This window comes from Pseudarthrobacter sp. H2 (assembly GCF_050157045.1).
In the GTDB taxonomy this organism is placed as follows: Bacteria; Actinomycetota; Actinomycetes; order Actinomycetales; family Micrococcaceae; genus Arthrobacter.
In genome coordinates this window covers 963,632-1,019,872 of record NZ_CP189594.1, presented here as the reverse complement: position 1 = coordinate 1,019,872, position 56,241 = coordinate 963,632, and the positions used below count along the sequence as shown (strand labels likewise).

The 56,241-nt window shown below is 66.7% G+C and carries 54 protein-coding genes, 1 tRNA gene and 1 pseudogene (2 of these 56 only partly in view); 21 read left to right on the top strand and 35 right to left on the bottom strand.

Annotated elements, in window-relative coordinates; translation table 11 throughout:
• The 5 genes from ACQCSZ_RS04770 to ACQCSZ_RS04750 all read left to right on the top strand — a co-directional run.
• A protein-coding gene (locus ACQCSZ_RS04770) for an AMP-binding protein (RefSeq protein WP_427006933.1) crosses the window boundary here: on the top strand, positions 1–1,551 show its 3' portion. Its footprint begins 81 nt before the window's first position; 1,551 of the gene's 1,632 nt are visible here — the last part of the coding sequence; its start codon lies beyond the left edge, outside the window; its stop codon occupies positions 1,549–1,551.
• A complete protein-coding gene (locus tag ACQCSZ_RS04765) occupies positions 1,548–2,747 on the top strand; it encodes an acetyl-CoA C-acetyltransferase (protein ID WP_427006932.1) in 1,200 nt (399 codons plus the stop codon). Before ACQCSZ_RS04770 ends, ACQCSZ_RS04765 begins: the two co-directional genes overlap by 4 nt.
• A complete protein-coding gene (locus tag ACQCSZ_RS04760; protein ID WP_427006931.1) occupies positions 2,731–3,414 on the top strand; it encodes a TetR/AcrR family transcriptional regulator in 684 nt (227 codons plus the stop codon). The genes ACQCSZ_RS04765 and ACQCSZ_RS04760 overlap by 17 nt, the downstream gene beginning before the upstream one ends.
• Positions 3,415–3,495: 81 nt before the next feature.
• On the top strand, positions 3,496–4,353 hold the full coding sequence (locus ACQCSZ_RS04755; protein WP_427006930.1) for a LuxR C-terminal-related transcriptional regulator: 858 nt from the start codon (positions 3,496–3,498) through the stop codon (positions 4,351–4,353).
• A gap of 119 nt (positions 4,354–4,472) precedes the next feature.
• Positions 4,473–5,831 carry an MFS transporter gene (locus ACQCSZ_RS04750; RefSeq protein WP_427006929.1) on the top strand — a complete coding sequence of 453 codons (1,359 nt, stop codon included), beginning with the start codon at positions 4,473–4,475 and terminating at the stop codon, positions 5,829–5,831.
• 44 nt (positions 5,832–5,875) lie between these two features.
• Here ACQCSZ_RS04750 and ACQCSZ_RS04745 read toward each other — a convergent pair whose 3' ends face one another.
• Positions 5,876–6,031 carry a hypothetical protein gene (locus ACQCSZ_RS04745; protein WP_427006928.1) on the bottom strand — a complete coding sequence of 52 codons (156 nt, stop codon included), beginning with the start codon at positions 6,029–6,031 and terminating at the stop codon, positions 5,876–5,878.
• A gap of 276 nt (positions 6,032–6,307) precedes the next feature.
• Between ACQCSZ_RS04745 and ACQCSZ_RS04740 the strand changes: the two genes are divergently transcribed.
• Positions 6,308–6,568 (top strand): IS110 family transposase, encoded by a 261-nt coding sequence (locus ACQCSZ_RS04740; protein WP_427006927.1) that lies wholly within the window; start codon positions 6,308–6,310, stop codon positions 6,566–6,568.
• A 177-nt stretch (positions 6,569–6,745) separates the two neighbouring features.
• On the opposite strand, the gene ACQCSZ_RS04735 is transcribed toward ACQCSZ_RS04740, so the two are convergent.
• The gene (locus ACQCSZ_RS04735; RefSeq protein ID WP_427006926.1) at positions 6,746–7,966 is read right to left on the bottom strand and encodes an NADP-dependent isocitrate dehydrogenase; all 1,221 of its coding nucleotides are present in this window, start codon (positions 7,964–7,966) and stop codon (positions 6,746–6,748) included.
• A gap of 87 nt (positions 7,967–8,053) precedes the next feature.
• Positions 8,054–9,907 (bottom strand): phosphoenolpyruvate carboxykinase (GTP), encoded by a 1,854-nt coding sequence (locus ACQCSZ_RS04730; protein ID WP_427006925.1) that lies wholly within the window; start codon positions 9,905–9,907, stop codon positions 8,054–8,056.
• A gap of 574 nt (positions 9,908–10,481) precedes the next feature.
• Here ACQCSZ_RS04730 and ACQCSZ_RS04725 point away from each other — a divergent pair.
• The 8 genes from ACQCSZ_RS04725 (at position 10,482) to ACQCSZ_RS04690 (ending at position 16,929) form a co-directional block, all read left to right on the top strand.
• Positions 10,482–10,862 carry an ArsR/SmtB family transcription factor gene (locus ACQCSZ_RS04725; protein ID WP_427006924.1) on the top strand — a complete coding sequence of 127 codons (381 nt, stop codon included), beginning with the start codon at positions 10,482–10,484 and terminating at the stop codon, positions 10,860–10,862.
• Positions 10,859–12,598, top strand: coding sequence for a SulP family inorganic anion transporter (locus tag ACQCSZ_RS04720; RefSeq protein ID WP_427006923.1), 1,740 nt, complete (start codon positions 10,859–10,861; stop codon positions 12,596–12,598). Before ACQCSZ_RS04725 ends, ACQCSZ_RS04720 begins: the two co-directional genes overlap by 4 nt.
• A gap of 17 nt (positions 12,599–12,615) precedes the next feature.
• Complete coding sequence (locus tag ACQCSZ_RS04715) at positions 12,616–12,882, top strand: hypothetical protein (RefSeq protein WP_427006922.1); 267 nt, start codon at positions 12,616–12,618, stop codon at positions 12,880–12,882.
• Complete coding sequence (locus ACQCSZ_RS04710; protein WP_427006921.1) at positions 12,879–13,613, top strand: class I SAM-dependent methyltransferase; 735 nt, start codon at positions 12,879–12,881, stop codon at positions 13,611–13,613. The genes ACQCSZ_RS04715 and ACQCSZ_RS04710 overlap by 4 nt, the downstream gene beginning before the upstream one ends.
• The gene (ctaD, locus tag ACQCSZ_RS04705; protein ID WP_427006920.1) at positions 13,610–15,349 is read left to right on the top strand and encodes a cytochrome c oxidase subunit I; all 1,740 of its coding nucleotides are present in this window, start codon (positions 13,610–13,612) and stop codon (positions 15,347–15,349) included. Before ACQCSZ_RS04710 ends, ctaD begins: the two co-directional genes overlap by 4 nt.
• Before the next feature lie 48 nt (positions 15,350–15,397).
• Positions 15,398–15,649, top strand: coding sequence for a hypothetical protein (locus tag ACQCSZ_RS04700; RefSeq protein WP_427006919.1), 252 nt, complete (start codon positions 15,398–15,400; stop codon positions 15,647–15,649).
• A 105-nt stretch (positions 15,650–15,754) separates the two neighbouring features.
• On the top strand, positions 15,755–16,024 hold the full coding sequence (locus ACQCSZ_RS04695; RefSeq protein WP_427006918.1) for a hypothetical protein: 270 nt from the start codon (positions 15,755–15,757) through the stop codon (positions 16,022–16,024).
• Positions 16,000–16,929: a beta-ketoacyl-ACP synthase 3 gene (locus ACQCSZ_RS04690; RefSeq protein ID WP_427006917.1), complete on the top strand. Its 930-nt coding sequence runs from the start codon at positions 16,000–16,002 to the stop codon at positions 16,927–16,929. Before ACQCSZ_RS04695 ends, ACQCSZ_RS04690 begins: the two co-directional genes overlap by 25 nt.
• Here the strand turns inward: ACQCSZ_RS04690 and ACQCSZ_RS04685 are convergent.
• From ACQCSZ_RS04685 to ACQCSZ_RS04650, 8 genes and pseudogenes are all read right to left on the bottom strand, one after another.
• Positions 16,862–17,560 (bottom strand): sulfite exporter TauE/SafE family protein, encoded by a 699-nt coding sequence (locus ACQCSZ_RS04685; protein ID WP_427006916.1) that lies wholly within the window; start codon positions 17,558–17,560, stop codon positions 16,862–16,864. The two genes, ACQCSZ_RS04690 and ACQCSZ_RS04685, sit on opposite strands and share 68 nt — an antisense overlap.
• Positions 17,561–17,738: 178 nt before the next feature.
• Positions 17,739–17,969 carry a hypothetical protein gene (locus ACQCSZ_RS04680; protein ID WP_427006915.1) on the bottom strand — a complete coding sequence of 77 codons (231 nt, stop codon included), beginning with the start codon at positions 17,967–17,969 and terminating at the stop codon, positions 17,739–17,741.
• Between the two features lie 61 nt (positions 17,970–18,030).
• A pseudogene (gene nhaA / locus ACQCSZ_RS04675) lies at positions 18,031–19,377 on the bottom strand (Na+/H+ antiporter NhaA).
• A gap of 251 nt (positions 19,378–19,628) precedes the next feature.
• A complete protein-coding gene (locus ACQCSZ_RS04670; protein WP_427006914.1) occupies positions 19,629–20,369 on the bottom strand; it encodes an alpha/beta fold hydrolase in 741 nt (246 codons plus the stop codon).
• A gap of 166 nt (positions 20,370–20,535) precedes the next feature.
• Positions 20,536–20,949, bottom strand: a complete 414-nt coding sequence (locus tag ACQCSZ_RS04665; protein WP_427006913.1) for a VOC family protein — start codon at positions 20,947–20,949, stop codon at positions 20,536–20,538.
• On the bottom strand, positions 20,946–21,230 hold the full coding sequence (locus ACQCSZ_RS04660; protein WP_427006912.1) for an ArsR/SmtB family transcription factor: 285 nt from the start codon (positions 21,228–21,230) through the stop codon (positions 20,946–20,948). The genes ACQCSZ_RS04665 and ACQCSZ_RS04660 overlap by 4 nt, the downstream gene beginning before the upstream one ends.
• A 377-nt stretch (positions 21,231–21,607) precedes the next feature.
• Positions 21,608–22,408 carry an alpha/beta hydrolase gene (locus ACQCSZ_RS04655; protein ID WP_427006911.1) on the bottom strand — a complete coding sequence of 267 codons (801 nt, stop codon included), beginning with the start codon at positions 22,406–22,408 and terminating at the stop codon, positions 21,608–21,610.
• 10 nt (positions 22,409–22,418) lie between these two features.
• Positions 22,419–22,775, bottom strand: coding sequence for an ATP/GTP-binding protein (locus ACQCSZ_RS04650; protein WP_427006910.1), 357 nt, complete (start codon positions 22,773–22,775; stop codon positions 22,419–22,421).
• 59 nt (positions 22,776–22,834) lie between these two features.
• On the opposite strand from ACQCSZ_RS04650, the gene nucS reads away from it, so the two are divergent.
• Both nucS and ACQCSZ_RS04640 read left to right on the top strand, forming a co-directional pair.
• On the top strand, positions 22,835–23,530 hold the full coding sequence (gene nucS / locus ACQCSZ_RS04645) for an endonuclease NucS (protein ID WP_427006909.1): 696 nt from the start codon (positions 22,835–22,837) through the stop codon (positions 23,528–23,530).
• A 287-nt stretch (positions 23,531–23,817) separates the two neighbouring features.
• Positions 23,818–24,021: a cold-shock protein gene (locus ACQCSZ_RS04640; protein WP_427006908.1), complete on the top strand. Its 204-nt coding sequence runs from the start codon at positions 23,818–23,820 to the stop codon at positions 24,019–24,021.
• Between the two features lie 238 nt (positions 24,022–24,259).
• Here the strand turns inward: ACQCSZ_RS04640 and ACQCSZ_RS04635 are convergent, their stop codons facing one another.
• The 13 genes from ACQCSZ_RS04635 to ACQCSZ_RS04575 form a co-directional block, all read right to left on the bottom strand.
• Positions 24,260–26,959, bottom strand: coding sequence for a bifunctional lysylphosphatidylglycerol flippase/synthetase MprF (locus ACQCSZ_RS04635; protein ID WP_427006907.1), 2,700 nt, complete (start codon positions 26,957–26,959; stop codon positions 24,260–24,262).
• Entirely contained in the window at positions 26,956–28,323 is a 1,368-nt protein-coding gene (locus tag ACQCSZ_RS04630) for an alpha/beta hydrolase (RefSeq protein WP_427006906.1), read from the bottom strand. The genes ACQCSZ_RS04635 and ACQCSZ_RS04630 overlap by 4 nt, the downstream gene beginning before the upstream one ends.
• 5 nt (positions 28,324–28,328) lie before the next feature.
• On the bottom strand, positions 28,329–28,760 hold the full coding sequence (locus ACQCSZ_RS04625; protein ID WP_427006905.1) for a DUF2550 domain-containing protein: 432 nt from the start codon (positions 28,758–28,760) through the stop codon (positions 28,329–28,331).
• A gap of 10 nt (positions 28,761–28,770) precedes the next feature.
• Positions 28,771–29,055, bottom strand: coding sequence for a F0F1 ATP synthase subunit epsilon (locus ACQCSZ_RS04620; RefSeq protein WP_069952229.1), 285 nt, complete (start codon positions 29,053–29,055; stop codon positions 28,771–28,773).
• 1 nt (position 29,056) lies between these two features.
• Positions 29,057–30,511: a F0F1 ATP synthase subunit beta gene (atpD, locus tag ACQCSZ_RS04615; RefSeq protein WP_427006904.1), complete on the bottom strand. Its 1,455-nt coding sequence runs from the start codon at positions 30,509–30,511 to the stop codon at positions 29,057–29,059.
• Between the two features lie 82 nt (positions 30,512–30,593).
• The gene (locus tag ACQCSZ_RS04610; protein WP_427006903.1) at positions 30,594–31,487 is read right to left on the bottom strand and encodes a F0F1 ATP synthase subunit gamma; all 894 of its coding nucleotides are present in this window, start codon (positions 31,485–31,487) and stop codon (positions 30,594–30,596) included.
• Between the two features lie 76 nt (positions 31,488–31,563).
• Positions 31,564–33,201: a F0F1 ATP synthase subunit alpha gene (gene atpA / locus ACQCSZ_RS04605; protein ID WP_427008253.1), complete on the bottom strand. Its 1,638-nt coding sequence runs from the start codon at positions 33,199–33,201 to the stop codon at positions 31,564–31,566.
• Between the two features lie 83 nt (positions 33,202–33,284).
• A complete protein-coding gene (locus ACQCSZ_RS04600; protein WP_427006902.1) occupies positions 33,285–34,112 on the bottom strand; it encodes a F0F1 ATP synthase subunit delta in 828 nt (275 codons plus the stop codon).
• A complete protein-coding gene (locus ACQCSZ_RS04595) occupies positions 34,112–34,663 on the bottom strand; it encodes a F0F1 ATP synthase subunit B (protein ID WP_427006901.1) in 552 nt (183 codons plus the stop codon). Before ACQCSZ_RS04595 ends, ACQCSZ_RS04600 begins: the two co-directional genes overlap by 1 nt.
• Before the next feature lie 53 nt (positions 34,664–34,716).
• Complete coding sequence (gene atpE, locus ACQCSZ_RS04590) at positions 34,717–34,935, bottom strand: ATP synthase F0 subunit C (protein WP_211882710.1); 219 nt, start codon at positions 34,933–34,935, stop codon at positions 34,717–34,719.
• Positions 34,936–35,013: 78 nt separating this feature from the next.
• Positions 35,014–35,814: a F0F1 ATP synthase subunit A gene (gene atpB, locus ACQCSZ_RS04585; RefSeq protein WP_427006900.1), complete on the bottom strand. Its 801-nt coding sequence runs from the start codon at positions 35,812–35,814 to the stop codon at positions 35,014–35,016.
• A 434-nt stretch (positions 35,815–36,248) separates the two neighbouring features.
• Positions 36,249–36,734, bottom strand: a complete 486-nt coding sequence (locus ACQCSZ_RS04580) for a hypothetical protein (RefSeq protein ID WP_427006899.1) — start codon at positions 36,732–36,734, stop codon at positions 36,249–36,251.
• Between the two features lie 117 nt (positions 36,735–36,851).
• A complete protein-coding gene (locus ACQCSZ_RS04575; RefSeq protein WP_427006898.1) occupies positions 36,852–37,976 on the bottom strand; it encodes an MraY family glycosyltransferase in 1,125 nt (374 codons plus the stop codon).
• 296 nt (positions 37,977–38,272) lie between these two features.
• Between ACQCSZ_RS04575 and ACQCSZ_RS04570 the strand changes: the two genes are divergently transcribed.
• On the top strand, positions 38,273–39,169 hold the full coding sequence (locus ACQCSZ_RS04570) for a glycosyltransferase (RefSeq protein WP_427006897.1): 897 nt from the start codon (positions 38,273–38,275) through the stop codon (positions 39,167–39,169).
• A 269-nt stretch (positions 39,170–39,438) separates the two neighbouring features.
• Here the strand turns inward: ACQCSZ_RS04570 and ACQCSZ_RS04565 are convergent, their stop codons facing one another.
• From ACQCSZ_RS04565 to argS, 10 genes are all read right to left on the bottom strand, one after another.
• Entirely contained in the window at positions 39,439–40,206 is a 768-nt protein-coding gene (locus tag ACQCSZ_RS04565) for a WecB/TagA/CpsF family glycosyltransferase (protein ID WP_427006896.1), read from the bottom strand.
• Positions 40,203–40,988 carry an L-threonylcarbamoyladenylate synthase gene (locus tag ACQCSZ_RS04560; RefSeq protein WP_427006895.1) on the bottom strand — a complete coding sequence of 262 codons (786 nt, stop codon included), beginning with the start codon at positions 40,986–40,988 and terminating at the stop codon, positions 40,203–40,205. Before ACQCSZ_RS04560 ends, ACQCSZ_RS04565 begins: the two co-directional genes overlap by 4 nt.
• A complete protein-coding gene (gene prmC / locus ACQCSZ_RS04555; RefSeq protein ID WP_427006894.1) occupies positions 40,985–41,932 on the bottom strand; it encodes a peptide chain release factor N(5)-glutamine methyltransferase in 948 nt (315 codons plus the stop codon). The genes ACQCSZ_RS04560 and prmC overlap by 4 nt, the downstream gene beginning before the upstream one ends.
• A 32-nt stretch (positions 41,933–41,964) precedes the next feature.
• Positions 41,965–43,038, bottom strand: a complete 1,074-nt coding sequence (gene prfA, locus ACQCSZ_RS04550; RefSeq protein WP_427006893.1) for a peptide chain release factor 1 — start codon at positions 43,036–43,038, stop codon at positions 41,965–41,967.
• Between the two features lie 193 nt (positions 43,039–43,231).
• Complete coding sequence (gene rho / locus ACQCSZ_RS04545; RefSeq protein WP_427006892.1) at positions 43,232–45,418, bottom strand: transcription termination factor Rho; 2,187 nt, start codon at positions 45,416–45,418, stop codon at positions 43,232–43,234.
• A gap of 321 nt (positions 45,419–45,739) precedes the next feature.
• Entirely contained in the window at positions 45,740–46,726 is a 987-nt protein-coding gene (thrB, locus tag ACQCSZ_RS04540) for a homoserine kinase (RefSeq protein ID WP_427006891.1), read from the bottom strand.
• 2 nt (positions 46,727–46,728) lie between these two features.
• Positions 46,729–47,835 (bottom strand): threonine synthase, encoded by a 1,107-nt coding sequence (thrC, locus tag ACQCSZ_RS04535; RefSeq protein ID WP_427006890.1) that lies wholly within the window; start codon positions 47,833–47,835, stop codon positions 46,729–46,731.
• Positions 47,836–49,152: a homoserine dehydrogenase gene (locus ACQCSZ_RS04530; protein ID WP_427006889.1), complete on the bottom strand. Its 1,317-nt coding sequence runs from the start codon at positions 49,150–49,152 to the stop codon at positions 47,836–47,838.
• Positions 49,153–50,685, bottom strand: coding sequence for a diaminopimelate decarboxylase family protein (locus tag ACQCSZ_RS04525; RefSeq protein ID WP_427006888.1), 1,533 nt, complete (start codon positions 50,683–50,685; stop codon positions 49,153–49,155).
• Between the two features lie 5 nt (positions 50,686–50,690).
• Positions 50,691–52,355, bottom strand: a complete 1,665-nt coding sequence (argS, locus tag ACQCSZ_RS04520; protein WP_427006887.1) for an arginine--tRNA ligase — start codon at positions 52,353–52,355, stop codon at positions 50,691–50,693.
• Positions 52,356–52,572: 217 nt separating this feature from the next.
• Here argS and ACQCSZ_RS04515 point away from each other — a divergent pair, with 217 nt between their 5' ends.
• The 4 genes from ACQCSZ_RS04515 (at position 52,573) to ACQCSZ_RS04500 (ending at position 55,749) form a co-directional block, all read left to right on the top strand.
• Positions 52,573–53,028, top strand: a complete 456-nt coding sequence (locus ACQCSZ_RS04515; RefSeq protein ID WP_427006886.1) for an FMN-binding protein — start codon at positions 52,573–52,575, stop codon at positions 53,026–53,028.
• 90 nt (positions 53,029–53,118) lie between these two features.
• A complete protein-coding gene (locus ACQCSZ_RS04510) occupies positions 53,119–54,012 on the top strand; it encodes an FAD:protein FMN transferase (RefSeq protein ID WP_427006885.1) in 894 nt (297 codons plus the stop codon).
• A complete protein-coding gene (locus tag ACQCSZ_RS04505; protein WP_427006884.1) occupies positions 54,012–55,565 on the top strand; it encodes a ferredoxin--NADP reductase in 1,554 nt (517 codons plus the stop codon). Before ACQCSZ_RS04510 ends, ACQCSZ_RS04505 begins: the two co-directional genes overlap by 1 nt.
• 111 nt (positions 55,566–55,676) lie before the next feature.
• Positions 55,677–55,749, top strand: a tRNA-Arg gene (locus ACQCSZ_RS04500).
• Between the two features lie 102 nt (positions 55,750–55,851).
• On the opposite strand, the gene ACQCSZ_RS04495 is transcribed toward ACQCSZ_RS04500, so the two are convergent.
• Positions 55,852–56,241: the end of a cation diffusion facilitator family transporter gene (locus tag ACQCSZ_RS04495; protein ID WP_427006883.1), read on the bottom strand. 555 nt of this gene lie beyond the right edge of the window; the window shows 390 of its 945 coding nt (coding positions 556–945); its start codon lies off the right edge, out of view; the stop codon is at positions 55,852–55,854.

Sequence of the window (56,241 nt, the reverse complement as noted above, 5' to 3'; positions counted from 1 at the left end):
AAGACGGCAATCATCCACGGTGAGCGCTCCTACACCTATCGGGACTTCGCTGCCGAAGCCCAGCGGCTTGCCAAGGTGATCAAGAGCAGGATCCAGCCCGGGGATCGGGTCGCGTTCCTGTGCCCCAACGTGCCGGAACTGCTGATTGCCCACTATGCCGTCCCCCTCGCCGGAGGCGTCCTGGTGGCCCTGAACTCGCGGATGACCGCCCGGGAGCTCCAGTACATCCTGGAGCATTCCGAGGCCAGGCTGCTGTTTGCCGATTCCGAGCTGCTGGGCACCGTGGCCGGACTCGACCTGGACCTGACGCAGCTGCTGGAGGTCGTCGAAGTGCCGGACAGCACCATCAGCTATCCGGACGTCCCGGCGGCCGTGGCCACGCAGTATGCCGACTTCCTCGCCGCACCGGGATGCGGGGACACTGATCTTCCGTGGGGTGTCCAGGACGAACGCACCCCCATCACCCTGAACTACACCTCCGGCACCACCGGCAAGCCCAAGGGCGTGCTGTACTCGCACCGCGGGGCGTACCTGAACTCGCTCGGGGAGACCATCCACAATCAGTTCACCGGCGACACGCGCTACCTCTGGACGCTTCCGATGTTCCACTGCAACGGCTGGTGCACCACCTGGGCCGTGACGGCTGTGGCGGGCGTCCACATCTGCCTGCGGGCGGTGCGCGCGGACACTGTCTGGGACGCCATCGACACTCTCGGCGTCACCAACCTCTGCGGCGCCCCCACGGTGTGCAGCATCATTGCCGACGCACCCCAGGCCCACGGGCTGAAGGCCCCGCTGCGGATCACGACGGCGGGCGCGCCGCCGTCGCCCTCGATCATCACCTCCCTGGAGTCCATCGGGATCAGCGTGGTCCACGTTTATGGGCTGACCGAGGTGTACGGGCCCTACACCATCTGTGAATACCAAGCCGAGTGGGATGAGCTGCCGGTCCAGGACAGAGCCGTGAAGATCTCGCGGCAGGGAGTGGGGATGCTGCAGGCCGAGACGGCGCGCATCGTGGACCTGGACATGAACGATGTCCCCGCCGACGGCGCGACCCTGGGCGAGATCGTGCTGCGCGGCAACAACGTGATGCTCGGTTACTTCAAGGACCCAGAGGCCACTGCCGACGCCTTCCGCGGCGGCTGGTTCCACACCGGGGACCTCGGCGTCATGCATCCGGACGGTTACATCCAGCTCAAGGACCGGGCCAAGGACATCATCATCTCCGGCGGCGAAAACATCTCCACCATCGAGGTGGAGCAAGCCATCATCAGCCACCCGGCGGTACTGAACGTCGCCGTGATCGGCGTCCCGCACGAGAAATGGGGCGAACGGCCGGTTGCCTTTGTCATCCGCAGCAGCACCAGCTCGGTCACGGCCGAGGAGATCCGCTCGCACGTCAAGGGCCTCATCGCCGGATTCAAGGTCCCGGACAGGATCCTGTTCCCCGAGGAACTCCCCCACAACTCCACCGGCAAGGTATTGAAGTCGCGACTGCGCGCCCTCGCCCTCAGCGCCCTCGACATCAGCAAGGAAATCGCCAAATGAGCAGCCAGGACATCGTCATTGTGGGCGCGGCCCGCACACCCCAGGGGAAACTGATGGGGCAGCTGTCCTCGATGAGCGCCGTGCAGCTTGGCGCCGCCGCCATCGCCGCGGCCCTGGAACGCTCCGGGATCGAGCCGGCGGCCGTCGATGCGGTCATCGTCGGCCAGGTCCTGACGGCCGGCGCGGGCCAGAACCCGGCGCGCCAAAGCGCCGCCGTGGCAGGAATACCCCTCAGCACCCCCGCCGTCACCGTGAACAAGGTCTGCCTCTCCGGGCTGACCGCCATCATCCAGGGCGTCAGGCTGCTCAAACTGGGCGAGGCCGACGTCGTCGTCGCCGGCGGCCAGGAATCCATGAGCCAGGCACCTCACCTGCTCACCGGCTCGCGCGCCGGCTACCTCTACGGCGGCATCACGGCGCTGGACTCGGCCAGCCACGACGGACTCACGGATGCCTTCGACGACGAGCTCATGGGCATTGCCACGGACCGCGCCAATGCGGAGCTCCAGCTCTCCCGCGAGACGCAGGACCACATCGCGGCATTGTCCCACCAGCGGGCAGCCGCGGCCCAGACCGAAGAGAGATTCAGCGCCGAGATCGCCCCCCTTGCGGTGCCGCAGAAGCGCACCGCACCCGTGCTGGTATTCCTTGACGAGGGCGTCCGCCCTCAGACCACCCAAGAGGTGCTGGCCGGGCTGCAGCCGGCCTTCACAGCGGCGGGGACCGTCACAGCCGGCAATGCCTCGCCGCTGAGCGACGGCGCCGCAGCCGTCGTGCTGGTGACCCGCGCCTACGCCGATACTCACGGGCTCGAGGTGATGGCCGTCGTCGGGCCTGCGGGGCAGATCGCCGGCCCGGACACAACGCTCCCGGACAAGCCGGCGCAGGCAATCGCCGCGGCCCTGGACCGGGCCGGCTGGACGGCTGAGGAGCTTGACTTCGTGGAGATCAACGAGGCCTTCGCCTCGGTGGTCGCGCACTCCGCAGCGGCCTTGGGCCTGAGCCTGGACAAGGTCAATGTCAACGGCGGGGCCATCGCCATTGGACATCCGATCGGCGCCTCCGGGGCGCGGCTGGTCGTCTCGGCCGTCCATGAGCTGATGCGGCGCGGCAGCGGCAAATCCGCCGTCGCGCTCTGCGGCGGCGGCGGACAGGGTGATGCACTGCTACTGTACCGGGATGGCATCCATGGCTGATTTCCGCTCCGAGGTGGCCGGGGCCGCCCTGGATCTGTTCACCGACAGTGGCTACGACCCGACCAGCGTGGACGATATTGCCCAGGCGGCCGGGATCTCGCGCAGTACCTTCTTCCGCCAGTTCCGCGCCAAGGAAGACGTGATCTTCGCCGACCACGAAGCCCTGCTCGAGGAGCTGACCGCCTACCTGTCCGTGAGCCACCCGGATCCATGGGCGGCCGTCTGCCAGGCCGCGGAACTGGTCTTTGCGAAGTTTTCCGGCCGCCGGAAACTGGCCCAGAAGCGCTACCACGTCGTGCAGGCGGTGCCCGCGCTCCGGGACCGGGAAACGATCATGGTCTCCCGCTATGAACGGCTTTTCTCGGACTACCTCCGCCGCGCTCTGCCAGGCATATCAACGCTGGACGCCATCCGGTTCGCCGCCGCAGTCACATCAACTCATAACTATGTGCTGCGCGAAATGATTCTGGATTCCCCCCGTGGCTCCCTCCAGAATCTGGAACACGAACTCCAGGCGGTGCGCCGCATCTTCGGGGTGCTGCCACCGGAGGACCCGGCATCCAAGCCAGCCGAGGATGACCTGGTGGTAGCCGTCTTTTCCCGCTCGACACCCACCGCAGAGATCGCGCGCCGCATCCAATGCGAACTCGACGGACGCTCCGCCTAACGGAGACCCGCGCCCCCGTCACCGTTCCGGAAAAGCGGCTGACATCAACCGGCTGTGTCCTCCGACCTGGGGAAGGACCCCATGATTGGCCGTGACAACGACGTGTACCGACCGAGTGATCGCGACCTGCTGAAGCGAGCGATCCGGGAGACCGCTGCCCGGACCGGCACCGGTGTGTTCTTCGCAGGCCTCGTGAACCGCACCGAGCTCACTATCACAGAGTTCTTCGGCACCATGACACACGGCCTGAAGAACCTCAGCGTGCAGCCCGGCGAGGGAGTCGGGGGCAGGGCCCTCTCCCAGGCGCGCCCCATCGGGGTCGCCGATTACCTAGACTCCGACCGCATCACTCATCATCATGACGAAGCCGTGCGCATCGAGGGACTACGGACGATGGTCGCGCTCCCGATCCTCGTGGGCGGCCATGCCCGGTGCATCCTATATGCGGCGACGCGCGAGCGCACGTCGATCGGCGAATGGGTGGTCAACGAACTCAGCGCCGGCGCCTCGAGGATCTCGCGGGAGCTGACGATTCGCGACGAGGTCGACCATCGGGTCTCGATTCTCCGGGTCGTCGACAGCGTGGCCGCGGAGCCACCGGACCGTGACCTCGTCGAGGCCGTCCGGCTTGCGCATGCCGAACTGCTCTCCGTGGCACGCATCACGGATGATCCCGAGCTCGCCCGGCGCATCCTCGCCGTGACGGCACAACTCGAGGGATCCGGCGCCGCGCCGGCCGGTTCACCCCGCTTCACGCGGCGGGAGACGGATGTGCTCGCCCAGGTGGCGCTCGGCTGTTCCTATGCCGAAGCCGGAAAACGGCTGTCGCTCAAGGCGGTCACGGTGAAGAGCTACATGCAGTCGATCATGGCGAAACTGGATGTGCACAGCCGTACGGAGGCCGTCGTGGTCGCGCGCAGGCTCCGCCTCTTGCCCTGACGGGTGGCGCGCGAAAACACCTCCATCGGGAGGTAGTGGCGATCGCTCCGCGCTGACACGATGACATCTTCGCGTCGACACAATGTCGTCTCGAGGACCGATGTCAAAGGAGATATCGCATGATCGAAAGCACCGCAACAATCGCGGCCCGGACGGGCCCGCGCCGCGCCTCGATGGCCCGGATCGCCGTCGCCAGCTCGATGGGCAGCATCATCGAGTTTTATGACTTCCTCATCTACGGCACTGCAGCGGCCCTCGTCTTCCCTCAGGTGTTCTTCCCGGCGCTCGGCCCGGCCGCCGGTACCCTCGCCGCCTTCGGGACCTTCGCCGTCGCCTTCGTCTCGCGCCCCCTCGGGGCCGTCCTGTTCGGCCACTTCGGGGACAGGCTGGGGCGCAAGAAGACGCTCGTCAGCACGCTGCTGATCATGGGTGCCGCCACGGTCACGATAGGGCTGCTGCCCGACGCCAGTGTGATCGGCGTTGCCGCACCGATCATCCTCGTTGTTCTGCGTTTCCTTCAGGGATTCGCCGTCGGCGGCGAATGGGCCGGAGCGGCGCTCCTCGCCGCTGAGTACGCCCCGCCCAAGCGCCGGGGCCTCTTCGCGGCCTTCCCGCAGCTGGGCCCCTCGATCGGCTTCGCCCTCGCAAGCGCGACCTTCCTGATCATCAATCTGTCGCTGGGCGACAAGTCGGAGGCCTTCCTTACGTTCGGCTGGCGCATTCCGTTCATCGCCAGCGCTGCACTTGTCATCATCGGTCTCTACATCCGCCTCAAGATCGAAGAGACCCCGGTCTTCAAGGCGGACCGCGAGGCGGGGGTCGTCTCTATGGCTCCGCGCAAGCTGCCGGTGTGGGAGTCGGTGCGCAACCAACCGCGTCAGATCCTCCTGGGCGGGGCCTCCACCATGATGCTCTTCGCCTTCTTCTACATCGGCACGGCCTTCCTCAGCAGCTACGGCACCAACCCCGCGGGCCTGGGCCATAGCCGGCCAACCATCCTCTTTCTTGGAATTGTCGGCGCAATGTTCTTTGCAGCCGGCACTTTGGTGAGCGCCGTCCTTTCGGATCGGATCGGCCGCCGAATTGTGATCGTTACTTCCTGCATCGTGGCGATCCCCTGGGCGCTCCTGCTCTTTCCGATCCTTGACATCGGCACGACCTGGTCATTCGCACTCGGACTGTCGGGCACGCTTCTCATCGTCGCCGGAGTCTACGGTCCGGTCGGTGCGTTCCTGCCGGAGCTCTTCGCCACCCGCTACCGTTACACAGGCGCCGGAATGGCCTACAACCTCGGAGCGCTGGTGGGCGGTGGCATCACCCCGCTGGTAGCGGCGTCGCTTGGTGCCAGTCTGGGGAGTTACTCCATCGGCTTGCTTCTCGCTGGAGTAAGCCTGGTGAGCCTGCTCGCCACCTTCGGCCTCCCCGAAACCCGAGGCATCGATCTCGATGCCGTGTCCGGAAGCACAGCCGTGCGGTGACCAGCCGGTCACCCGGATCGACGTTGACGAACGCCTCGTCAACGTCACAGTTCGAAGTCCTCACATTCGGCGCCCCGGACGGGTCCCTCGTAGCCGAGGGTCTTTAGCTGGCGGACGGCTGTGCTCCTTGCCTGTTCAGGATCGTGCCTGAGGAAGCAGCCGGCGCCGGGATCGGTGTGGATCTCGCCGTTGGCGGGCATGTTCCATGTTTGATTTCACTCAAACGGTGAAGATGGGTGGTGGGCTTCCCGGTGGGGGTCTGACCTGCAATCAAACCGACGCATCCCCTGTGATGTTGTCCGGTGAAGGACTCGCCGGCTCCCACCGGGAGCCTTCCCGTATGGTCTGGAAGACCGGACCGGGCGGGGACATGACTTCATTGGACCGTGTCCGTCAAGCGCTGTGCCCCGTCACTGTTGTGTCCGCCCGGCCCGGTTCGGTCATCCAGCACAAACCGTGAAGGAGACCGTTGCAGAATGGCTGCTCTGCTCACCACCACGCAACCCATAATCGTCGCCGGCGTCGATGCCCACAAAGACACCCATCACGCTGTTGTTCTGGACGGCAACGGCGTCCGGCTGGCCGATCGGAAGTTCCCGGCAACATTGGCCGGTTATCAAGACCTACTCGACTGGATTGCATCGTTCGGCATCCCCGATCGTGTCGGTATCGAATCAACCGGCTCGTTCGCGAGCGGTCCGTCGGGTCGAGTTCAACGACGCTGCCGGATGAGTTGACTTTCCGTGCGGCTTCCCAGTGCCGTCGGATGGTCGTGTCGCTAAGTCTGGCATAGTGGGCCGTTCCCCAAGGGTGCGGAGCGGTTGCACGCGTCCGGCTGAACTTCCGCCGCGCCCCCGCCCGCTGGGAGTCTCCCACGCGGGAAGAAGAGACTCCGGCAGCGCGCGGGCAACGGACTAGCCCAGACGCGCCTTCAGGTTATCGTCCAGTGCCGCCAGAAAATCCTCGGTGGTCAGCCATTCCTGGTCCGGGCCCACGAGGAGCGCCAGGTCCTTGGTCATCTGGCCGGCTTGGACGGTCTTGATGATGACGTCTTCTAGAGTGACAGCAAAGTCAACGACAGCGGGGGTGTTGTCCAGTTTTCCGCGGTGCATGATGCCCCTGGTCCAGGCGAAGATCGAGGCAATTGGGTTGGTGGACGTGGGCTTGCCTTGCTGGTGCTGACGGTAGTGGCGGGTCACGGTGCCGTGTGCGGCTTCTGCCTCGACTGTCCTGCCGTCCGGGGTCATGAGTACGGAGGTCATGAGACCGAGCGAGCCGTAGCCCTGGGCGATGGTGTCCGACTGGACGTCGCCGTCGTAGTTCTTGCACGCCCAGACGTAGCCGCCGTCCCACTTCATCGCCGAGGCGACCATGTCATCGATCAGGCGGTGCTCGTAGCTGAGGCCTGCTGCTTCGAACAGGTCTTTGAACTCGGCGTCGAATACTTCCTGGAACAGATCCTTGAACTGGCCGTCGTAGGCCTTCAGGATCGTGTTTTTGGTGGAGAGGTAGACCGGGTAGTTCCGCTGCAGCCCGTACGCGAAGGAGGCGCGGGCGAAGTCGCGGATGGAGTCGTTGAAGTTGTACATGCCCATGGCGACCCCGCCGCCGTCGGGGTAGGTCACCACCGTCTGCTTGATGTCTTCGCCGCCGTTGGATGGGGTGAAGGTCATGGTCAATGTGCCCGCGCCAGGGACTTTGAAGTTGGTGGCCATGTACTGGTCGCCGAAGGCGTGGCGGCCGATGATGATCGGCTTGTTCCAGCCCGGAACCAGGCGGGGGATGTTGGAAATGATGATGGGCTCGCGGAAGACCACTCCGCCGAGGATGTTGCGGATGGTCCCGTTCGGGGACGGCCACATCTTCTTCAGACCGAACTCCTGGACACGGGCCTCGTCAGGGGTGATTGTGGCGCACTTAACGCCGACGTTGTGTTCCTTGATGGCGTTCGCGGCGTCGATCGTGACCTGGTCATCGGTCGCGTCGCGGTTCTGGATGGACAAATCGTAGTATTTCAGGTCCACATCCAGGTAGGGGATGATCAGGCGGTCCTTGATGAACTGCCAGATGATGCGGGTCATTTCGTCACCGTCCAGCTCCACAATGGGGCCAACGACGTTGATCTTTTCACTCATACAGTCTCCTAATTTTCGTGGGCACGATGGCCCGCTGCGGAATCGGTTCGGCGCCGGCTCGGCGCTTCTGGTGCAGCCGCAACGGTGCTAGCGGGAGCTGATGCGCGGCCCGCGGCGGGCGAAGCGGTCTTTGAGCCCCCGGAGCTCCGCCGGCAGCTCCGGGGGCAGCGAGTCCCCGAACCGCGCATACCAGCGTTCGATGCTCTCAATTTCCTCGTCCCACTCCCCCGGGTCGACGGCCAACGCCGCCCGGAGCTGCCCGGGGGTGACAGCGAGACCTTCAATATCGATGCCGTCCAGTGCGGGGACGAAGCCGATGGGGGTGTCGATGGCAGTGGCTGTCCCCTCGAGGCGTTCGATGGCCCATTTCAGGACGCGGGAGTTGTCCCCGAATCCGGGCCAGAGGAAACTCCCGTCGGCGCCGCGGCGGAACCAGTTGACCAGGAAGATCCGGGGCAATCTGGCGGGATTGGCCGACCGGCCGGTCTCCAGCCAGTGTTTGAGGTAGTCCCCGGCGTCGTAGCCGATGAAGGGGAGCATGGCCATCGGATCGCGGCGGACGACGCCGACCTGACCGGCGGCTGCCGCTGTCGTCTCGGAAGACAGTGTTGATCCCATGAAGACACCACCCGTCCAGTCCCTGGACTCGGTAATCAGGGGGATGGTCGTTTTCCGGCGGCCGCCGAAGAAGATGGCCGACAGAGGGACCCCGTCGGGTTGGTAGTATTCCTCGGCCAGGATGGCGACCTGGCTGACGGGTGTACAGAACCGTGAGTTGGGATGCGCCGCGGGCCGGCCGGAGGCCGGGGTCCAGTCGTGGCCGGTCCAGTCGGTCAGGTGCTCCGGAATGTCCCGGGTCATCCCTTCCCACCAGACGCCGCCGTCATCGGTGAGGGCCACGTTGGTGAAGATGGTGTTGCCCTTGGCGATCGCGTCCATCGCGTTCGGATTGGTGTGCCATCCGGTGCCGGGTGCGACGCCGAAGAGGCCCGCCTCCGGGTTGGTGGCCCGCAGTTCCCCGTCCTTGCCCAACCGTATCCAGGCGATGTCATCCCCGAGGGTCTCGACCTTCCAGCCCTCCACCGTGGGGTTGAGCAGGGCGAGGTTGGTCTTGCCGCACGCGGAGGGGAACGCCGCGGAGATGTAGTAGGCCTTCTGTTCCGGGCTGGTGAGCTTGAGGATGAGCATGTGTTCGGCGAGCCAGCCCTCCTGGCGGGACATCGCGGAGGCGATGCGCAGGGAATAGCACTTCTTGCCCAGCAGCGCGTTGCCTCCGTATCCGGAGCCGTAGGACCAGATGGACTTTTCCTCCGGGAAGTGGACGATCCATTTCTCGTCATTGCAGGGCCAGCTGACGTCCTGTTGGCGTGCCTCCAGCGGTGCGCCGACGGAGTGCAGCACGGGGACAAATTCCGCGTCCAGTGCGATCATCCGGGCCAGGACGTCGCTGCCGGTGTGGGCCATGATGCGCATGGAGGCGACGACGTAGGCGCTGTCGGTGATCTCCACCCCGAATTTGGGGTCCTCGGCGTCGAGGTGGCCCATCACGAACGGAATCACGTACATGGTGCGTCCCCGCATGGCGCCACGGAAGAGTCCCTGTAGCTTCTCCTTCATCTGGGCCGGGTCCATCCAGTTGTTGGTGAAGCCGGCGTCACGAACATGTTCGGAGCAGATGTAGGTCTGTTCTTCGACCCGGGCGACATCCTTCGGGTCAGAGAAAGCGGCAAACGAGTTGGGAAACTTGTCCCCATCGAGCCGGACCAGGGTGCCGGCGGCAACCAGTCCGTCCGTGAGCATGCGGTATTCCGCATCTGATCCGTCGACCCAGTGGACGCTGTCGGGCCGGGTCAGGCCGGCAACTTCGCCGACCCATTCCGACAAGCGGGCCAGGGCGAACGGGGCGTTGTCCAGAACGTTGGACGGTGTCGTTTCGTGCACGGTTCTCTTCCTTCCCGCGCGCTGGCTGACGCCGGCGGGGATGATCTTCGAAGGGGTGGTGCCGTTCATCAGGGTGCAACGGCCGGAGGCTGGGATCCGGGAGCAGCCGCTGGTCCGTCCGGGACGGCCAGGTCTTCCCGTGATTTACTATTTGATGATTCCATCATTTTATATAATAGTTCATACTCACCCCTTCACCCGTCCGGGTCCACGCGGACCGGCCGCTTAAAGGGCCTCCCGTCAGCTTCGGGCCCCCTCCGGCCGGCGGCCTGCCAGGCATGCCCGCGAATCCAGTGACAGACCACCCAGGACCAGCTGGTCCGGTCTCTGGCTCAAACCGTCACGTCAAAGGCGGACGACAGGAAACCCTGAAGCCGTTGGCCAGGACGTGTAGCCATGGCGGTGGCGCCCCGATACGGCGAGGGCCTCCGGGCCATGGGCGACGGCCTGCCGAATCGTGCCCGAGGAAACCCAGGGCACGGCCGGGACGGACTCGTCCTCCCCCTGTTATATTGGATGATGGAACTATCAAATAGTCAAGCAAGTGCGTAGTGTGATCGGCAGGGAGGCAGGCATGGAAGAATTCTCGGATTTCCGGGCACCGTTGTATGAGGTGAAGGCGAACCTTTTCAAGGGCCTGGCGCATCCCGTCCGGATCCGGGTGCTGGAGCTCTTGTCTGAGGCTCCGGAGGTGTCGGTGACGGATCTTCTCGCCGCAACGGGCCTGGAGGCCTCGCATCTGTCCCAGCACCTGTCCGTGCTGCGCCGCTACCATCTGGTCCGGGGGGAGCGGCGGGCGCTGCAGATGTTCTATTCACTGGCGTACCCGCAGGTCGCCGACCTGCTGTCCGTGGCACGTCTGCTGCTTAACGACATGCTGCACACCACCCGCGAGCAGCTCGAACATTCAGCCGCCACGTCCCCTCTGGCTGCCGCGGCCGGCAGTTCACAATGAAGGCCCTGACCGCGGCCCGGGCCCTGCTGCCAGGCTGGAAGGACTATGCAGATCTGCCCCGCACCTGGAAAGGCGACCTCATCGCCGGGGTCACCGTGGGCATCGTCGCCCTCCCGCTGGCACTGGCCTTCGGGGTCAGCTCCGGCGCCGGAGCCGCAAGCGGGCTGATCACCGCCGTCATCGCCGGCATAGTCGCCGCCGTCTTCGGCGGTTCCAACATCCAGGTTTCCGGCCCGACCGGGGCGATGGTCGTCGTTCTGGGTCCCGTCATCGCCACGCATGGCGCCGGGGCCCTGGCCGCGGTGGCGGTCCTGGCCGGCGTCATCATCGTCGCTGCCGGTGTGCTCAAGCTCGGCCGCGTCGTGACCCTGCTGCCCTGGCCCGTGATCGAGGGCTTCACCCTCGGGATTGCCATGATCATTTTCCTCCAGCAGGTCCCGGCCGCCTTCGGCGTCAAAGCCGGCCCGAGCAGCAACGCCGCAGTCTCTGCCGTCCAGGGACTCGCAACGGCGTCCCCCGCCGCCCTCCTGGCCCCGGTGGCCCTGGTGGCACTGGTCGCGGTGATCATGATTGCCGCACCCCGGATCCACCCGCAGATCCCCGGTTCCCTCATCGCCATCGTCATCGCCAGCATCGCCGCCCAGGTACTGGACCTGCCCGTGGCCCGGATCGGCACCCTGCCCGACACCCTGCCAGCCCCGGTCATCCCCGCCCTGGACTGGAGCACGGTGACTGCCCTGGCCGGGCCGGCCGCGACCATCGCCGCCCTCGCGGCGATCGAGTCACTGCTCTCGGCCCGGGTCGCCGCGTCGATCTCCGATACCGGCCCCTACGATGCCGACCGTGAACTCCTGGGCCAGGGCCTTGCCTCTGTAGCGTCCGGGTTCTTCGGCGGCATGCCGGCCACCGGAGCCATCGCCCGCACCGCCGTGAACATCCGCTCAGGCGGCCGGACCCGGCTCGCCGCCATCACGCACGCCCTGGTGCTGCTGGGAGTGGTGTACCTGGCGACCGGCCCGGTCTCGCGGATCCCGCTCGCCGCCCTCGCCGGTGTCCTGATGGTCACCGCCACCCGCATGGTCTCCCTCCGCACCCTGCGCAGCGTCATCGGGTCAACCCGGGCCGACACGGTCGTTTTCTTCGTCACGGCCCTGATCACCGTGTCCTTCGACCTGATCGAGGCAGTGGCGATCGGCATCGCCGTCGCCTCCTTCTTCGCCCTGCGCACCCAGGTCAAGTCCAGCGGCGTGCACCGTGAAGAGATCCCCGGCCCTATTGAGGAAGGCGATGAGCACATCGCCGTCTTCCGGCTCGACGGGGCCCTGTTCTTCGCCGCCGCAGAACGCGTCCTGGACCGGGTCAGCGCAATCCGCAACGTCGACGTCGTCATCATCCGAATGTCCCAGCTCCAGGTCCTGGACGCGACCGGTGCCCGGGTCATCACCGACATCGTCAACGCCCTCGAACGCCGCGGCATCACCGTGCTGATCAAAGGCATCCAGGAACGCCACCTCGCCCTGGTCACCCGGGTCGGTGTGCTGGAATCCCTGCGCCACCACAAACACCTCTTCGATGATCTGCCGCCGGCCGTGGAACATGCCCGCAGCCACGTCGCCCGCGCCAGGGCCGCCCGCGCCGGCGAACATCCCGCACAGGACAAGGCACACGACGCCGGCGAGGACCCCGCCCCCGGCCGGGTCGCGGCAGGCACCCCCGGCACAACCACGGTCCGATGAATGATCAGGAGCATCCTTTGCCGCCAACAGCACCCTTAGAATCCCGGACCGAACGGGACCGCGTGCCGCACTACCTCCTGGGGTCCGGGCTCGCGGCCCTTCTTCTGTTCGACCTCCCGGCACTTTTCTCGGGGCCCACGAACCCGGCCTGGCTGGCCGCGGTGGTACTGACCGGCCCGACCGTCGGCATCCCCGCCGGGATCGCCGCGTTCCGGCGCCGCAACAACTCACGCGGCAGGCCCGCGGGAGCAGCCGCGCTGCGCCCGGTCAGGAGCCGGCCATGAGCGTGGACGGCATGCCGCTGCCTGCGTGGAAGCACTCCAGGCCCGGGACCGGTTACCCCGCGGACGCGGCAGCCTGGAACCGCTGGTACACCGAAAGCGACCGGAGCTGGGCGCCTGCAAGCTCATCGGTCCGCGACGCACTGAACGGTCTGGCACCTGGCCGGGCACTGGATCTGGGGGCCGGCGACGGACGCAACGCCGTATGGCTCGCCGGCCGCGGCTGGCACGTGACAGCCATGGACTTTTCCGCCGCAGCCCTGGATATCGGGCGCGAGCGTGCCTTCGCCGAAGGCGTCACGGCACTGATCGGCTGGTCAGTCGCCGACGTCACCACCTGCACCCCTGCCCCGGGGAGCCTGGACCTGGTCCTGGCCGCCTTCCTCCGCCTGCCCGGTACCGACTTCGAACACATCATCGCGCGCACCGCCCCGGCCCTGGCCCCCGGGGGGATCTTCCTGTATATCGGCCACGACCCGGCCGACCCGCGCGAGGGCACCGCCGGAACCCGGGACCCCGCCGTTCTGCACGACAGCACCGAAGTTGCCGTGTGGGCCCGGAAGTCCGGTCTGCAGGTTGAATCAGCCGAAACCCGGTCACGGCCCGTCCCCGGGGCCCGCCGCCCCGCGCTGGACTGCGTGGTCCTTGCCAGCAGCCCGGCCCGGGCTGCCCCGGTCCCGTCGTTCTCCGCACCTTTGTCCGCCAGGAACACCGATCGTAAGGTCCCGTCATGACCACGAGCACCACCCTGCCCGCTGCTGCCGCCGAAGTGGTTCCCCGGTCCAAGGGCCGCATTGTGGTCAGCTGGATCACGACCACCGACCACAAAACCATCGGGTTCATGTACCTGATCGCGTCCTTCACGTTCTTCTGCCTCGGAGGAGTCATGGCGCTGCTGATCCGCGCCGAGCTCTTCGAGCCCGGCATGCAGATCCTGCAGACCAAAGAGCAGTACAACCAGCTCTTCACCATGCACGGCACGGTGATGCTGCTGATGTTCGCGACCCCCTTGTTCGCCGGCTTCGCCAACGTCATGATGCCCCTGCAGATCGGCGCCCCCGACGTCGCGTTTCCCCGGCTGAACGCGCTGGCCTTCTGGTTCTTCCTCTTCGGCTCCCTCATCGCCATCTCCGGCTTCATCACCCCGCACGGCGCGGCGTCGTTCGGCTGGTTCGCGTACGCGCCGCTCTCCAACACGACCTTCACCCCCGGCATCGGCGGGGACCTGTGGGTGTTCGGCCTGGCCCTGTCCGGTTTCGGCACCATCCTGGGCGCGGTCAACTTCATCACCACGATCATCTGCATGCGCGCCCCGGGCATGACCATGTGGCGGATGCCGATCTTCACCTGGAACACCCTGATCACCGGCATCCTGATCCTGATGGCGTTCCCGCCGCTGGCCGCGGCCCTGTTCGCGCTCGGCGCCGACCGTAAATTCGGTGCCCACATCTTCGACCCCGAAAACGGCGGCCCGATCCTGTGGCAGCACCTGTTCTGGTTCTTCGGCCACCCGGAGGTGTACATCATCGCCCTGCCGTTCTTCGGCATCGTCTCGGAGATCTTCCCGGTCTTCAGCCGCAAACCCCTCTTCGGCTACAAGGGCATCGTCTACGCAACGATTTCCATCGGCGCCCTGTCGGTCACGGTGTGGGCCCACCACATGTACGTCACCGGCTCGGTCCTGCTGCCGTTCTTCGCCTTCATGACCATGCTCATCGCCGTCCCCACCGGCGTGAAGTTCTTCAACTGGATCGGCACCATGTGGGGCGGTTCCATCACCTTTGAAACGCCCATGCTCTGGAGCCTGGGCTTCCTGGCCACGTTCCTCTTCGGCGGCCTGACCGGCATCATCCTGGCCTCACCGCCGCTGAACTTCCACGTCTCGGACACCTACTTCGTGGTGGCACACTTCCACTACACCGTCTTCGGGACCGTGGTGTTCGCGATGTTCGCCGGTTTCTACTTCTGGTGGCCCAAGTGGACCGGCAAGATGCTCAACGAGCGCCTGGGCAAGATCCACTTCTGGATGCTGTTCCTGGGCTTCCACGGCACCTTCCTCATCCAGCACTGGCTCGGCGTCGAGGGCATGCCGCGCCGCTACGCGGACTACCTGCCGCAGGACAATTTCGCCTGGATGAACCAGTTCTCCACCTACTCCTCGTTCCTGCTGGGCGCTTCGATGATCCCGTTCTTCTGGAACGTCTACATCACCTGGCGCAGCCCGGAGCGGGTCGAAGTCGATGACCCGTGGGGCTTCGGCGGGTCCCTGGAGTGGGCCACGTCCTGCCCGCCGCCGCGCCACAACTTCACGTCCCTTCCCCGTATCCGCTCCGAACGCCCCGCCCTGGACCTCCACCACCCCGAACTGGCTCAGCTGACCCATGACACCACCCACAGCCCGGCAGCGGCGGCACTCGGGGCCGCCGGCATCGGAGGACGCGACGTGCGCTCCCCGGCCCCGCGCGACTGACCGGCCTCGCGACCGCCCCTGACCCGACCATAGACCCGGAGGACAGTCTTGGAAGCACACCTCACAGCCGTCCACGTCGCCGCCGGCGAAGTGGAACTGATCGAGATGCGGGCCGACCAGGCCCGCGCCGCCCTCGTCGAGGCCCTGTGCCGGGCCATGGCAGCCGGGGTCCCCCCGGCCACGGCGGCGGCCGCCGCCGGCATGGATGTCGCGGAACTCTTCGACGCCGTCCGCCGTCACGCCCCGGCCCTCGCCTCCGGCCCGCATGCAGCCGACAACAATGACATCCGCTGGCTCTGAGCGAGCCGCGAAGTGGGCCCGAACCAACTGCGGTCTCCACTCAAGCTGCCATAATCACCCGCCAGCAACAAATGCCTAACACACCACACCATCCAGGGAGACAGCATGTACCAGAGAACCCCTGAGCTCACGCACGGCCCGGGTGACCCGGCCGCAGGATCACGGGTCATCGGGACCGGGTCATTCCAGCCCGCCCGGGTGCTCACCAACGATGAACTGAGCCGGATCGTGGAGACCAGCGACGAGTGGATCCGGGATCGTGTCGGAATTCAAACGCGCAGGATCGCAGACACCGAAACCGTGGCGGACCTGGCCATCGGGGCGCAACCGAGGCGCTGCAAAGCGCCGGGATGGACGCGAACGAACTCGACCTGATCATCGTGGCCACCGTCACCGCCAAAGACCGCTCCCCCAGCACCGCAGGCAGGGTCTCCGCGAGCCTCGGAACCCGCGCACCAACCGTCTTCGACATCAACGTCGCCTGTTCAGGCTTCACCCATGCCATGGCCATCGCCGACCACGCCATCCGGGCGGGATCCGCCAAAACGGCCATGGTCATTGGCGCCGAAAAGCTCAGCGACTTCACCGACTGGTCCGACCGGAGCACCTGCGTGCTGGTCGGCGACGGTGCGGGCGCAGTCATCCTGGCGGCCACCGACGCCCTTGGGGTCAGCCCCGTCTGCTGGGGCTCAGTGCCCGCACTGGCGCACGCCGTCCGGATCGAGGAGCCCTCCCTGTGTTTCGAGCAGGAAGGCCTCTCCATCTACCGCTGGGCGATCACCCAGGCAGCGCAGCTCGCACGCCGGACCTGCGAAATGGCCGGCATCGCACCCGAAGACCTTGCCGGCTTTATCCCGCACCAGGCGAACCTGCGCATCATCGAACCCCTGGCCCGTCAGCTCGGCATACCCGGCGACATCACCGCCAGGGACATCGTCACCTCCGGGAACACTTCCTCGGCGAGCATCCCGATCGCTCTGGCGAAACTCGTCCGTTCCGGGAGTCTCCCGCCGGAGAGCCCTGTGCTGCTCTTCGGCTTCGGCGGAGGGTTCTCCTACGCAGGCCAGGTCATACGAACGCCGCAGATATCCGCGCCGAACCCCTGCCGCATTTCTGAGAACCCTGCGCCGCTGACGCACAGGATTTCCACCCTGCAGGAGGACCGCGGGTCCGCCACCTTCGTCGTGAGCCGCGGCCACCTGCAGCGCCGGATCAAGCGAATGCGGCAGAAGTCGTCGCGCTGCTCAAAGCCGCAAACACGGCGCTTGACCGGTTCCTGATATCTGCCCCTTGTCCCCGACGCAGGCAGTCAGGGACTGGACTCCCCAGCGGGCGGCCGACCATGCCGCTTCCCGGGAGAGCATGTCCACGTGGTCCGGCGCCCCGCCGGCGACTCCCATCAGGGCAGCCACGACCCCGATGATGACGCTGGCCGCGATTCCGCACACGGTTCGTGGGCCGGCGGGAATGTTGAGGGGGGTCAACGGTGAAGAAATGCGTGACGAACAGCAGCACCGCGATAAGAACGAGCAAGACCGCGATAACGCGATAGAGCGTTTTCGACTTGAGCCGGGTCGCCCAGTGGGCTCCGATCCAGGCGCCGATAAGGCTGCCGGCCAAGATGTTCAGGACAATGAACCAGTAGGGCGCGAGCTCTCCGAGGGGGACGCCGATAAGGCGGGCCGGCAGCGCCGTGATGACAACGACCAGGCTCATGGCTTTGTTCATGATGATGGCCTGCAATGCGGCGAAGCCGAAGACCCCGATGAGCAGGGGCAGCCGGAACTCCGCGCCGCCCAGCCCGATCATTCCGCCCAAGACACCGATGATGGCGCCTGCAAGGAAGACCAGAGCCAGGGATTCCTGTCGTGCCGGCCCTGGTGGCAACAGCGGCAGAGCGGTGCTGTTCATACCTGAAAATTATCAGCATCAGAGGGCCCGGGAAGATGACGCCCGGATGATCGGTGCTGACACTAGCCAGCGCGCACGGGACATCGGAACAGCCGGAGAAGTTCGGCCCTGGCCTCGACCTCGCCGCGAAGCCGCAGCACCGCGCCGGGGAAGAGCCCGCGTCAACGTTTAGCCGCCGCTACCCGCCGAGCCTCTGGATGAACTCATCCGCCTGGGCCAGGTTCCGGGCCATCTTGGCCCGCTGGTGGACGGCCTTCTCCAGGAATTCCGCCAACCGGCGGGCGGCCTCAGCGGCGCTGAGTCCGCCTGGTCCGGACGACAGCCCGGCAAAGACGGCGTCTGAACCCAGGGCGTGCCACGGCACGGGATTCGCGGCGGTGGTGTTTGTTGCGGTGAACTGAGAGGTCATGGCCCGTTCCTTGTAACTTCGTCGAACGACCATCCGAGGGGGATGGCAGTGATGGGAACGGTCAGGAGGAATTGCGGGGGTCGTAGACGTCGGGGATGCCGTTGTGGTCGGAGTCGATCGTCTCTGCTTCTTGGGCCTGCCGGTACTGCCGGTTCCTGGTCCGCAACACGGCGACGGCCAACAGCGCCGCCAGGACGGATGCTGCGAGGATCCCCACCTTCGCGTGGTCATCGTGCAGGCTTTCCGTTGCCGAAGCTCAGTTCTGCAACCAGCAGCGAGACAGTGAAGCCGATGCCTGCCAGGAGGGACACCCCGAACACGTCGATCCATTTGAAGGTGCTGTCCAGCCGGGCCTTCGTGACCTTGGTGAGGAGCCAGGTGGTTCCGAGTATGCCGGCCGGCTTTCCCAGGACCAGCGCCAGGATGATGCCGACGGCCACCGGGTCCGTCAGCGCCGAGACCAGGCCTTCCCAGCCGCCGACGGCCACGCCGGCGGAGAAGAACGCGAAGACCGGCACGGCCACGCCGGCGGAGATCGGGCGGAACCGGTGCTCGAAGACCTCGGCAAGGCCGGGCCCTGCCTCCGGGCCGCCGCTGGCCTGGGAGCGCAGAACCGGGACGGCGAATCCCAGCAGCACGCCGGCGACGGTGGCGTGGATGCCCGAGGCATGCACCAGCGCCCACACGACGGGCCCCAAGGGCAGCAGGATCAGCCACGCCGCCGAGGCGTTCATTTTGAAGAACCGCCGGTATTTCTGTGCCAGGAACGTGTAGAGGGCCAACGGGATCAGTGCCCACAGCAGGGGCCCGGCCTGGAGGTCGCTGGAGTAGAAGAAAGCGATGATGCTGATGGCGATGAGGTCATCCACCACAGCGAGAGTCAGGAGGAAGATGCGCAGGGCGCTGGGCAGGTGCGAGCCGATGATGGCCAGGACCGCGACGGCGAAGGCAATGTCGGTGGCGGTGGGGATGGCCCAACCGCGAAGCGTCTCGGGGCTGGTGATGTTGATCGCCGCGGTGATGAGTGCGGGAACAACACGCCGCCCACGGCGGCGGTGACGGGAACGATCGATTTATTGAGCTGCCGCCGGTCCCCGGCAACGAATTCCCTTTTGAGCTCCAGGCCCACGAGGAAGAAGAAAATGGCCAGCAGCCCGTCCGCTGCCCAGGCGCCGAGACTGAGCTCCAGATGCCATGGCTCGTAGCCGATCTTGAGGTCCCGCAGGGCGAAGTAACTCTCCGACGCAGGCGAGTTGGCCCAGATCAACGCGATGACGGCGGCCGCCACCAGGAGCACGCCGCCGACGGTTTCTTTGCGCAGGATTTCGCCGATGCGCAGTGATTCCGCGTAGCTGCCCCGTCCGAAGATGTTGAACCGCGGCGGGAGGGAGGGAAGTTTCTGGCCCATGAAAGAGTCCTAAAAGTTGAGTCGAAAAAAATACTGCCGACCAGACTTCCCGGCTCACCTCACTCCGGTCTACGGGGCGCCGATGCCCTGCACTGTGTCATGAGGGGGAATTAGTGAAGTGGCCCAGCAGCAGGCCAGCCAGCGCTGCCACTCCCATCACCGGAGATATTGCCAAGACCCCTGGATGAGGGTTGTTCGAAATCCGGCGCCGCCGAATCTGATGCTGGATCCGTGCATCTGACGGCATGGGCTCAGTTCGCGGGCGGATCGATAACCCCGGCCACCAGGGACACCACCTCGTCGAGGTGAGCCGGGATGGTCAGGTGGCCGACGCCGGAGAAGACCCGAACGTCGAGGTTCATGGTTCGGCGCACTGCCGGTGCCAGTCGATGGGGTGGCAGGAACCGGTCATGTTCTCCGACCCCGACGACACACGGCCGCTGGGCGCGACGTGCCAGTAGTTCGGTGGAAAGGAGCGGAGGGGCCAGCGTCGTGCGGCAACAGGTGGCCATGAGGGCCATCCACTCCACCTCGGTCTCGGGCGGGTCCGCTCCGGGGGCGACGAACAACCGGAGCATGCGGCGGGTGTTTTCGGCTGTGGGACGCAACAGCCAAACGGCCGAAGCCAGCGCCAGTTTCGGGTCCACGCTGAGACGGATGAAGCCGGCGGGTGAGACCATCGCCCGCGCCGCGATTCGGGGCGAGTTGGCGGCCAGGGCCACGGCGGCACCCAGTGAATTGCCCACCAACACAACCCCGTCGGCATCCATGGCCGCCAGAATCCCATCCAGCGCCCGGCCGTACCAGGCCAGCAGGGCCCGGCGGGGCCGACGCGGATCGCTGAGTCCGGGCTGACCCGGCAGATCCACCACTGTCGTCGCCCAGTGGACCGACAGCGCTTGCAGCCACGGCAAAGCCACCGCAGCGTTAAAGCCGGTCCCGGGCACCATGATGACCCTGGGCCGTCCGGTTCCGGCGGAGGTGAGTTCCACTCGCCCGGCGCTGGTGTCCAACGTCGCGCTGGTGAGTGGGAAGTCCGCCCGCGCCAAGGCTTCCGAACACCATTGCCGCACCGCGCGTTGACCGCGAGGGTTCTTTTATACGGTCGTCTGCGAGACCAGCAAAGCAGTGTGCTGAGGCAGTCCGCCCCTCCATCCCTCAACGGGCGTCGGCGTGGTCCTCGTCCCGCTTCATTTCGATGAGCTGAATGAGGTTGCCGCACGTGTCATCAAAGACGGCCACGACAGCGGTGCCGATGTCAGTCGGCGGCTGCGTGAACACCACGCCCTTGCTGGTCAGCCTGGCGTGCTCGGCCTCAATGTCCCCGACAGCGAATTGAGCGAGTGGGATGCCGTCTTCGACAAGAGCATCCCGATACGGCTTTACTGCAGGGTGGCCCGACGGTTCCAGCAACAGTTCCGGACCGTCAGGCGATTCGGGTGATACAACGGTGAGCCAGAAGTCATCGACGAGGGGGATGTCATGGCGCTTCGTGAAACCGAGCACGTCTGTGTAGAAGGCGAGGGCCGCTCGCTGGTCGTCGACGAACAGGCTCGTCAGGGCAATTTTCATTGTTCGGTCCTCTTTCTGGTGGGCCATCGTACGGTGACCTCGGCGAGTGGCTCGGGGTTGAAGTAGTGGAACTTGGACCGTCCGCGCCGCTCCGTCACGACGAGGCCAGCCGACTCGAGCACGCCGAGGTGCTGCGAGATCGCCTGACGCGTAAGGCTGAGGCCATGCCGCATCGTGAGCACGGAACAGATCTCGAACAGGGTCTGACCGTCGCGCACTGACAGTTCGTCAAGGACGAGGCGCCTCGTCTCATCGTCGAGAGCGCGGAACACATCAACCATGAATACACTATAGGCAAGTGGCAGATTGCATATCAAGGCAAGGGCCCGTTCCTCAAACGGGACGGCGGCAGCGCCAGCCAACGCTGCGATTTAACTGCCAGATAGCTCTGCGATCCACACTTTCGCGGCTCCCCAACGATGCCTGGGAGTGTCTTGCGAACGATCGTTACCGAACGCCACAAAACTCTTAGCGTCGGATATTCGACGAATTCACAAGCCAGCCCGTCTAGATCGTCTAGATCCTTGAAATCGCCGCCGGGGATGGCCTTGCGCTACAGCGCCTGCGGTTTTTACCTCCCCTGCCCGCGTGGCCCTGAACCAGCGACGAAGACCACTAGCCGGCCCCCGATCGGAAAATTCTGTCCGGGTGCCGGGGCTCAGCCGTTCGCGGTGGCGACCGGCCCGTCCCATTCCTGCGGCAGGGCGGCCCCGCCGGTTCCCCCCGGGATGACCTCGGCCACGATCTCGTTGAGCACGCGGGAGGCGTACTTCTCCCCCACCCAGAGGTGCTTCGCGCCGTCGACCCCCACCACGAGGGCCTGGGGCACCGCGGCGAACCGCTCCGCTGCCGCCGCGGGCTGGAGGTAGTCGTCGTGCTCGGGGACCAGCACCTTCAGGGGCTTGCCCGACGCCGCCCATTCCTTGAGGTGCACGTCGGTGGCGCGGTGCAGCGGGGGCGAGAGCAGGATGGCCCCCCGGACCTCCGGCGCCACCGGCCCGGACGCCCCGTACATCAGCGCCAGTTCGGTGCCGAAGGACCAGCCCACGAGCCAGCGGTTCGGCAGGCCCCGCTCCACGGCAAACCGGACGGCGGCCTCGACGTCGAGGCGTTCGCCCACGCCCCCTTCGAAGGCCCCGCCGCTGGTGCCCCGGGGCGAGGCCGTCCCCCGGGTGTTGAACCGGAGCACGGCCACTCCGGCCAGGGCCGGCAGGCGGTAGGAGGCCTTGCGGAAGACGTGGGAATCCATGAAGCCGCCGTGGGTGGGCAGCGGGTGGAGCGTGATGATGGTCGCCTTGATGTCGCCGGACTCCGGGACAGCGAGCTCGCCCACGAGCACATGGCCGTCCTCGGTGCGCAACTCCAGGTTCTCCCGGCGGGCCGGAAGAACCGTGGAGGCACGGATCGCCGTGGGCGCAGACGGCTGGCTGAAAACGTACGACGCGGGGTCAAAAGTCATGCTGTCCAGCTTAGCGATACCGGTAGCTGCGCGAGGTCCAGCAGTTGGAATGCCAGTGCCGGCGCTCCGCAAGGCCGGCGGCCGCACCGAAGAGATGGTCCTCGGACCAGACGACGAGGTGCGCCACCCCGGGAAGCACCGCCGTCGAACAGCCGGGGCAGATGTAGGTTTTTTCCGCCCTGCTCGCGGTGATGGAGCGGACCATCCATTCGCCGTCCGGCGCGCTCTCACTGCGGGCCACGCCGGTGCGGGCCCGTTCAAGGTCCAGCTCCGGCACGGGACCGCCGTGCTTCCCCGTGCCGGAGCCCGCCTTCCCGGCGACCGCCTTCCCGGAGGCTGCGCGGCGGGGTCGGTTGGAACGGGGCATGCTTCCATTCTGCACCAGTCCGGATGCCCGCGGTCACGCCAGACGGTAGTGTAGACCGGGTGCGTTTAGTCATAGCCCGTTGCTCCGTTGATTATGTCGGCCGGCTCAAGGCCCATCTCCCGCTGGCCACCCGGCTCCTGCTGGTCAAGGCCGACGGCTCCGTCCTGGTCCATTCGGACGGCGGATCCTACAAGCCCCTGAACTGGATGAGCCCGCCGGCTTCGCTGCGCGTCTCCACCCCCGACGAGGCCGACGTCGAGCTCGGCGTGGTCGAACAGTGGACCGTCCAGTCCGCCAAGACCGATGACCGGCTCATCATCAGCATCCACGAGCAGCTGCACGACACCTCCCACGAACTCGGTGTGGACCCCGGCCTGATCAAGGACGGTGTGGAGGCGGATCTGCAGCGGCTGCTGGCCGAACAGATCGAGCTCCTCGGCAGCGGGTTCTCGCTGGTCCGTCGCGAATACTTCACCGCGATCGGCCCGGTGGACATCCTGGCCAGGGATGCCAACGGCGCCACCGTCGCCATCGAACTCAAGCGCCGCGGCGACATCGACGGCGTCGAACAGCTCACCCGGTACCTGGAACTGCTGAACCGTGACCCGCTGCTCGCGCCGGTGCGCGGGATCTTCGCCGCCCAGCAGATCAAGCCGCAGGCCAAGGTCCTGGCGAACGACCGCGGCATCGACTGCATCACGCTCGACTATGACGCCATGCGCGGCGTCGACGACGTCGGCTCCAGGCTTTTCTAAGGGCATTTCCGCTGCTTTCCCGGGCGCCGCACACGTTCATCCGTGCCGTGCACAAAATTTATGGAATTGTTCGCCGTGGCCGTTGACCGGACGCAATTGTCATGAAATTCTTATACGAGTCTTTGTGTAGGTGTTTTTTCATGCTCGCAAGACATGTTGCGAACGTGAAGCTCCTGCCGCTGGAATCCGGTTGATCCGGTCCGAAGGCCAGGGTTCTTCTCGCAGAGTGACCAAGGCCGGCACGAAGGGTGCCAGCCTTAAACAAGATCCACAATGAGGAGAAATACATGGCACAGGGAACCGTCAAGTGGTTCAACGCTGAAAAGGGCTTCGGCTTCATCACCCCGGATGACTCCGACGGCGATGTCTTCGTTCACTACTCCGAGATCCAGACCGGTGGCTTCAAGACCCTCGACGAGAACGCGCGCGTTCAGTTCGAGATCGGCCAGGGCTCCAAGGGCCCGCAGGCAACCGGCGTAACGCTGGTCTAGTCTCCCGCGGGCGGGGTTGCCTCAGGGCAGTCTCCGCGAATAAATGATCCCCGGCACTGGTGCCGGGGATCATTTATGTTTCCTGCTATGTGGAATAATCCGCCTTGCCGGCCGGCCGCCTCCATTGTTGGCCGCCTCCATTGATTGCCGGCTGCATTGCCCGGCTGCATTGTTGTCCGGAAACGCTTTTCGGCCGGACGCGTTTTCCGCCGCCAGCCAACGGCCGGGGATAAAGCAATTAGCGCACGAGTGTCCTGAGCAGGCGTGCGCTCTGCCGGACCGAAAGCCCGGGGAGGTACGCCCGGCTCAGGGCCCGGCCCATGGCGGGAAGCTGCAGCGGGTCCTGGTAGTACAGGTACAGCGTGCGGTACTCGGGCTTGAACCGGGACTTAAACGTGGCAAGGGAACGGAAGCCGTACACAGGTTCCAGCGCGTGGCCCACGACGTCGAGGATTCCGGCCAGCCCCTCCGGCCCGGTATTGTCCCGGGCGTCCCAACCCTCCGGCCCGGTATTGTCCCCGCCCGGAGGATCCGGGCGGCCTTCCGGTGCCTCAGCTGCCGGGGCAGCGCCTTCGGGCCCAGCCGCAGCTGCTGCGGGCGTGGCAACGGCAACGGCAACGGCTGGTGCAGCGGCAGCGGGCGGCGACGCTTTCGCCAGCGGCGAGCCGGAGAGGGAAATGACCTCCACCGAACTCTTCAGCTCCTGCACCGCCGAGGCGATCAGGAATTCCATCACCCCGGGGAAGGCATCGCCCCGCCTGCGCATGAAGTCCAGGGTCCAGCACACCACCCGGCCGCCTTCATGGACGGGCAGCCAGCTGGTGACGCCCTGCACGAGCCCCTCGGCGTCCACCGCCAGGCAGCAGAGCACGTCGTCGTCGTCGAGTTCGTCGATTCCGCCGAGCGTGAAGCCCATTTCGGGGACCGGCTTCTGGGCCGCCCATTCTTCTGAAACCTCGCTGAGCTGGGTGCGCAGGGACGGCGAAAAGCCGCTGTAGCGCCCCCAGACCGCCCGCACGCCGGTCTTGGCCGCGCGGTTCAGGGCAGTGCGGACGTTTTGCCATTCCTTGCCCTTGAACTCGATCCCGCGGACCGCGAGCCTGGTTTCCTGGGCCACAGCCACCCGCTGGAAGCCGCGGGCATTCAGCATCGGCCACAGCTCGTCCGTGCAGGAATAAAAGCAAGGGATGAGCGCATGCCGGGCACAGTCCGTGATGAATTCCGCCGCTGTTTCCTCATGGAGGGCCGACGGGCCGAACGGGCCGGCCAGGGTCAATGCGACATTGCCATGCTGCTGGTAGGCCACTCCCCCGCGCCGGTCCGGCGTGAACCAGTACTTGTTGGGCTCCCAGAGAGCCATCCAGGACAGAGAGTCCCCGCCCTGCCGGATCAGCCCACGGGCAATGTCCCGGTCGCCCGATCCGGCGTCCGTCCGGTGCAGCCGGCGCAGCAGGACGAGCCACACCGCGGCCAGGGCGACAGCCCAGAAGACAATGCCGGAGTAGGCGAAAAGGAAGGCCTCGACGGCGTTGCGGTTCTGGAAGATGCGGGCGTAGCCGCCGGGGATCGGCACCGGCAGGTACTGGCGGGCCAGCTCGGCCGCGAGGCCCAGCAGGCCGCCGTCGCGGTCCATTCCGCCGGAGGCAAACCAGGCCGCGGCGTAGCCTCCGGCGAGCACCAGCCAGGTGCCGCCGACAACTGCGCCCAGGATCTGCCGTGCCCGCGGAGCCGTCTCGACGCGGAACTGCCGCCGGTTGGCCAGGAGCAGCACCACCAGGAGCAGCGGGACGGCCACGAGGGGCAGGATGTGGACGAACCCGGAACCCATGACGGCCGTGTGCGCCCTGTTGGGGTAATGCGGGATGCGGGCGAAGAGCGCGAGGTACACGGCAGCCAGGGCCGTCACGGCGAGCTGGACGATGATGGCGATCCGCAGGGCAAGCCGGCGGCCATGCCGCATGCCGTCCGCGCAGATGAGCAGCAAGACGACCGGGACCACCGAGAGCGCGAGGCCCAGCGGGCCGGCGAAACCCGGCCGCCCGACCTCCAGGCAGCTGACATCGACGGTGCCGCCGCAGTTCTGCTCGAGCTGGCTCAGCGTCGGCAACGGGTTCAGGACGACGTCGCGCAGCAGGGCGAGCGGTCCGGTCGGGGCGCTGACCGCGGCTGTCAGGATCGGGCCCACGGCGAAGATGGCAACCGTCAGGGCCAGCAGGTTCCGGGTTTCACGGCCGGTCGAGCGGTGGCGGTGGAGTGTTCCCGTCCCACCCTGGATCCACCAGCCCGCCGCCTGCCCGGCCAGGGCCCCGGTGAGGCCGACGACGGTCTCCGCGTGCCCGACGTACAGCACCAGCAGCAGCGCGGCGGACAGCACCGCGGTCCGCAGCCGCCGCTGCCAGAGCGTCGGCAGGTACCCGCTGGCCGCCAGTGTGACGGCGAGGATCGCGGCGTAGGGGCCGATCAGGCTGGCGTCCGCCATCAGGCCGAGCCAGCCGTCACCGGCATAGCGGGACAGCTGGGTGAGCAGCAGGAACAGTGTCACGGCGGCAAACTGGCCGGCGAAGTAGAAAAACGCCGTGCGCACCGTGCCCAGCTGCCGCTCCGCGAGGCCCAGCAGCAGCAGCATCATCAGCGCGGCTGCGAGGTAGGCCAGCGGATTGGTCACGAAGAACAGCGACGTGAACAGGGACCACCAGTGGCCTGCCTTCAGGCCCGGAGCGCTGACGGAGGCCACATCCAGCAGCGATTCCGGCGGTCCGGCCAGGAAACTGCCGGTGGCTGCGCCCGTTGCCAGGAAGACGCCCAGCACGGCCAGCGTGAACGGCACGGCACGGAAGTGCCCCAGCGTCCGGCGCACACTCTGCCGCCAGACGCCCAGCAGCGACCCCCCGCCGTTCCCCCGCTGTCCGCCGTTCCCTGGCTGTCCGCCCGATGTCATGGTTCGATCCCCCAGCGCCGGGCGAGGAAGTCCAGGCCGCCGGGCAGGCCCTTGGACGCCGTCTCCCAGGAGTGCCCGGCGTTGGGGATCCGGCGGGACTCCACGGCGAAACCTGCCTTGCGTGCCGCCGCTGACAACAGGTCCATGTAGCCGATGAACTCGGGGTCCCGCTCACCGGCGCCGAAGTAGATGGCGCTCCCCTCGAAGCTGTGCTCCTTCAGGACCTGCAGCGGGGTCTGCCGTTCGAAGGCCGCCGTGTCTCCTCCGAAGGCTGCCTGGATGGTCTTGTCGCGTTCCTTGGCGAGGGCGGGTTCCTTCTCGCTGGAGAAAGCCAGCGCGGCGTTGTAGACCTCCGGATGCCGGGTCACCAGCTGCATGGCACAGGTGGCGCCGTAGGAGAAGCCTCCGACGGCCCACTGCCGGGGGTCCGGATCGACGTCGAGCGTCTTGTTGATCCATTCCGGCACGTCCCGGGCGAGGAAAGTGTCCGCCTGGGCTATCCGGCTGTCCATGCACAGGGTGTTGCCGCCGGCGGAACCGTTCGGGTCGACGACGACGACCACCGGGGCGACGCCGGCGTGCGCCGCGGCGAAGCGGTCCAGGCGGCTCCGGAGGGCGCCTCCGGCGAGCCAGTCGGCCGGTCCTCCGGGCTGGCCGGAGAACAGGACCAGGACGGGAAGCGCCGGGCGCGGCGAGACCTGGTAGGCAGGCGGAAGGTAGAGGTACGCCTCGCGGCTGTGGAACCCGGAACTCGTGCCGGGGATCTCTGCCCTTCGCAGTTCGCCTTCCGGCAGCTGCGCCGGAGCCCGCCATCGGGCGAGGCCGACGGCGGCAGTGGCTCCCGCGGGGCGCATCAGGCCGGCTTCGAGCGGCTGGATCCGCGCCACGGCGGTGCCGGCCAGGTCGCTGACCGTCTGGTTCAGCCCGAAATAGACGTTGATCTGCACCGCTGAGAGCGCGACGACGCCCAGCAGGGCGCCCGTGGCTGCTGCGGTCGAGCGCACGCGGTGCAGGGCCGGCCGGGGAGGTTGGGGGATGCTCGCAAGGAAGGGTTTCCGTCCCCAGATTCCGTGCAGCCGCAGGAGCCACAGCAGCAGGGCCGCGACGGCCGGAACAGACCAGACGAGGGTCTCCCAGGGAAGTTCCTCGGGGAAGACCGAGAGCACATAGATCAGCAGCAGGTGGATCCCTGCCACGAGGGCCGCCGAGAGCAGGAGCACGGCGGACAGCACCACGGCGGACGCGCTGAGGGAATGGCGCCGCCCGCTCCGCCAGAGCAGATAGGCCATGCCGGCCACGCCGGCACCCCAGGCAATCCACAGCACCGGGCCGTCGACCAGCCGGATGTCCTCGACGAAGTCCACCGGGGCTAGCGCCAGGTACCGACGCCGATGACGGGTCCGGCCTCAAGCCACGAGGACAGGCCGGTGTACGCGTCAAACCTCATGGCGAGCAGGATTTCCTGCCCTTCGTGCCGGAGTTCCACGATCACGGAGTCCGGCTGCACCTTGGGCAGCTCGGCCTCGGTGGGCTTGCGCCGCCCCAGGAGTTCCAGGGAACTGCGCCGGAAGGTGTGCTTGGGACGCACGCTCACGGAGGCCAGGCGGAACCACTCCAGGTCTTTGTCCTGATAACGACAAACCCCCATCTGCCAGCTGTTTCCAGCCGTGCAGATGGAGGCGTCCACCGTGCCCAGGGCGCGCCGCAGATTGAAGCGGCGCACCCCGGAAAGGCACAGTGCAATGACCAGCAACGCAAATACAGTTGCCAGGACGATGAACGGCAAACTCGTTACGTTCATCAAGGTCCTGCTAGCGGATCCCCGCAGTAGCCGCGTCACCCATTTGGGCGTTGTCAGCAACAATGACCACGCGGTTGTTGTCGACGGAGAAGAATCCCCCGTCGACGACTACGGCAATGCGGTCACCGGACACCGGCTGGATTGCCAGTTCACCTTCGGCCAGAATCGCCAGCAGGGGCGAGTGGCCGGGCAGGATTCCGATTTCACCATCGCTGGTGCGGGCCTTGACCATCTTGGCCGCTCCGGACCACACGAAGTGGTCCGCTGCGACAATCTCAACCTCAAGCTCAGCCATATTACTTGGTCTGTTCCTGGATCTTGGCCCACTGGCGCTCAACGTCATCCAGGCCGCCGACGTTGAAGAACGCCTGCTCTGCGATGTGGTCGAGTTCGCCGTCGCAGATGGCGGTGAAGCCTTCAACCGTGTCCTTGATGGAGACGGTGGAGCCTTCGACGCCGGTGAACTGCTTGGCGGTGTAGGTGTTCTGCGAGAGGAACTGCTGGATGCGGCGTGCACGCGACACGACGATCTTGTCTTCTTCAGAGAGTTCGTCAACGCCGAGGATGGCGATGATGTCCTGGAGTTCCTTGTTCTTCTGCAGGATCTGCTTCACCCGGACGGCCGTGTTGTAGTGGTCGTTGCCGATGTACTGCGGATCCAGGATGCGGGAGGTCGACGTCAGCGGGTCAACGGCCGGGTACAGACCACGGGAGGCGATTTCACGGGACAGTTCCGTGGTCGCGTCCAGGTGTGCGAAGGTCGTGGCCGGGGCCGGGTCGGTGTAGTCATCCGCGGGGACGTAGATGGCCTGCATCGAGGTGATGGAGTGGCCCTTGGTGGACGTGATGCGCTCCTGGAGGAGACCCATCTCGTCCGCCAGGTTGGGCTGGTAGCCCACGGCCGACGGCATGCGGCCGAGGAGGGTGGAGACCTCGGAACCTGCCTGGGTGAAGCGGAAGATGTTGTCGATGAAGAGCAGCACGTCCTGGTTCTGGACATCGCGGAAGTACTCCGCCATGGTCAGGGCGGACAGTGCCACGCGCAGGCGCGTTCCCGGCGGCTCATCCATCTGGCCGAATACAAGGGCCGTGTCCTTCAGGACGCCTGCCTCTTCCATCTCAACCCAGAGGTCGTTGCCTTCACGGGTACGCTCGCCGACACCGGCGAACACCGAGGTGCCGCCGAAGTTGCGGGCAACACGGGTGATCATTTCCTGGATCAGCACGGTCTTGCCGACGCCGGCGCCGCCGAACAGGCCGATCTTTCCACCCTTGATGTACGGGGTGAGAAGGTCGATGACCTTGATGCCGGTTTCCATCATCTCGGTGGAACCCTCGAGCGTCGCGAAGGCGGGTGCCTTGCGGTGGATCGGCCAGCGCTCGGTGATCTCGAGTTCAGACTCAGCCACGTCAAGCGGCTGGCCGAGGACGTTGAAGATGTGTCCCTTGACGACGTCGCCGACGGGCACGGAGATGGGGGCTCCCGTGTCCACCACGGCGCTGCCGCGGACCAGGCCGTCGGTAGCCTGCAGGGAGATGGCGCGAATGACGTTGTCGCCGAGGTGCAGGGCAACCTCAAACGTAATGGTCCTGGTCTCACCGTTGAGAGTAATCTCGGTGGTGAGTGCGTGGTAAATCGAGGGGATTGCGTCAGCCGGGAATTCGACGTCGACAACCGGGCCAATAACACGTGCAATACGGCCGGTAGCACCGGTCGTCGCGGCTACGTGTTCGGTAGCAGTGGCAGTCATCTCTCTCACTTCACTCAGTAGATGGCGTGGGGGTTAAGTTTATTCTTTGGTGCAGGTACAGCTGGATCCGGAACCGTACCGGCTAGGACGCGTTCAAGGCGTCGGCGCCGGCAACGATTTCGGAAAGCTCCTGCGTAATCTCAGCCTGGCGGGCAGTGTTGCGCAGACGCGTGAATTTCTTGATGAGGTCCGTGGCGTTGTCGCCGGCAGACTTCATTGCGCGCTGGCGTGCAGCGAGCTCCGAAGCGGCTGCCTGCAACATGGCGGCGAAGATCCGTGACTCGATGTAGCGCGGCAGCAGAGCATCAAGAACCTGCTCCGTTTCCGGCTCGAATTCGTAGAGCGGCAGGAGGTCCGATTCGGACGCGGCCGCCTGTTCGACAACCTCAAGCGGGAGAAGACGGACAACCGTCGGCTCCTGGACAACCATCGACCTGAAGCGGGTGTAGACGACATGGATCTCGTCGACGCCGCCCTCTTCATAGGCCGTCGCGAAGTCAGTCAGCAATGCCTCGCTGATTTCCTGCGCGGTGGCAAACTCCGGTGCGTCCGTGTTGCCGGTCCAGACCCGCCCGTAAGGGCGGTTGCGGAAGTCGAAGTACGCCTGGGCCTTGCGGCCGACCAGGTACATCTTGACTTCCTTGCCTTCCTCAAGCAGCAGCTCGTTGATACCTTCCGCCTGCTTGAGCACGCTCGCCGAATAAGAACCTGCGAGGCCACGGTCCGAGGTGATTACCAGGACGGCGGCCCGGCGGATCTGCTCCGGCTCGGTGACCAGCGGGTGGTCGATTTCGCTCTGGCTTGCGACAGCAGAAACGGCGCGCGTGATCGCGTTTGCGTAAGGCAGTGAAGCTGCTACGCGTGCTCGGGCCTTGCCGATGCGCGAGGTAGCGATCAGTTCCATCGCCTTGAAGATCTTGCGCATCGACGTCGTCGAGCTGATCTTCTGGCGGTAGACCCGGATCTGGGCTCCCATACTTATCCTTTCCTAAGATCCCGATGGCCGGGACTGCCGGAACCTGGTGGGGTCCCGGCAGTCCCTGCCAGCGGAACTAGCGCTTCTGCTTGACGATTTTTTCCTGGTCGACCTGCTGCCCGTCGATGGGGGCGTGCTCCTCGTGCCCCGCACCGACCAGGTAGCTGTCTCCCTCGCCGAAGAAGCCCTTCTTGAAGGCCACGATCGAGGTCTTCAGTGCTTCTGCGGTGTCATCGTCCATGACGTTGGTCTGTGCCAGCGTCGTCAGGATGGAGGACTTGTGCTTGAGGTGCTCCAGGAACTCGGTTTCGAAGCGGTTGATGTCCTCAACCGGAACGTCGTCGAGGTGGCCGTTGGTGCCTGCCCAGATGGAGACGACCTGGTCCTCGATCGGGAACGGCGAGTACTGGCCCTGCTTGAGCAGTTCCATCAGGCGCGCACCGCGGGTCAGCTGCTGGCGCGATGCGGCGTCGAGGTCCGACGCGAACATTGCGAAGGCCTGCATGTCGCGGTACTGGGCCAGTTCCAGCTTCAAGGTGCCGGAGACCTTCTTCATGGACTTGACCTGGGCGGCGCCACCGACTCGGGAGACGGACACACCGACGTCGACAGCGGGACGCTGGTTGGCGTTGAAGAGGTCCGACTGCAGGAAGATCTGGCCATCGGTAATGGAGATCACGTTCGTCGGGATGTAGGCGGAAACGTCGTTTGCCTTGGTCTCGATGAGCGGCAGGCCGGTCATCGAACCTGCGCCGAGCTCGTCGGAGAGCTTGGCACAACGCTCCAGCAGACGGGAGTGCAGGTAGAACACGTCGCCCGGGTAGGCTTCGCGTCCCGGCGGGCGGCGGAGCAGCAGCGACACTGCACGGTAGGCCTCGGCCTGCTTGGAGAGATCATCGAAGACGATGAGGACGTGCTTGCCGCCGTACATCCAGTGCTGGCCGATGGCCGAGCCGGCGTACGGAGCCAGGTACTTGAAGCCTGCGGGGTCCGACGCGGGGGAAGCCACGATGGTCGTGTACTCCAGCGCGCCGTTGTCCTCGAGGGTCTGGCGGACGGCAGCGATCGTGGATGCCTTCTGGCCGATGGCTACATAGATGCAGCGCACCTGCTTGTTGACATCTCCCGAAGCCCAGTTGGCCTTCTGGTTGATGATCGTGTCGATGGCGATCGCGGATTTGCCGGTCTGGCGGTCACCGATGATCAGCTGACGCTGGCCGCGGCCGATCGGGATCATGGCGTCGATAGCCTTGAGGCCGGTCTGCATCGGTTCGTGGACCGACTTGCGCTGGGTCACGCCGGGCGCCTGGAGTTCCAGGGCACGGGTGGTCTCGGCCTTGATCTCGCCGAGGTCGTCAATGGGCTCGCCCAGCGGGTCGACAACGCGGCCGAGGAAGGCGTCGCCCACCGGCACGGACAGAACCTGTCCGGTGCGGTGAACTTCCTGGCCTTCTTCGATTCCGGTGAAGTCACCGAGGATGATGACGCCGATCTCGCGGACGTCGAGGTTCTGGGCCAGGCCCAGCGTGCCGTCTTCGAAGCGAAGCAGCTCGTTCGCCATGACCGAGGGAAGGCCCTCAACACGGGCGATGCCGTCACCTGCGGTTGTTACACGGCCGACCTCTACGCGCTCTGCGTTTCCGGGTTCGTAGGACGCCGCGAACTCGTTCAACGCATTACGGACGTCGTCGGCGTTGATGGTCAATTCGGCCATCTGCAGTCCCTGCTCTCCTGTTTTCGTGATCATCGTTGCTCACGATGACCGGGGTTGCTATCAGTTAAGTTGTGCTTGTCCGGCTAACCGGCGAGCTGTCGGTGCAGCTGGGCCAGGCGGGTGAGGACCGAAGCGTCAACCACTTCGTCACCGACCTGGATCCGGATGCCACCGATCAGTGCCGGGTCAACGTTCATGTTGATCTTGAGCTCGCGCCCGTACAGGGCATTCAGCCCGGTGTGCAGGCGGCCCGCCTGGGTTGCCGTCAAGGGACGGGTGACGCCGACGGTTGCAATCCAGCGCTGCTGGCGCTTGGCTGCGAGTTCGGCGAAACGACGGACGAGCTTGGTGACCTTGAGGCCGCGTGGCTGCGAAACTGCCTGTCCAATCAGGACCTTCGCTTCCCCGCTGGCATTGGGAACGAGCTTTTCGGCGAGGGCAGTCTTGGCAGCCGGGCTCGCCTGCGGCTCGGACAGGGCACGCTGTACCTCGTGGCTGGACTCGACGGTCTGGTTGAAGGCGAACAGATCGTTCTCCAGTGCTTCCAGCCCGGTGATTCCTGAGGCAGAGACTGCCGACTTGTTCTCGGCAACGGCGATGACCACCGAAGCGGCAAGAGTCTCGAGTGCATCGCCGATATCCCGAGCCGATGCCCAGCGTGAACCGGCCAGTCCGCTCGCGATTTCCACAGCGTCAGCGGAGACTTTTCCGCCGAAGAGCTGCTTGACCAATGCCGACTTTTCGTCGTTGCTGCGGGACGGGTCAGCCAGGGCGCGGCTCAAGCCGGCCGAGCTGTCCACAGTAGCCAGGATTCCGAAGAGGTCGTTAGCCAACTGCAGCGAAGCGTCAGGAAGCTTGGCTTCCAGCGCCACCAGCGCCGCGGTCAGCGATTCGCTCGATACACCTGCCATTACTTTGCTGCACCTGCGTTCTGGTTCTCCAGATCTGCCAGGAAGCGGTCAACCACCCGGGCCGAACGCTCGTCATTGTCGAGCGCCTCGCCCACGATGCGGCCGGCCAGCGTGGTGGCCAGCGTGCCGACCTCCGCGCGCAGGGCCACGACGGCGGCCTGGCGCTCGGACTGGATCGCGGCGTGTGCCTGGGCCGTGATCCGGGCAGACTCTGCAGCTGCCTTTTCCTTCAGATCCGCCAGGATCTGGGCGCCTTCGCCGCGGGCTTCCTCGCGGATGCGGTTGGCCTCGGCACGGGCGTCGGTCAGCTGCTGCTTGTACTCTTCGAGTGCTGCGGAAGCTTCGGCCTGCGCCTTTTCCGCCTTGGCAATGCCGCCTTCAATGGCCTCGGCACGCTCTGCAAACGTCTTCTCGAACATCGGGACAACAAACTTGACCACGATGTAAAAGAGGACTGCAAAGCCGACGAGGACGACGCCCATTTCCCATACGTTGGGAACGAGCGGGTTGGCCGCCTCGGCGCCAGCGGCTGAAATGATCGTTTGATGCATGATTCACCCGTCCTTATCTACTTGGTTCTGGATGTTCGCTAAGTTCTGAAGGTTTACTTGAGAACGAAGGCGAAGACCAGGCCGAGGATGGCGAGGGCTTCAGTCAGCGCAAGGCCGAGGAATGCGATCGGCTGCAGGACGCGCTGCGCTTCCGGCTGACGTGCCACACCGTTGATGTAGGCAGCGAACACGAGACCAACACCGATACCACCGCCGATGGCGGAGAGGCCGTAGCCGATGAGGTTGAGGGAGCCGTTAATGGAGCCGTTCATTGTTTTCCTTTCAAGATGCCATCCAGGTGGCAGGTTGTTTGGTGTTCTTCATCCCCGCGGGGGGAAGTTTGTGGGTGCCTAGTGGCTGTCCGCGTGCAGGGCGCCTTCGATGTAGATGGCAGTCAGCAAGGTGAAGACGTAGGCCTGCAGCGCCATGATCAGCGCTTCGAGCATGTACATGGCGATGGAGCCTGCCAGGACGAGGACGGACGCGCCCTTCAGGAGCACGTTCTCCTGCATGACGAGGAATTCGATTCCGGATCCGGCGATCATGACGATGAGGTGACCGGCAAGCATCGTGGCGAACAGACGGAGGCTGTGCGTGACGGGGCGGACCAGGAAGTTGGAGATGATCTCGATCGGAATGACGATCGGCAGGATGTAGATCGGGACCCCGCTCGGCACGGTGGCCAGCTTGAAGTACTTGAGGCCGTTCTTCTTGATGCCGATCCCGATCCAGGTGATGTACACGATCGCTGCGAGCACATAGGCGCCGCCGACGTGGGAGAAGCTCGGAAGCTGGATCACGGGGATGGCGCCGTAGATGTTGTTCACCAGGATGAAGAAGAAGAGGCTGAACAGCAGCGGGACGTACTTCATGAAGTCTTTGCCGCCGATGATGTCCTTGGCGATGCCGTTGCGGACGAAGCCATAGGCCATCTCGCCTGCAAACTGCAGCTTGCCGGGAACGAGCTGCTGCTTCCGCGCAGCTAGCAGAAAGAATGTAGCGATAATAACGACCGACAGGATTACCAGCAGCATCTGCTTGGAGAATCCGTCCGCCGCACCCCAGGGCAAGATTGCCGGAAGGTGTAATTCTTCAATTCCAGGAGGAGTAAACTCCCCCGAATCTTGGGCCGGGAGCGCAAGCGCGATCAACGCGTTTCCTCTCTGCAGTGTCCATCATTGGGCGTTGGTCGGAGAACGGCGGCGTTTCTGCACGCCTTTCCCCCTGTGAAATTATTTGGCATTACTGTTCCTCGTCCTGGGACGGGCCACGTGCAGCATTGTCCCCGCCAGCTGATGTTCTGGAACTGGTGAGGCCGTGCATATGAGAAAGATAGAACCCTCCCGCAGCTCCAAGCAGAGCGCCTGCGAGCACAATCCAGCGGGTTCCCCACAGATTATCCAGACCCCACCCTATCAAACTCCAGACGATGATTCCGCCAACAATGTAGCTGAAGACGGCGATCCCGGCGTTGTATCCGCCGTCCCCGCCGTCCGCGGATACACCGGGGGCAGGCCCGGTGGATTTGGGGGCATCGGGCCTGGTTTCGGTGGCCTTGGAATTTGTCCTGCGTCCGGCTTTGCGGCTAAACATCGGTGCCGCCTTCGCGGGTCTGGGGGTCGTTGTAGATCTGGAGCCGGGCCTTGCTGAAGCCATAGATTTCTGCGGCCTGCCAAAAGACCACGGTCACGACGGCGCCGATCAGGAACCATTGGGCGTCCAGCCAGTCGGGCGCCCCGAGGATAAAAAGAACCACGGCAAATCCGACCACTTTGACGAAATAGGTCCCAACAAACAGCCCGATTGCTCCGGAGGGGTTGTTGCGGCCCACAACGTGGCCGATCACGAGGCTGATGGCAAAAAACGCCATCACCAGGGCCCCGCCGAAGAGGCAGGACAGCAAGCCGGTCCCCCCGTTGAACACGAGGGCGGCAACTCCCGCCAGCAGCAATGCGCCGCCGGCAGCCGCCGAACTCAGGCCGAGCAACTTCAGCCACAAGGACCGGGTGGGGCCGGATACACCAACGGCTCCGGCGCCGGACGCGGGTCCGGGATCGGCGTTGGAGGTCATGGCTATCCCAATCGTCGGGGTGGGGCTGGTCAGAATGGCGCGGCGATTGGCCGCACCTGAATTCTACAGCAGATAGAAATTATTCGGAAAAGGGTGTCGCCCCGGCGGACCATGGACTCACTCCGGGGTCCCTGCCGCCTGTCCGGGAGTCCTCTGGCGGATGTAGGGCCACGCCGTCGCCACGGCCATGACCGCGGTGGCGCCCAGGTCGATGGCCAGGACGATCTGCCACGGGTAGATGGCGAAAGCCAGGCCTCCGAAGGAGAGGATGCAGGTCCACAGGTACATCAGCACCACGGCGCCGCGGTGGCTGTAGCCGATGTCGAGGAGCTTGTGGTGCAGGTGCCCGCGGTCGGCAGACCAGGGCGAACGCCCCAGGGCGGTGCGCCGCACGATGGCCAGGCCCAGGTCCAGCAGCGGCAGGAAGAGCACCGCGAAGGGCAACAGGATGGGAATGATGGTGGGGATACCGTTGATCCGGTCGTACAGTCCGGACGTTATCTGCCCGGTGGACACGACGCCGGCCGTCGCCAGGAGCAGGCCGATCAGCATGGCGCCGGAATCACCCATGAAAATCTTCGAGGGAAACCAGTTGTGCGGCAGGAACCCCAGGCAGCCGCCCACCACAATCGCCGTCAGGAGGGTCGCGAGGTCCGAAAAGTCGGTCAGCGGCGCATTCCGGTGCACCCAGTAAGCGGTGAGGAAGAACGCCACTCCCCCGATGATGGCCACGCCCGCGGCCAGGCCGTCCAGCCCGTCGATGAAGTTGAAGGCGTTCATGGTAGTGACTATGAGTCCGGCCGTCAGCACAATGCTGACCGCTTCATTGTGAATGACGACGGGTTCCGGGAAGAAAGGAACAATCGTCATGCGGACTCCCCAGACCGCCACCACGCCGGCGGCCGCGCTCTGGCCGATGAGCTTGACCCACCAGCGCAGGTCCAGCAGGTCATCCGCCAGGCCGACCACAACAATCAGGGCCGCGCCCGCGAGTACGCCCCAGGGTGCGGAGTTGTTCCGGAAGATGTCCTTGACGAAGAAGGACTGGCTCGCCACGATCAGCGCCACCAGGATACCGGCGAAGATTCCCAGGCCCCCGAGCCTGGAGACCTGGTGCGAGTGCATATCACGGCTGCGGATCGGGGAAAAGAGTTCCAGCCTGGTGCCGACCAGCCGGGCACCCCAGGTCGCCGCATAGCTCACGACTGCCGCCGTCAGCATCATGAGGAGGTACATAATCACCGGGACACCACCTCCCCGAAGACCTCAGCGCATGCAGCACCAGGCCGCAGATTCCGCGGCCGGGGGGTTCGTTGGAGGCTGTGGGAGTGGGGTGAACTCAACTGCCGTGGAACTGACTTTCGATAAATGAAACTTCTCCGTCGCCGTGCGCAGGGCAGGCAGTGCGTAGTGCCTGACAGGGCTGTATTACAGTGGACTCTAGTCAAGATACTAATGCCAACGGCCACCTGTCCTCGCGTCACACGGCCTACGGCCGGCGGGAAAACCCGTGACGGCCGTGCTGAAAGGACCCCGCGATGCCCCTGTCGGTTGCAGTTGCTGCCGTGACGTTTGACCGTCCACGGGAGCTGGCCGTCCTGCTGGACGCCATCAACAACCAGACGGCGCCGGTCCGGTCCATCTGCCTCGTCGACAGCGGCACGGTGCCCGCCAAAGACGTAGCGGACCAGCACGGAAACGTGGACTATGTCCGGTCCGAGGCGAACCTGGGAGGCGCAGGCGGTTTTTCCCTGGCGATCCTCAAGGCGGTGGCCTCCGGGGCGGACTGGATCTGGATGATGGACGACGACGCCGAACCCGCCGACCCGGAATGCCTCGCCACGCTGGTGCGCGAGGCGCAGGCCCGGGACCTCGACGCCGTCGTCCCCCTGGTGGTGGCCCCGGGCCACCCGGACCAGCTGTCCTTCTTCTTCCGGCTGGACGGGAAGGTCACCCACGACCGTGCCGCCGTGGAAAAGCTGGGTTTCCTGCCCGGCGACGGGCACTTCTTCAACGGTGCCCTGATCCGCTCCGATGTCTTCTTCAAGGTCGGCCTGCCCGACATGCGCCTCTTCATCCGCGGTGACGAGGTGGACTTCACCCTCCGGCTCCGGAAGGCCGGGATCCGCTTCGGCACCGTGACCACGGCCGCCATCACCCATCCGCATGCCTTTTCCGAGACCAAGCATGTCTATGGCGCCAGGTGGCACGTGATCGTGCCGGACAGCGCCTTCAAGCGCTACTTCTACTACCGGAACCGCGGCTACATGATCCGCCGCCACTTCCGGGTCAAATCGCTCATAGCGGATGTGGGCGGCTACCTGGGCTACTTCCTGCGCCGCGGCGACTTCCGTGGCCTGGCGGACTGGTTCAGCGCGTTTTCGAAAGGGCTTCGCGGCAAGGGATTCGGTCCCCTCGAGGACCAGAAGTTCTAGCCGTTCCCCCTGGCGGTCCGCCGGCCGTTCGCTGGTAGGCAGTTTCGTGGGTTCGCCGGGGGTTCCGGTCCAAGGGGCGGGTGGCCGGGCTTAAGGGACATGCCCCGCGCCGGGGTCGGCCGATGGACATATTCCGGTTGTGCCCAGTCCTGGGCGCAACGAAGGGGCATGCCCTCCCGGCGCGATGAGGTCTTGGCCCCCAGCCCCCGACGAATTAACGAAAATGACCGCTGGCACTTCCTGCCTGTTTCCTGCCCCAGCGGCCTGTTCTAGCCCTTCTGCCGAAGGCGCCGGCGGACCAGCAGCCCGAGCAGCACCCAGGGCTCACCGAGCACCCGGTACGCCACCCGCCGCGGATGGAGCATGAGCCGCCACGCCCATTCCAGCCCGAGGCGCCCGATCCAGCGCGGCGCCAGTTTCTGCACGCCCGCCAGCTGTTCAATCGCCCCGCCCACGGTGCAGTACACGGCAGGCGGCAGCGTTGCCAGCCTGCGCCGGAGCACCTGTTCCTGCAGCGGCATGCCCAGACCGAGCAGGACCAGCTGCGGTTGCAGCCCGGCCAGCCAGGCGGCCGCCTTCTCCTCGAGTTCCTCGTTCCAGCCCTCGCCGGGCATCCCGTCGACCCGGGCGTGCGGGACGAGGTCACGGAGCCGGTCGACGGCGCCCGCGTTGGCCACGGCGCCGGCCCCGATCACGGCGATCCGCTCCAGCCCGTCCACGCCCGCCAGCGCAGGGATCCAGTCGGTCGACCCCAGCCGGTAGTCCATGACCGGCCCCGTGGCCCTGTCGGCGTCGCCGCCCCTGGCCCAGAGCCACAGCACCGGCGCGCCATCGATGAGCACCACGTCGCTTTGCTCGTAAATCGAGCGGAATCCGGAATCCGAGTGCAGCAGTGTGACGCTGTGCAGGTTGTGGCCTACCACGATGCGGGTCCCGCCCGCGGCGATGTAGCCGTTGAGGACCGCGGTCAGTCCGGGGACGGTGAGGGGTGTCGCGTCCACGTCCAGGACGGGGATGTGCTGCCGCGCCAGGGTCATTCGGCGGGTTCCGCGGCCGCGGGCGCGTCCGGCGTGGCGGCCGCGGGTTCGGCCCCGGCGCTGCCGTCTGCGCTGCCGTCTGCGCTGCCGTCTGCGTTACTGTCTGCGTTGCCGCCTGCGTTGCCGTCCAGATCCAGCAGGCCGGGGACCACTTCTCGCAGCCGCTCCAGGCTGATGGCGCCCTGGCGGACGACCCGCAGCGGGAGTGCCGTGGCATCGACGATCGTGGACGGCAGCGCAGCGGCGCCGTCCACCGGCCGGTGTCCGTCTTCGAGGTAGACCTCCACGGACTCCGCCAGCTGGGCCTCGGCCTCGGCCGCCGTCAGTGCGGCGTCCTGTCCGGTGCGGTTCGCGGAGGAAACGGCCAGCGGTCCGGTGAGGGTGAGCAGGTCCTGGGCGATATCGTCGGCCGGGATCCGCAGGGCCACGGTGCCCCTGGTCTCGCCGAGATCCCAGTCGAGCGAGGGCTGGGCGTGCAGGATGAGGGTCAGGCCGCCGGGCCAGAACGTTTCGGCAAGCCGCCGCGCCTCGGCCGGAACGTCGGTGGCGAGTCCGTCGAGGGCATTGAGCCTGGGAATGAGGACCGGCGGCGGCATCTTCCGGCTGCGGCCCTTGGAGGCGAGCAGCAGGGTCACGGCCAGCGGCGAGAAGGCGTCGGCGGCGATGCCGTACACGGTGTCCGTGGGGAGCACCACGCACTTGTGCTCCCGGATGGCCCGCTGGGCGTGCTCAAGTCCTGCGGCGCGCTGCTCGGCGGCCGTGCAATCGTAGCTAGTCGTCACTGCCCTATTCTTTCATCCGGTATTTCTGGGTTTGGAGGTTTGGCTGCCCGGGGTTCGGGGTTCTGGCCGCCGTTCCGGCGCACCGCGCTGGTGGCCCGTTCCTTGCCGTTGAGGTCCAGGTGCGTCGTCACCTCGGACCACAGCCCGGTGCGTTCCAGCATGGACGCGATCGAGGCAGCCTGGACCTCGGCGTGTTCCATCACGAAGTAGCCGCCGGGCAGCAGCAGCCGGGCGGCGGAGGCCGCGGCCGCCGTCGGAAGCTCCATGCCGTCCGCTCCCCCGCCGTACAGCGCCTCGGGCGGATCGTGCAGCGCCACTTCGGGTTCGTTCGGGATGGCTTCGGCGGGGATGTAGGGGGGGTTGGAGACGACGACGTGGAAGGTGCCGTTGTGTTCGGGCAGCGCGTCGCGCAGGTCTCCGCGGATGAGGTGGACGCCCAGGGGCAGCAGGTTTTTCGCCGCCCAGGCGTGCGCGAACCCGCTGAACTCCACGGCATGGACCTCGGCGCCGGGGACCTCGTGGGCGATTGAGCCGGCAATCGCGCCGGATCCGGTGCCCAGGTCCACGACCTTGGGATGCGCGCTGCCCCGCAGCTGTTCCTTGTCTTTGAGCCAGTCAATCACCAGCTGCACGACCGATTCGGTTTCCGGGCGGGGAATGAACACGCCGGGACCCACCGCCAGTTCCAGGTACCGGAAATGCGCGACGCCGGTGAGGTGCTGCAGCGGGATCCGCTGCGCGCGCTCGGAAACGAGGTCGTCGTAGCCTTCCGGAGCAGGCGAGCCGCCCAGCAGCAGCGCGCGGAGCCGGCCGGGCCCCACGCCGAGTAGGTGCCCGGCCAGGAGTTCGGCGTCGACCCTTGGGCTGGGCACGCCGGCGGCCGCCAGCACCGCCGTCGCTTCGCGGACCGCCTCGGCAAGGCTCATCCCTGCACCGGACGTCATGGAAAACCCGTCATGACAGCACCAGCTTCCGGCTACTCGCCGATGGCGTCGAGGCGGGACTGTTCGTCCATCTCGATGGCCGACTGGATCACCGGTTCCAGGTCGCCGTTCATGACCTGGTCCAGGTTGTACGCCTTGTAGCCGGTGCGGTGGTCCGCGATCCGGTTTTCCGGGTAGTTGTAGGTGCGGATCCGTTCCGAGCGGTCCATGGTGCGGATCTGCGACTTGCGCTGGGCCGAGTTTTCGGCGTCGATCAGCTCCTGCTGGTGCGCCAGGATGCGGGCGCGCAGCACGCGCATGCCGGCCTCACGGTTCTGCAGCTGGGATTTCTCGTTCTGCATGGCCACCACGATTCCGGTGGGAAGGTGGGTGATGCGGACGGCAGAGTCGGTCGTGTTGACGGACTGGCCGCCGGGGCCCGAGGAACGGTAGACGTCGATCTTGAGGTCGTTCTGGTTGATGTCGAGCTCTTCGGGCTCGTCCACCTCGGGCAGGACCAGCACGCCGGCAGCGGAGGTGTGGATGCGGCCCTGGGATTCCGTCACGGGGACCCGCTGCACGCGGTGCACCCCGCCTTCGAACTTGAGCCGGGCGTAGACGCCCTCGGCGGGGTCGTTTGAGCTGCCCTTGACAGCCATCTGGACGTCCTTGTACCCGCCCAGGTCCGATTCGTTGGCCGAGATGATTTCGGTCTTCCAGCCGCGGGATTCGGCGTAGCGGGCATACATGCGCAGCAGGTCCGCGGCGAACAGGGCAGCCTCGTCGCCGCCCTCGCCGCCCTTGACCTCGAGGATCACGTTGCGGGCATCGTCCGGGTCGCGCGGGATCAGCAGCCGGCGCAGCTTCGCCGCGGCCGTCTCCAGCGCGGCCTCCAGCTCGGGCACCTCCGCGGCGAACTCAGGGTCCTCGGCAGCCATCTCCCTGGCGGCCGCCAGGTCATCCTCGATCCCGTGCCAGCGGTGGTAAGCCTCCACGATCCCGTTCAGCTGCGCCGAACGCCGCCCCAGCTTCCGGGCCACCTTCTGGTCAGCATAGACAGCAGGATCCCCCAGCTGCGCCTGGATGGAATCATGCTCATCCAACAGGCCCTGTACGGACTCAAACATTTTCAAAACCTCTTTCGACTCTTACAAGTCTAGTAACTGCAACGCGGGGTCACTTACCGCCCATTCCAACGGCCCTCATGGGCTCTATGTGACCCCGCGTTGCTTTTGAAGCAGCGGATGCGGTTAAACCAGCAACCGCTCGAAAAATTGGCGGCCAGGGAGTGGCCGCCAATTTTCGAGCGGTTACGCGACGCTACTTGTCGTTATCGGACTTCGCGCCAAGCGTCGTCTTCTGCACCTGCATGAGGAACTCGACGTTGCTTCCGGTCTCCCGGATCTTGTTGGTCAGCAGCTCAAGGCTCTGCTGCGTTTCGAGTCCGGAGAGGACGCGGCGCAGCTTCCACATGATCTTGACTTCCTCGGGGGACAGCAGGTTTTCCTCGCGGCGGGTACCGGACGCGTTGACGTCCACGGCAGGGAAGATGCGCTTGTCCGCGAGCTGGCGGGACAGGCGCAGTTCCATGTTGCCGGTGCCCTTGAACTCTTCGAAGATGACCTCGTCCATCTTGGAACCGGTCTCCACGAGCGCGGTGGCCAGGATGGTCAGCGAGCCGCCGTTTTCGATGTTGCGGGCTGCCCCGAAGAAGCGCTTCGGCGGGTACAGCGCCGCGGAGTCCACGCCACCGGAGAGGATGCGGCCGGAGGCCGGTGCCGCCAGGTTGTAGGCGCGGCCCAGGCGGGTCATCGAGTCCAGGAGCACCACGACGTCCATGCCCATTTCCACGAGGCGCTTGGCACGCTCGATGGAAAGTTCGGCCACGGTGGTGTGGTCGTCGGCGGGACGGTCGAAGGTAGAGGCAATGACCTCGCCCTTGACGGTGCGCTGCATGTCCGTCACTTCTTCAGGACGTTCGTCAACGAGCACCATCATGAGGTGGACCTCGGGATTGTTGGTGGTGATGGCGTTGGCGATGGACTGCAGGATGAGCGTCTTGCCGGCCTTCGGCGGCGAGACGATCAGGCCGCGCTGGCCCTTGCCGATCGGGGCAACCAGGTCGATGACGCGGGGGCCGATCTTCTTGGGGTCCGTCTCGAGGCGCAGGCGCTCGGAGGGGTACAGCGGGACGAGCTTCGAGAACTCGACGCGGTCCTTGAGTTCGTCGGGGTTCTTGCCGTTGACCGAAGTGACACGGACCAGGGCGTTGAACTTCTGGCGGGCGGACTGCTGCTGATTCGCTTGCTGGGCTTCGCCGTCACGCGGAGCACGGATGGCGCCGACGACGGCGTCGCCCTTGCGCAGGTTGTGCTTCTTGACCTGGGCGAGGGACACGTACACGTCGTTCGGGCCCGGCAGGTAGCCGGAGGTGCGGATGAACGCGTAGTTCTCCAGCACGTCCAGGATGCCGGCGACGGGCAGCAGGACATCGTCGTCGGTGACCTCGACGTCGTCGACGTCGGGACCCTGGACGCGTCCCCGGCGGCGTTCGTTGCGGTCGCGGAAGCGGTCATTGCGCGAGTCGCCGCGTGAGGAGTTGTCGCGGCTGTCCTGCTGGCCCGGACGGTCGTTGCGGTCGCGGCGGTTCCGGCGGTTCCGGCGGCTGCCGCCGTCGTCGTCATTGTCGCGGGTTTCGCGGGTTTCGCGGGTTTCGCGGGTTTCGCGGGTTTCGCGGGTTTCCGCGCTGTCGCGGCCACCGCGGGTGCGGGTGTTCTCGCGGCGGTCCCCACGCTGGGCGCCTTCGTCAGTGCCCTGCTCGGCAGTGCGCTGTTCAGTGCGCTCGGCAGTGCGCTGCTCTGCCTGTGGTGGCTCGGCCGCACGGTTTTCCGCACGCTTCTCGACCGCAGGCTCGGCCTGGGCCGCAGTTTCCTGGGCTGAAGCTTCCTGCGCTGCATTCTCCTGCGCGGCCTCGCCGCGGCGGCGGTTGCGGGTCCGCGGCTGGCGGGTGCGGTCGGCGCCTTCGGTGACGGTACCGGCAGTGCCGGAATCAGCGCCGGTTTCAGCGGAAGCGGCGGGTGCCTCTACGGCAGGAGCCTCGGCGGCGGGCGTGGTGATGACCCCGTCGCTGCCCGCACGCCGGCTGCGGCCGCGGCCACGGGCCCGGGGGCTTTCCTGGACCTGGCCGTCGCCGTCCACGGCGGTGGCCACCGCAGCGGCGGCCGGAACGGCTGCCTGCGGAACGGAGGCGCTCTCGCTCGCCTTTCCGGCAGCGCGGGCGGGAGCCTTGCTTACCGGGGTGCCCGCACGGTGGGCGGAAATGGCCGAGACCAGATCACCCTTGCGCATGCGGGAACCGCCGGAAATACCCAGCTGGCTGGCAAGAGCCTGGAGCTGGGCGAGCTTGAGGCCTGCAAGGCCGCTGCTCTTGGCGGGTGCGGCCGTTGACGATCCGGCAGCAGAAGATGATATTTCCACAGCTGAAGACAGCTCAGTGGTTTCGGTCACGAAGGATCCTTCCCCCTCGACGGCGTCCAGACTAGGAGCTGGACGCGATGATTTGATCTGGGCTGCAGTTCAGATCTGCAGCCGGGATTTCGGCCATGCCGGCTGGATATTGGCCAGCAGGGCCGGATACTGCAACACCGGCCACGTTCCGAAAGTGAGGAGCGGCGGGCTGACATTTCAGGGGATGCAGAGTAATTCTGCTGATTCCTGCGTCAGACCGAAAGCAGGTGGCACCGAAGACGATTGCGCAGTGAAAGATGAGAAAGGCAACTTGGCCAACATCGCGGTCTTATAACGGTTACTGATTTACCGCCTGCGTGATTACCGCCGGTGCACTTCCACTTTAGCACCTTCGACGTCCACGGCCAGCTTCATCACGCGCCAGCCCACCTCCGGCGTGTTGCGGGCGGTGTGGGAGCCGATGAAATCGACCACCGCTGCGGCTTCCGCTTCCCCGGCGGCGAGCACCAGGACGGTGGGACCGGCACCGGAGACGACGGCGGCGTGCCCCGCAGCCCGCAGCGCGGCGATCAGCTGCGCGCTGGGCCGCATCGCGTCGGCGCGGTAGCTCTGGTGCAGGTAGTCTTCGGTGCCGGGCAGCAGGAACTCCGGCCTGCTGGTCAGCGCGTGGATCAGCAGGGCGGCGCGGCCGGAGTTCATCGCGGCGGCGTGGTGGCCCACGGAGGCAGGGAGCAGGGCGCGCGCGGCTTCGGTGGACAGCTCGAAATCAGGCACGGCGACGACGGGAATGACGGAGCCAACCACCGTCGCGCACGTGCTCCTGTACTGGTCACTGTCCTGCCATGACAGCGCCAGTCCGCCGAAGATGGCGGGTGCGACGTTGTCCGGGTGGCCTTCCATCTCGGAAGTGAGCTGCAGGATCCAGTCCGTGCCGCGCCGGGCCGCGTCCGGAACCAGCGCATTCGCGGCAGTCACGGCCGCGACCACTGCCGAGGCCGATGAGCCCAGGCCCCGGCCGTGCGGGTTGACGTTGTCGGCCGTGATCCGCAGGCCCTCGTGCCGGAAACCGAGCCGGTGCAGGGCCTCGGTGATGGCCTTGACCACAAGGTGGCTCGCGTCGCGCGGCAGGGATTCCGCGCCTTCGCCGCTGAGTTCGAATTCGAGCTCGCCGCCGGCCAGGGTTTCCACCGTGAGGGTGTCATGCAGCGAGAGTGCCAGTCCGAGGCTGTCGTAGCCGGGCCCCAGGTTGGCGCTGGTGGCCGGCACGCGGACGGTCACCAGCTGCCCGGACAGGACTGCCGGCCAGGCGGCAGCGGAATCGGCCGGGACTTTGAGCGTGGTTTCCAAGGTTATTTTTCTTCCAGTCCCAGGGCGGCAGCAACGGTCACGACGTCGTTGGAGACCTTGACGGGCTGCACTTCACTGCCGTCCAGGGTGCGCAGGGCCCACTGCGGGTCCTTGAGCCCGTGGCCCGTCACCGTGATGACGATGGTCTTTCCAGCGGGCACCTCCCCGGCCGCGTGCTTCTTGATCAGTCCCGCGACGCCGGCGGCGGAGCCCGGCTCCACGAAGACGCCTTCGCGGGCGGAGAGCCAGCGGTGCGCGGACAGGATCTCCTCGTCCGTCACGGCTTCGATGACGCCGCCGGACTCGTCCCGGGCCGCCACGGCGGTGTCCCAGGAGGCGGGGTTGCCGATCCTGATGGCCGTCGCGATGGTGTCCGGTTCGGTGATGGGGTGGCCTGCGACGAACGGTGCCGCCCCGGCGGCCTGGAAGCCCCACATGACCGGCGTCTTCGTGGACACTGCCGGCAGCGTTCCGGCGGTGGCGGACTCGAACGGCGCGGCGTACTCCTTGTAGCCCTTCCAGTACGCGCTGATGTTGCCGGCGTTGCCGACCGGGAGCACATGGAAGTCGGGGGCGTCCCCGAGCGAGTCGACCACCTCGAATGCGCCGGTCTTCTGCCCCTCGATGCGCGCCGGGTTGACCGAGTTGACGAGGAACACCGGGTAGGACTCCGCCAGCTTGCGGGCGATCTCGAGGCAGTCGTCGAAGTTGCCGTCGACCTGCAGCAGCGTGGCGCCGTGCGCGACAGCCTGGCTGAGCTTGCCCATGGAAATCTTGCCCTCGGGCACGAGCACCGCGCACTGCAGGCCCGCCGACGTCGCGTAGGCCGCGGCGGAGGCCGAGGTGTTTCCGGTGGAGGCGCACACCACGGCCTTGGCTCCGGCGGCGACGGCGGCGGTCATGGCCATGGTCATGCCGCGGTCCTTGAAGGAGCCTGTCGGGTTCATGCCTTCGACCTTGAGGTAGACGGCGCTCCCGGTCAGCTCGGAGAGGTGCCTGGCGTGCACCAGCGGGGTGCCGCCCTCGCCGAGGGTGATGACCTTCGTGGCCTCGGTGACAGGCAGGCGTTCGGCGTATTCGCGGATGACTCCGCGCCATTGGTGAGCCACTTAGACTCCTTCTACCCGCAGTACGGATGTAACGGAATTGATGACGTCCAGGCCCTTGACGGCCTCGACGGTTGCTGCGAGTGCAGCCTCGCGTGCACGGTGTGTGACGATCCGCAGTTCGGCCGATTCCACCTTGGAACCGGCATCGCGGTGGATGGTCTGCCGCATGATTTCGATGGAGACGCCGTGCTCCGCGAAGAGCTGGGCGATCCTGGCCAGGACGCCGGGCTGGTCCGCGACGTCGAGGCCGATGTAGTAGCTCGTCATGGCTGCGCCGATGGGGAGCGCGGGGACCTGCCCGGTGGTGGTTTCGGTCCGGCCCGGGCAGTCGAGCACGATGCTGCGGGCTGCCGAGACGAGATCGCCCATCACGGCCGAGGCGGTCGGGGTGCCGCCGGCACCCTGGCCGTAGAACATCAGCTCGCCGGCGTTTTCGGCCTCGATGAAGACAGCGTTGAACGCGCCGCGGACCGCCGCCATGGGGTGTTCCCGCGGGAGCAGGGTCGGGTGGACGCGGACGGAGACGCCGGTGTTACCGCCTGTGTCCTCCAGCTCCTCGGCGATCGCCAGCAGTTTGATGACGAACCCGGCGTCCTTCGCGGCGGCGATGTCGGCGGCGCTGACCGAGCTGATGCCTTCGCAGTACACGTCCTCCAGCGCGAAACGGGTGTGGAAGGACAGCGAGGCGAGGATGGCCGCCTTCGAGGCGGCGTCGTGGCCTTCGACGTCGGCCGTGGGGTCCGCCTCGGCGTAGCCGAGGCGCTGGGCCTCGGCCAGGGCGTCGGCGAACTGGGCGCCGGTGGAGTCCATCTGGTCCAGGATGAAGTTCGTGGTGCCGTTGACGATGCCCAGCACGCGGGTGATCCGGTCGCCGGACAGGCTGTCCCGGATGGGCCGCAGGATGGGGATGGCGCCGGCCACGGCAGCCTCGTAGGACAGCTGCACGCCGGCCTTGTCCGCTTCCTCGTGGAGGGTCGGGCCGTCCTGGGCCAGCAGCGCCTTGTTGCCGGTGACCACGCAGGCCCCGTTCCGCATCGCGGTGAGGATCAGGGTCCGGGCGGGTTCAATGCCGCCCATCAGCTCGATCACGAGGTCGGCGCCCTTGACCAGGGTCTCGGCGTCGGTGGTGAACAGCTCGTGCGGCAGCTCGACGTCGCGGGGGGCATCAAGGTTGCGCACGGCGATGCCGCTCAGCTCGAGGCGGGCGCCGGCGCGGTCCGCCAGCATGCCGGCGTCCTCCAGGAGGATCCGCGCAACCTGGGACCCGACGTTGCCACAGCCCAGCAGGGCTACTTTCAGGGTTCGCAATTCGGTCATTCAGACTCCCATGTCGCGGTTGAGCAGGTCTTGTTCGGTTTCCCCGCGGACAATGAGCCGGGAGGATCCATCGCGCACAGCGACAACGCCCGGCCGGGCCAGATAGTTGTAGTTGCTTGACAGGGCCCAGCAGTAGGCGCCGGTTCCCGGTACAGCGAGCAGATCACCGGCTGCCACGTCCTCGGGCAGATATACATCTCTAACAACTATGTCGCCGCTCTCGCAATGTTTGCCCACCACTCGGGACAGCTGCGGGGCCGCGGCGGACGTCCGGGAGGCCAGGACGGCGGAATAATCCGCGTCGTACAGCACGGGACGGGGGTTGTCGCTCATGCCCCCGTCCACCGACACATACCGGCGCGGATGCGTAACGTTTTCCGCGGCCGCATCCCCAACAGTATCCCCCGTGGTGTCCCCCACGGTGTCCTCCGCAGTATCCTCCACGAGGGCGGGGGGCACGTCGACGCGCACCGTCTTGAGGGTGCCCACCTCATAGAGCGTGAAGGTGGTGCTGCCCACGATCGCGCGTCCCGGTTCGATCGATATCCGCGGGGCGGTGATGCCCAGCTCCGCGCATTTGGTGCGGACGACGGCGGCCATCGCCTGTGCGATCTCGGCGGCCGGGCGCGGGGTGTCCGCGGGGGTGTAGGCGATGCCGTAGCCGCCGCCCAGGTCCAGTTCCGGCAGGACGATGGAGTATTTTTCCTGCATGGCGGCGAGGAAGTCCAGCAGCTTCGCGGCGGCAACGGCGAACCCGTCCGGCTCGAAGATCTGCGAGCCGATGTGGCAGTGCAGGCCCAGCAGTTCGATCCCCGGGTAGCCCGCCGCCGCGGCGACGGCCTCCTCGGCCGCTGACAGCCCGGCCTGTCCGGTGGAGTCGAGCGCCATCGAGAGGCCGAACTTCTGGTCCTCGTGCGCCGTGGCGATGAACTCATGGGTGTGGGCGTGCACGCCGGGGGTCAGCCGCAGCATGACCCTGGCGGTCTCGCCGCGGCCGGCGGCGATCGCGGCGACGCGCTCCAGTTCGGGCAGGCTGTCGACGACGATCCGGCCCAGCTGCATGTCCAGGGCCCGGTGGATTTCGGCGTCGGACTTGTTGTTGCCGTGCAGCGCGACGTCGGCGCCGGGAATCCCGGCGCGGGCCGCGATGGCGAGTTCCCCGCCGGAGGCGGTGTCCAGGCGCAGCCCTTCTTCCTCCACCCACCGGACGACGGTGGTGCAGAGGAAGGACTTGCCGGCGTAGTAGACGTCCACTCCCCCGCAGATGTCCGCGAAGGCATCGTTGAAGGCATCGGTGAAGGCGCGCGCGCGGGCCCGGAAGTCCGTCTCGCTCATCACGAACAGCGGCGTGCCGTACTCGCGCTGCAGTTCACTGACCGGGATGCCGTCGATGGCGAGTTCGCCGCCGTCGTTCCGTCCGACGCCGTCCGCCCACAGGGGCTCGTGCAGCGCGTTCAGGTCCGCGGGGACCTGCAGCCAGTCCGGGGCCAGCGGGGAGGCGGCTCCGGCTGCGTTGTTCGCGTTCGCGGTCATGGTGGTTACATCCGTTCCGGCGCCGAAACGCCCAGCAGTTCCAGCCCGTTGGCCAGCACCTGGCTCGTGGCGTCGTTGAGCCACAGCCGGGTGCGGTTGAGGTCGGTGACGGGTTCCTCGCCGAGGGGCGCCACCCGGCAGGCGTCGTACCAGCGGTGGTAGGCGCCGGCGATGACCTCCAGGTGCCGGGCGATCCGGTGCGGCTCGCGCAGTTCGGCGGCCTTGGCCACGATCGAGGGGTAGCTGCCGAGGTAGGACAGCAGCTCGTTCTCCGTCGCGTCCGCCAGCAGGGAGGCGTCGAAGCTGTCTCTGCCGTCAACACGGCGCTCTACGCCGGCGGCCACCGCGTTGCGGGCCGTTCCGCGGGAGCGGGCGTGGGCGTACTGGACATAGAACACGGGGTTCTCGTTGCTGTGCTTCTTCAGCAGCTCGGGGTCCAGCGTCAGCGGCGAATCCGCCGGGAAGCGCGCCAGGGAGTAGCGCACGGCGTCCTTGCCCAGCCAGTCGATGAGGTCCTTGAGCTCGATGATGTTGCCGGCGCGCTTGGACAGCTTGGCGCCGTTGACCGAGACCAGCTGGCCGATCAGGACCTCGATGTTGACCTCGGGATCGTCGCCGGCGGCGGCGGCGATGGCCTTGAGCCGGTTGATGTAGCCGTGGTGGTCGGCGCCGAGGAGGTAGATCTTTTCCGTGTAGCCGCGGTCCTTCTTGGACAGGTAGTAGGCGGCGTCGGCGGCGAAGTACGTCGGTTCGCCGTTCGCGCGGATCATCACGCGGTCCTTGTCGTCGCCGAAGTCGGTGGTCCGCAGCCAGACGGCGCCGCCGTCGTCGTAGACGTGGCCCTGCTCGCGGAGGCGGGCGACGGCGTCCTCGATCGCGCCGGCGTCGTGGAGTTCCTGTTCGGAGAAGTAGACGTCGAAGGCGACGCCGAATTCGGCGAGGGTCTTCTTGATGTCGTGCATCTGCGCCTTGTAGGCCGCGCCGCGGATCACCGGCAGCGCCGCGACGTCGGTGAGCTCGCGGATGTCCGGGTGCCGGACCAGCACTTCATGGCCCAGGTCCCCGATGTATTCGCCCGGGTAGCCGCCCTCGGGGACCCCGCGGCCATGCAGCCTGGACAGCACGGAGTGGGCGAAGACGTTCATCTGGGACCCGGCGTCGTTGATGTAGTACTCCGCCGTGACGTCCGCGCCGGAGGCCCGGAGCACGCGGGCGATCGCGTCGCCCAGGGCCGCCCAGCGGGTGTGGCCGATGTGCAGCGGCCCGGTGGGGTTGGCGGAGACGAATTCCATGTTGACCACGTGGCCGGCGAGCGCGGAGTTGGTGCCGTACGCCGCGCCGGCCTCGACGATCGCCTTGGCCAGTGCGCCCGCGGCCGCGGCGTCCACCGTGATGTTCAGGAAGCCGGGGCCGGCGATGTCGACGGCGGACACGCCGGCGATCGTCTTCAGCCGGGCGCTGAGGATGGAGGCAAGCTCCCGCGGGTTGGTGCCCGCGGCCTTCGCCAGCTGGAGGGCGATGTTGGTGGCCCAATCGCCGTGCTCCCTGTTCTTCGGCCGCTCGACCCGCACCTCATCCGGGATGTCGGAGGGGGAAAGGGCGATGTCACCGGCGGCGACGGCGTCTTTCAGGCAGGCGGATATGGCGAGGGAGAGTTCTTCTGGGGTCACAGTTCCAGCCTACCGGTGGGCCGCGGTGTCGCGGAATTGGCTCCTGTCATGACGGGCCCCGCTGACAGCGGGGACAACCCGCACGTTTTCCAAGCCGGGTTACACGGTGAACCATTACGCTGAAGTCAACGTTGTCATGGGTAGCTTCCCCGGGTCGCTGCCGCCCTTCGATCCTTACCCTCTGCCAAACCGTCGTGCCAACGAATCGAGTCCCTGCATGAACACCTCCTTCCGCAAGAGCGTCCTCGTCGGCATCGCCGGCCTGTCCCTGGCCGGGACGGCGGCCGGCTGCGCCCCGGCGCAGACCCCGGCGGCGCAGGGCGCCACGCCGGCCCCGAACGCCACCTCGGCGCAGGGCGCCGCGCCGGCCGCTGCCGCCGCCTACAAGGACGGCACCTACAGCGCCGACGGCAACTACGTCTCCCCCAACGGCACGGAGACCGTGGGCGTGGAGCTGACGGTGGCCGGCGGAGCGGTGTCCGACGTCAAGATCACCGCCCACCCCTCCAACCCGAACACGAAGAAGTTCCAGGGCGAGTTCGCCGGCGGAATCAAGTCCCAGATCGTCGGCAAGAAGCTCGACGAGATCAATGTCTCCAAGGTCGCCGGATCCTCCCTTACCAGCGGCGGCTTCAATGCGGCCGTGACCAAGATCAAGTCCCAGGCGCAATAGCCCGGACCCCGCAGGGCACCACAAACGCAACCCAAGCGCACCGCAAACGCACTTAAACGCCACTTAAACGCACTCAAAAAGGGAGTTCACGTGCCGCATCCGGGCTGGACGGAATTCAGTTTCGAGGGGATCGGGACCCGCTGGGAGGTCTCCACGCCGTCCCCGCTGTCCGGCGCGCACCGCCGTCGGCTGCTTGACGCAGTGGAGGCCTACGACGCCGCGTGGTCCCGCTTCCGGCCCGACTCCCTCGTGGCCGGCGCCGCCAGGACCCCCGGCCGCTATGAACTTCCTGCCGAAGCCGCCGTCCTGGGGCCGCTGTACCAGAGCCTGTACCGGCTCAGCGGCGGGGCGATGACCCCGCTGATCGGCACCAGCCTGGAGCGGCTCGGCTACGGCGCCGGGTACCGGCTGCGGCCGGAGGGTCCCCCGCTGCCCGCCCCGCGGTGGGAAGAGGTGCTGGACTGGCAGGGCACCGTCCTGACCACCGCGGAGCCGGTGGGGATCGACATCGGGGCCGCCGGAAAGGGGCAGCTGGCCGATCTGCTCTCGGCCGTGCTCAACTCCTGCGGCATCGGGGAGCACTTCATCGATGCCAGCGGGGACCTGCTGAACTCCGGCCCGGCCCCTGGCCTGGACACCGCGCGTGCTCCGGTCGAGGTCGCGCTGGAACATCCCTACGATCCCGGCCGGGCGATCGGAATCATCCCGCTGGGCGCGGGCGCCCTGTGCGCCTCGGCCGCCAACCGGCGGGCCTGGGGCGACGGGCTCCATCACGTGCTGGACGGCACCACGGGCGCCCCGGTGCGCACCGTCGTCGCCAGCTGGGCCCTGGCGGCGAGCGCGGCGGTGGCCGACGCGCTCGCCACCGCCCTGTTTTTTGTTGACGGTGCCCGGCTGCGGCGGGAGTTCGATTTCTCCTGGCTTACCGTCTACTCGGACGGGCACGCGGAGTATTCCACGGATCTTGAAGGGGCGCTGTTCTGATGACCACACTTGTCTCCACTCCCATCGGCTCGAGGCTGGACACCGCCCTGGGCAGGTTCACGATGTACCGCCAGGTGCTCTGGGTCCTGGCCGTGCTGGCCGGCTACAGCCTGCTGCTGAACGTGCTGGGCTGGCTGACCTTCGGGCTGCCGGAGATGATCGCGCACCTGGCGCTGTGCCTGGGGCTGACCTACGCCTCCAACCGGGCGCTGGCGGCCCTGTTCCACGTCCGCCCGCACACCGAGTCGTCCCTGATCACGGGCCTGCTGCTGTACTTCCTGTTCTGGCCCACGCAGCTGGCCGCGGGGGTGCAGTGGCCGGACCTTGCCGGCGTGGCGCTGGCCTGCGTGCTGGCCTCCGCCTCGAAATACGCCCTGGCCTGGCGTGGCCGCCACATCTTCAACCCGGCTGCGGCCGGGGCGTTCATCACCGGGCTGACCGGGTTCAACATCGCGACCTGGTGGGCCGCCACGCCGGCCATGCTCTGGCTCCTGGTGCCGGGAGTGCTGCTGGTGCTCTACCGGCTCCGGAAACTGCTGATGGCGGCCGTCTTCACCGTGGTCGCCGTGTCCATCGTGGCCACGGAGCTGCTGCAGGGCGGCTTCGGGCCGGGCGAGGCGCTGTGGCAGCCGCTGGCCCAGCGTCAGGTGCTGTTCTTCGTGGGGTTCATGCTCACCGAGCCGCTGACGCTGCCGCCGCGCCGGTGGCAGCAGCTGGCGCTGGCCGCCGTCGTCGGGCTGCTGTTCGCCGTCCCCTACAACGTGGGCTTCGTGGCCAATTCACCCGAGCTGGCGCTGCTCGTGGGGAACCTGCTCGCCTTCGCCGCCGGGCAGCGCGGCGGGATCCGGCTCCGCTTCGAGGGCTCGCGTGCGTTGACCCCGACGACGACGGAATTCAGCTTCCGGCCGGCGCGTCCCGTCCGGTTCAGCGCCGGCCAGTACATGGAGCTGCACCTGCCGCACGGCAGGGCGCTCGGCCGGGCCGACGGCAAGGGCCGGCGCCGCGTCTTCAGCCTGACCAGCGCCCCGGGCGCCGGGCTCGTGACGATTGGCGTGGGAACGGTCGAGCCCGTTTCCTCGGCCAAACGCTCGCTCCTGGCCCTGGCGCCGGGCGACGAGCTGACGGCCACGACGGTGGGCGGCGACTTCGTGCTGCCCCGGGCCCAGGCGCCCGTGCTGCTGATCGCCGCCGGAATCGGCATCACGCCCTTCCTGGCGCAGCTTGCCGCAGGCGCAGCACGGGACCGCGACGTCGTCCTGCTCTACCTTGCAAGGAGCGCCGCCGAACTCGCCTACGCCGAGCAGCTGGAACGCTCCGGCGCGCGCGTCCTGGCCCGGCTCGCGGACGGCTCCGCACCGCCGTCGTTCATGCAGGATGCCGGGGCGGCGGGACCGGGCCGGCTGGACGGGGCGGCGCTGAAGGAGCTCGTACCGGACATCGCCGGCCGGGAGGTTTTCATCTCCGGGTCACCGGCCAGCGTCCGTTCCCTCCGCTCCGCGGCACGCAGCGCCGGGGCGCGGCGGGTCCGCCTGGACTCCTTCGCCGGCTACTGAGTGCGGCTGCCGGAACCGGAGGTGGCGCCTGCGGCGCGCCGATTTTCCCTTGGAGGCCACCTTCCTGCTAAGCTCTAGGACGTCCCGCCGGTAACGGCAGGATCCCTGACTGCCCTCGTAGCTCAGGGGATAGAGCGTCTGCCTCCGGAGCAGAAGGTCGTTGGTTCGATTCCAATCGAGGGCACAAGAAAAACCCCGCCGTTTCAGTGAAACGGCGGGGTTTTCTGCATTCGGGGTTTTCTGCATTCGGGGTTTTCTGCATTCGGGGTTTTCCGCATTCCGGGCTTCAGGCTTCGGCGACCGGCGCGGCTTCCTCGCGGCCGAAGCCCAGACTGGGCTCATCGGGGGTCGCGAGGGTCAGCACCGCTTCCTCGACCGTCTCGTGGTCCTCAAGCTCACGTTCAATCCGGCGCAGCGCAACGGCGACGTCGTGTTCGGGGCGGTCGCCCTTCAGGTCCACCGCCGCGACGAGGTAGAGCTTGCGCGGCCCCACAAATTCGAGGTGCAGATAGGTGAGGCGCTCTATCTCATGGTGCTCCAGGACCCGCGCGGCGATGGACTTCTCGATGTCCGCGGTGACGCCCTGCCCCACGAGGAAACGCCGGTTCCGGTCGATGAGCACCACCGCGATGACCGCCAGCAGGGCGCCCACGACGATGGAGCCGACGGCGTCCGG

Coding starts and splice junctions, on each gene's coding strand:
- ACQCSZ_RS04725 (WP_427006924.1), top strand. CDS start 10,482: ATGGAAGAATTCTCGGATTTCCGGGCACCGTTGTATGAGGTGAAGGCG.
- ACQCSZ_RS04740 (WP_427006927.1), top strand. CDS start 6,308: ATGGCTGCTCTGCTCACCACCACGCAACCCATAATCGTCGCCGGCGTC.
- ACQCSZ_RS04665 (WP_427006913.1), bottom strand. CDS start 20,949: ATGAAAATTGCCCTGACGAGCCTGTTCGTCGACGACCAGCGAGCGGCC.
- ACQCSZ_RS04690 (WP_427006917.1), top strand. CDS start 16,000: ATGGACGCGAACGAACTCGACCTGATCATCGTGGCCACCGTCACCGCC.
- ACQCSZ_RS04565 (WP_427006896.1), bottom strand. CDS start 40,206: ATGACCCTGGCGCGGCAGCACATCCCCGTCCTGGACGTGGACGCGACA.
- ACQCSZ_RS04680 (WP_427006915.1), bottom strand. CDS start 17,969: ATGACCTCTCAGTTCACCGCAACAAACACCACCGCCGCGAATCCCGTG.
- ACQCSZ_RS04685 (WP_427006916.1), bottom strand. CDS start 17,560: ATGAACAGCACCGCTCTGCCGCTGTTGCCACCAGGGCCGGCACGACAG.
- ACQCSZ_RS04745 (WP_427006928.1), bottom strand. CDS start 6,031: ATGCCCGCCAACGGCGAGATCCACACCGATCCCGGCGCCGGCTGCTTC.
- ACQCSZ_RS04765 (WP_427006932.1), top strand. CDS start 1,548: ATGAGCAGCCAGGACATCGTCATTGTGGGCGCGGCCCGCACACCCCAG.
- ACQCSZ_RS04610 (WP_427006903.1), bottom strand. CDS start 31,487: ATGGGAGCCCAGATCCGGGTCTACCGCCAGAAGATCAGCTCGACGACG.
- atpE (WP_211882710.1), bottom strand. CDS start 34,935: ATGAACGGCTCCATTAACGGCTCCCTCAACCTCATCGGCTACGGCCTC.
- ACQCSZ_RS04625 (WP_427006905.1), bottom strand. CDS start 28,760: ATGAACGTAACGAGTTTGCCGTTCATCGTCCTGGCAACTGTATTTGCG.
- ACQCSZ_RS04755 (WP_427006930.1), top strand. CDS start 3,496: ATGATTGGCCGTGACAACGACGTGTACCGACCGAGTGATCGCGACCTG.
- atpA (WP_427008253.1), bottom strand. CDS start 33,201: ATGGCCGAATTGACCATCAACGCCGACGACGTCCGTAATGCGTTGAAC.
- ACQCSZ_RS04640 (WP_427006908.1), top strand. CDS start 23,818: ATGGCACAGGGAACCGTCAAGTGGTTCAACGCTGAAAAGGGCTTCGGC.
- ACQCSZ_RS04655 (WP_427006911.1), bottom strand. CDS start 22,408: ATGACTTTTGACCCCGCGTCGTACGTTTTCAGCCAGCCGTCTGCGCCC.
- atpD (WP_427006904.1), bottom strand. CDS start 30,511: ATGACTGCCACTGCTACCGAACACGTAGCCGCGACGACCGGTGCTACC.
- ACQCSZ_RS04750 (WP_427006929.1), top strand. CDS start 4,473: ATGATCGAAAGCACCGCAACAATCGCGGCCCGGACGGGCCCGCGCCGC.
- ACQCSZ_RS04570 (WP_427006897.1), top strand. CDS start 38,273: ATGCCCCTGTCGGTTGCAGTTGCTGCCGTGACGTTTGACCGTCCACGG.
- ACQCSZ_RS04580 (WP_427006899.1), bottom strand. CDS start 36,734: ATGACCTCCAACGCCGATCCCGGACCCGCGTCCGGCGCCGGAGCCGTT.
- ACQCSZ_RS04720 (WP_427006923.1), top strand. CDS start 10,859: ATGAAGGCCCTGACCGCGGCCCGGGCCCTGCTGCCAGGCTGGAAGGAC.
- ACQCSZ_RS04635 (WP_427006907.1), bottom strand. CDS start 26,959: ATGACATCGGGCGGACAGCCAGGGAACGGCGGACAGCGGGGGAACGGC.
- ACQCSZ_RS04515 (WP_427006886.1), top strand. CDS start 52,573: ATGAACACCTCCTTCCGCAAGAGCGTCCTCGTCGGCATCGCCGGCCTG.
- ACQCSZ_RS04530 (WP_427006889.1), bottom strand. CDS start 49,152: ATGACCGAATTGCGAACCCTGAAAGTAGCCCTGCTGGGCTGTGGCAAC.
- ACQCSZ_RS04595 (WP_427006901.1), bottom strand. CDS start 34,663: ATGCATCAAACGATCATTTCAGCCGCTGGCGCCGAGGCGGCCAACCCG.
- ACQCSZ_RS04620 (WP_069952229.1), bottom strand. CDS start 29,055: ATGGCTGAGCTTGAGGTTGAGATTGTCGCAGCGGACCACTTCGTGTGG.
- prfA (WP_427006893.1), bottom strand. CDS start 43,038: ATGTTTGAGTCCGTACAGGGCCTGTTGGATGAGCATGATTCCATCCAG.
- ACQCSZ_RS04525 (WP_427006888.1), bottom strand. CDS start 50,685: ATGACCGCGAACGCGAACAACGCAGCCGGAGCCGCCTCCCCGCTGGCC.
- ACQCSZ_RS04660 (WP_427006912.1), bottom strand. CDS start 21,230: ATGGTTGATGTGTTCCGCGCTCTCGACGATGAGACGAGGCGCCTCGTC.
- ACQCSZ_RS04650 (WP_427006910.1), bottom strand. CDS start 22,775: ATGCCCCGTTCCAACCGACCCCGCCGCGCAGCCTCCGGGAAGGCGGTC.
- ACQCSZ_RS04735 (WP_427006926.1), bottom strand. CDS start 7,966: ATGAGTGAAAAGATCAACGTCGTTGGCCCCATTGTGGAGCTGGACGGT.
- prmC (WP_427006894.1), bottom strand. CDS start 41,932: ATGACGTCCGGTGCAGGGATGAGCCTTGCCGAGGCGGTCCGCGAAGCG.
- ACQCSZ_RS04760 (WP_427006931.1), top strand. CDS start 2,731: ATGGCATCCATGGCTGATTTCCGCTCCGAGGTGGCCGGGGCCGCCCTG.
- ACQCSZ_RS04710 (WP_427006921.1), top strand. CDS start 12,879: ATGAGCGTGGACGGCATGCCGCTGCCTGCGTGGAAGCACTCCAGGCCC.
- ACQCSZ_RS04695 (WP_427006918.1), top strand. CDS start 15,755: ATGTACCAGAGAACCCCTGAGCTCACGCACGGCCCGGGTGACCCGGCC.
- ACQCSZ_RS04600 (WP_427006902.1), bottom strand. CDS start 34,112: ATGGCAGGTGTATCGAGCGAATCGCTGACCGCGGCGCTGGTGGCGCTG.
- ACQCSZ_RS04505 (WP_427006884.1), top strand. CDS start 54,012: ATGACCACACTTGTCTCCACTCCCATCGGCTCGAGGCTGGACACCGCC.
- ctaD (WP_427006920.1), top strand. CDS start 13,610: ATGACCACGAGCACCACCCTGCCCGCTGCTGCCGCCGAAGTGGTTCCC.